This window comes from Erythrobacter mangrovi, from assembly GCF_013260645.1.
Classification (GTDB): domain Bacteria; phylum Pseudomonadota; class Alphaproteobacteria; order Sphingomonadales; family Sphingomonadaceae; genus Qipengyuania; species Qipengyuania mangrovi.
Map to the genome: position 1 here is coordinate 2,564,578 of NZ_CP053921.1, position 57,671 is coordinate 2,622,248.

Below are 57,671 nucleotides of genomic sequence, written 5' to 3' on the forward strand. Positions count from 1 at the left end.
GTCATGCGCGATGCCGCTCGCGGGATCTACAAGCGTGTTGTGGTCCGTGAAAACCGGCTCGTCGGCGCCGTACTCTATGGCGATACCGCCGACGGCAGCTGGTACTTCGATCTTCTGAAGAAGGGCGAAGATATCGCTGGAATCCGCGAAGCCTTGATCTTCGGACAGGCCTTTGCCGCAGGGGGCGCACTCGCGGACCCTAGTGCCGCCGTTGCTGCCCTTTCGGACGACGCAGAAATCTGCGGCTGCAACGGCGTATCGAAGGCCAAAGTCGTCGCCTGCATCGGTGCCGGAGCACATAGCCTCGACGCAGTCCGTTCCACCTGCAAGGCGTCGGCCAGCTGCGGGAGCTGCACCGGACTGATCGAAAGCCTGCTGGCGCTGGCTCTGGGTGACGACGCGGTCGAGTCCGGACCGAGGACCATGTGCAAATGCACCAGTTTCACTCACAACGATGTGCGCCGACTGATCCTCGAAAGGGATCTCAAGGCGATCCCGGAAGTCATGCAGGAACTGCATTGGACCACTCCCGACGGCTGCTCATCGTGTCGCCCTGCATTGAACTACTATCTGCTTTGCGCCTGGCCCGGCGAATATCGCGATGACGAACGGAGCCGTTTCGTCAACGAACGTCTCCACGCGAACATCCAGAAGGATGGAACCTATTCGGTGGTCCCACGCATGTGGGGCGGCCTGACTAATCCGCGCGAATTGCGTGCGATCGCCGATGTGGTGGAGAAGTACGATGCGCCGATGGTCAAGGTGACCGGCGGCCAGCGGCTCGACATTTTCGGGATCAGGAAGGAAGACCTGCCCGCCGTCTGGGCCGACCTCAATGCAGCAGGGATGGTTTCAGGTCATGCCTATGGCAAGGCGCTGCGTACGGTGAAGACCTGCGTCGGTAGCGAATGGTGCCGCTTCGGGACCCAGGATTCTACCGGCCTGGGGGTCAAGCTCGAGCAGCTTACCTGGGGCAGCTACATGCCGCACAAGTTCAAGATGGCGGTTAGCGGATGCCCGCGCAATTGTGCCGAAGCGACGATCAAGGACTTTGGGGTCGTCTGCGTCGACAGCGGCTACGAGCTCCACATCGGCGGCAATGGCGGGATCAAGGTCCGCGCAACCGACTTGTTGTGCAAGGTCGAAACAGAAGAAAAGGCGATGGAAATCTGTATCGCCTTCATCCAGCTCTATCGCGAAGAGGCCCACTACCTCGAGCGCACCGCCCCATGGCTGGAGCGCATGGGTCTGACGTGGATTAAGGCGCAACTCTTCGATGATCCGGAGGCGATTCATACGCTCGCAGATCGCTTCCGCCTTTCTCAGAAGTACTGGCAGGTCGACCCTTGGGAAGGCCGCGCAAAGGGAGCCCATCGCGAACTGCATGATCATCTCGGCGAAATCCGACCCTTCAGGCTGGAGAATGCGTGATGGACGCGAGGTGGATCGACATCGGCCCGGTTTCGCAGATCGAGCCCGGCACCGCCCGCACTCTGCCAGTACAGAACGGCGAGGAAGTCGCGGTGTTTCACACGCTGCGCGGCGAAGTCTACGCGCTGATCAACAAGTGCCCCCACAAGCAGGGGCCGCTGAGTCAGGGCATCGTGCACGGCGACAGCGTATCCTGCCCGCTGCACAACTGGCGCATCTCGCTCAAAAGCGGGAGGGCGCTCGACGATGACGAAGGCTGCACGCCGACCATTCCGGCCAAGCTCGATGCAGGACGCATTTACCTGCTGCGTGAAGCGGTGCTTGTGCAGAAGGTTGCTTGAGAGACATGGCAGCGATCCTTACGACTTGCGCCTATTGCGGTGTCGGTTGTGGCATCGCAGCCAAGGTTGTCGGCGACCGCAAGGTCTCCATTGCCGGCGACAAAGACCATCCTGCCAATCGCGGTGCCCTGTGTTCCAAGGGAATCCACCTGGGTGAGACCGTGGGACTGGAGGGACGCCTCCTGCACCCGATGATCGGCGAGGAGCGTGTCGAGTGGGATCGCGCACTGGACGAAGTTGCAGGCCGAATGCGCGAATGTGTTGAGACCTATGGTCCGGATAGCGTCGCCCTCTATGTCTCGGGCCAGTTGTTGACCGAGGATTATTACGTAGCCAACAAGTTGGCCAAGGGCTTCATCGGCACTGGCAATATCGACACCAATTCCCGCTTGTGCATGGCCAGCGCAGTGGCCGCGCATCAGCGGGCCTTTGGCGAGGATGTTGTCCCCTGCAGCTACGAAGACCTCGACTGCGCCGAACTGATTGTGCTGGTCGGCTCGAACACGGCCTGGTGCCACCCCGTGATCTGGCAAAGGATCGAACGGGCCCGCGAACAACACGGAACCCGACTGGTGGTGATCGACCCGCGCCGGACGGAAACAGCCGAAAGGGCCGACTTGCACCTCGCCGTTCGTCCCGACGGAGATGTCGCGCTGTTCAACGCATTGCTTGGCGAGATGCTCGCGCGGGGCCTGGTCGACCAAGACTTTCTGGCAGCACACTGCACCATCCCAGCACAATTCTGGGACAGCCTCGACTGTAGTCCCGGGGTGCCTGCCGAGGTCTTTAGCCGCTTTGCCGATATGGTGGCCGAAAGCCCGCGCACGGTAACCCTGTTTAGCCAAGGCGCGAATCAATCGGTCGGTGGAACGGACAAGTGCAATGCGATCACCAATCTCCACCTCGCAACAGGTCGCATAAACCGGCCAGGTGCCGGGCCGTTCTCGATCACGGGCCAGCCCAATGCGATGGGTGGTCGCGAGGTCGGCGGCCTTTCGAGCATGCTTGCAGTGCACCTTGGATTTTCGCTGGCCGAGCGGGCCGACGTAGCCACTTTCTGGAAAACCGATCACCTTTGCAAGGGGCCGGGCTTGAAGGCCATCGACCTGTTCAGGGCTGTCCATGACGGGCGGATCAAGTTCTTGTGGATCATGGGCACCAACCCCGCCGTTTCGATGCCCGACGCCGGCTTCGTTCGCGAAGCCCTGGCACGTTGTCCGACGCTGGTCGTTTCGGAGATCATGGCCGAAACGGACACAAGTCGCTTCGCTCATGTCAGATTGCCGGCGCTGGGATGGGGCGAAAAGGACGGCACCGTAACAAACTCAGAACGACGGATCAGTCGCCAGCGCGCACTGTTCACACCGCCGGGAGAAGCTCGCGCTGACTGGCAGATCATTTGCGAGGTTGCACGGCTGACGGGCTTTGAGGAGCATTTCTCATTCGACTCTGCGGCCGACGTGTTTCGCGAATACGCCGCCATGAGTGCGCTCTCTGGCGCCTACGGCAAGCTGTTTGACCTGACTGCCTGGGCCGATTGCAGCGATGCGGAATACGATACAATGCGGCCGTTCCGGTGGGGTGGGCGGCATCCCTGCGCAGCCCGATTTCCGGCAGAAGGTGGCAAGGCGCGTCTCGTGCGCGTGACTGCACCGGTCACTCCTTCGCAACAACCCGATTTCCCCTTGCGCCTCAACACCGGTCGGTACCGTGACCAATGGCACACCATGACCCGAACTGGATTGAGCCCCAAGTTGTCGATCCATCGCCGCGAACCCAGGGTCGAAGTGCATCCTGATGTCGCGAGCGAGATCGGCCTCCTTGATGGAGGGCTAGCGAGGGTCGGCACGCCTTTCGGCGAAAGCATCTATCGCGTCGAACTTTCAGAGGCAGTTCGACCTTCAGAGATATTCGTACCAATGCACTGGAGCGATGGCCTGAGCGCTGGGGGGCGAACCGGAAGGCTGGTCCAGCCCACGGTCGACCCGCATTCGGGCCAACCCGGTTTCAAGAATACCGCAGCGCGCATCGCACCCTTTAGGCCAGAGTGGCGGGCGTTTCTCGCCGGCCGCGTCCGTATCCGTCCTACAACGGACTACTGGAGCGCAAGCCGGGTTGAAAAGGGCTGGATCACCGAACTTGCGGGGATGGGATCGGTCGACTTCGACTACCTGATGCCACCAGGCGAGCGCAGCGAGGCATCCGACATGCAGGCCGGAATGAAGCGATTGGCAGTGAGCGCACAGGACGGTTCGCTCGAAGCCGTCCTGTTCATCACTCGCAGCGGAACGCTCCCCCCGCGTGAGTGGATTTCGGACCAGCTCGGCACTGACTTCGCCTCGGTCACGGAGTGGTTAGCAGGTCGTCCGTTGACCCCGCTTCAGGACTGCGGTCCGACTGTGTGCGTATGCCATGGGGTTGGAGAACTGGATATCCTGAGTGCGATCGATGCCGGCGCTGAGGATGTCGCGACCATAAGCAAATGCACCAAGGCTGGAACCAATTGTGGTTCTTGTCGCCCCATCATTTCGCGATTGCTCGACGGACACGGCGCACGGTTGACAGAGGTTCGCTGATGGCTCTGATTGATCCCGGAGAGGTTTGGCTGGTCGGTGCAGGCCCGGGCGATCCCGATCTTCTGACGCGTAAGGCAGAGGCGCTGATCCGCGCGGCCGATATTGTCTTCCACGATGCACTTGTCGGAATGGGAGTTCTTGAACTCGTACCCCCGCATGTCGAGTTGGTCTGCGTCGGGAAGCGTTCGGGCCGTCATTCGAAGAGCCAGGCGGCGATCGACACTCTTATTGTCGAAGCCGCCCTGACCGGTAAGCGCGTTGTTCGGCTCAAGGGAGGCGACCCGGCGATCTTTGGCCGTGCCACCGAAGAACTCGAAGCGTGCCGCACCGCCGGGATCCTCGTGTACATCTGCCCCGGCATTACCGCCGCAAGCGCTGCCGCAGCCTCGCTTGGCTGTTCCCTGACCTTACGAGGATTTGCCCGACGCCTCACGCTCGTGACGGCCCACCTGCGTGAGGGCGGTGAGGTTGCGCTCGATTGGAAGGCCTTGGCCGATCCCGAAGCAATGTTAGCGATCTATATGGGTAAGGCGGCGGCACGCGCGCTGAGCGCAGGCCTGATTGACGCGGGCTTAGCCCCTTCGACTCCGGTGGCAGTGATCGAGAACGCCAGCCTTCCGCAGGAGCGTCATTTCATCGGCACGCTCGGACTCCTCCCACTCCTGGCGCGAACGGCATTGAAGGGTGGCCCTGCCCTGATCCTGGTGGGGCCATCCGTATCACATTCAGCACCAATAGCGACGCAAAGGCAGATGCTAAAACCGAACTCCAGTTTAGAACAACGCACTTGATGAGCCAGCCACCGCCCTCCCTGATTGACGGTCACGGGCCGGTTCGCATACCTGCGCTTGTCTTTGACTGACGTCTGTGATTTTCGCTGCACCTACTGCTTGCTCGATTGATACCGCAAGAGCTGGGACAGACCATCCGAACGCTCGCTGACCGAGATCCGTCGCGCCGTGCGGGGGTTCGCTTCATTCGAAGTGTGGAAGGTGAGGCTGACAAGCGGCGAGCCTACGCTACGGCGTGATTTCGGGGGGTCGCCCAAGCGGTATCGGTCACACTGGGTGTTCGTCACGTCGCCATGACAACGAATGGATAGGGCCTTCCAAAGAACGCGCAGCGCCGGCGTAATGCCGGGGTTGGCGCGATCAATGTCAGGGTGGATTCCCTCGACCCATCGAACTTTGCAGCGGTCCCAGGTCACGACCGGCTGGCGGAAGTCATGGCGGGTTTCGAGAGCATAAGTATTGAACGCGGTGTTGATGCTTGGAATCAACGACCATGAACTGGATTCGATGATGCAGGATGGGTACACCTTCCTCGTGACGCCGGTGCGGGTCCGACGATAAAGCTCGGCCACCCTTCTTCCAAGGGGCGCATTGGAATCATTGCGCCCTATGCCAGAGGCTTCTCTGATAGCTGCATCCGACTCAGGCTTGGATCGGACGGTCGGATGCACTTGCGCCTGTTCGGTGACGGCGGAATTGGTACGACACCTCATCTCGTATCGATTGAAGGTTGAATAGTTCGGCTTGGAAACGCCGAGTAAGTGTCATTCGTCTCTCATACGCCGCTCTGCTTCCGCGAGAGATTCCATGTCGTTCACGTCAAAAAAGGGGTCTTTGCCTGGACTCTTATCCCACCGAAGCCTCTTGGCGCCAATTTCATCTGCATAGCGCCAGATGGCACGACCCCCACTCCTTATAAAGGCTTCCAAATGGGCCGGGTCCGAGCGCCAAAGAGCGGCAAGGGACTGAGGGCGCCCCTCGCATACGGGTATCACAGCCGGAGAATCCCCCAACTCTTCGTTGAGACGCGCCAAGAGATCGACTGGCAGGAATGGTTGGTCACAGCCGACCAGCAACACGGAACAACGGCCCCTATCCTTTGCAAAGGCGAGTGCGCTGTGGAGGGCCGCGATCGGACCCAGATTGCCCTCTAGATCGATGAGTAGGGGTAGGTTCCTGTCGGGCGACTTTCGAGCATCGCGAAGGCTTATTGCCACGAGATCCGATTGTGCCCCTGCCCAATCCGACATCCGCCTAAACAGCGACACGCCCCCGAGTTCTCTGGCTGGCTTCTGCCCTCCCATCCGCTTGCCCACGCCACCGCAAGCAATGACAATGCATGACTTCTGAGACGACGCTGACGAATCCTTCATGGGCTGCACGATAGCATCAGGAAATCAGATCGATAGTCACCGGCGAAAGAGTTAGGTCGTCCATGAGATGGCAGGGGCACGGCTACTGATTGGCACTCTTCAAGAATTCGCGCGCAAAGGAGCCCGTTGGGTGCGGGACCTCTCCTGCCCCAAGTCCAAACTTGTCCATTAGTTGAATGCGCTGACGTCAGGGTTGCGCACAATCTGCATACCTTAGCTGGAAAGTTGGCCTTCCGTTGTCTCGAAGCAAAGACGCCTGGCTCCCATCGTTGCTGTCTGGTGATGAGACAATTCATGTCAGCCGAACTCAGCAGAAGCGATCTTTTGCAGATCGGTCTTATCCCGGAGTATAGCCAGCAAGCTGAACGAGTCCGCTTTGCCAACTTGAATAGGCGCAGCAGCTTTGGGGAACTGACGGCTGCCACGCAAAATTGCACGATCCAGGCTTGAACAGTCCGGCCAAGGGATAATCGACGCTTGAACCAGCTCAAAGGATTCAGGGAGCCAATCTCGCACAGATAGTGGAGGTGGCGATGCCACTGCTGACCAAACATGAGACGACCCTCTTGCCGCCTGTGCAAGGCAGATGGTTCAAGATGGCACTCCAGGCCATCATTTGGCTGGGCACAACGATTCTTCTGCTGCTGCCCAAGCGGCCCTTTGGCGGAGGAGAGATCGAGCTGATCTATGATCCGGCGAATCTCTCAAGTCCGCTCAACATTCACGACCAGTATTTGCGCACATAAGATCTAGGATCGCCCTCCGTTCGGATCGTGTCGCCAAAGACGAGTGTTTGTCGTTCCGGCGCAGCGTATGGCTGCCAGTCGGGAACATGGCCGTTGTTAGGGTTGCCTGTAGCTGCGAATGCGGCCCAGCTGGAGGCGATCGCTTTGGCGAGCGCGACCGCTTCCTTGCCCGAGCCATTGAGAGCCCCACGCGTGTTGTAGAGGCTGGGCGCGACATCGATGCCATGCACGGCACCGAATCTGCCGTCGGCCGCCGGACTTGGTGCGGTCCACAGGTATGTCCAGACCGGTGCCCCTTGCTGTTTCGCCTTAAGTTCGGCCTGGGCAAATGCTGCCTTGCGAAACATCAGATCGGAGTCGAGCCGAGCGGCGATGAGGAAGGGTTTTGCCCCCGCGTCCTCCTCGCGATAGTCCGCCAATGCATCCTTTGCCCGCCCGCCAAGCCGCTGCTCTGCAAATGCGAGGAGTTCTGCTTCCGACATCGCGAAGTTGCCCATGCGATATGCGCGCTCATCGAGGGCGGTAGATATGATCATGGGTACATTGGCGGAAATGGGCGGAGCATCTGGGTCCCAAGGGTGGCGTGGCAGCGCAATTCCGTCGACTACAGGTGCAAAGGACCGTGGCGCTTCGCCCTTTGCCCTATCGGCCGCTTCGAGTTTCGCCTGGGTCTCGAGCAAGACGGTCCAGGGAACCTGCTGCAGTTTGCGAGCATCGGCTGGCAGGATATCGAGCGCATCGAGGAGCCGCTTTGCGGTAGCCGTTGCCATCTCCGGTGGCATCATGCGTAAGGCCGATCCGCTCATCACGCCAGCGCGGTGGAACAGGCCCTGGCCACCTGGCATTGCCATCAGGACGCTAGTCTTGGCACCGCCACCTGATTGCCCATAGACAAGCACACGATCGGGATCGCCGCCAAAGGCCGCGACGTTCTCCTTCAGCCAGGCAAGGGCCGCCACGATGTCCTGCATCCCCACCGTGCCCGACGTTGCGAACTCTTCCCCGGCGAACTCGGCCAGATGGAGAAACCCGAATGCACCAAGCCGGTGGTTGATCGCCACCACGACGCAGTCGGCAAAGCGGGCCATCTGTTCGCCGTCCATGCCCACTGAATTACCTGACCCGCTATAGAAGCCACCGCCATGCAGGACGACGATAACGGGGCGCTTGGCATTGAAGTCGAGATTTGGCGACCATAGGTTGAGAGTGAGATTGTCTTCTCCCATTCCCGAAGGATTGCGGTCGACCATGATGAGGTCGGCGTAGACCGAGCGGCGATCCCCGGGCAATTGCGGCGCGACGTCCGACCAGTGCAGTGCATCGCGGATGCCAGCCCAGGGCTTGACCGGCTGGGGAGGCATGAACCGGTTGGTGCCCGATGTATCTGCGGCGTAATGAATGCTGCGGAAGGTCGCCACGCCTCCCGTTGCCAAGCCGCGGAGCTTCCCTTGGGCGGTCTCCACCACCGGGAACAGTCCGGCCGCAGAAAGCGGTCGGGTCAGGATCGCGGCCCCAGCGGCCAAGCCGGTGCCCATTACGGCCCTTCTCGTAATCATCGGTCATCTCTCCCCATGGAACGAATCCACAAATCTCACATTTATTGACATTCTAACCAATTGCCAGCAGGAAATAAGAGATTTTGAGAATGCGGTATGGCAATCGTTTCGACCATGCTGAGATTTTAAGGTGCTTCGATGGGTAGATGGCGAAAGGTCTGCGGTGATTAGAAATTGGGGTTTGATGATTGGGTCGCTCTTTCGTCATTGCGGATCGAGCTAATAGATGTCGGCTGGCCGGCAGGAGGAGTTCGTTGTTTCGCGACGGTTCGCCCTTGCAGGAGCGGGTGGCCTCCTAGCTTCGCCCGCGCTCGGCGGGCCGCTGGCAGGCAGTAGTATGGACCGGCGCAGAACACCCGAGGCTTCAACGACTCAACGCAAATGGGCGGCCAGGAACCTCCGTGGCCTCATGAACCTGTTCCTGCCCTCGTTCGGGACCGACGGGAAATCGCTCGACGAGGAAGCAATCCGTCATGACGTCTGCCATGCGATCGCGCAGGGTTTTTCTGGCACGATGCCGATGATCAACTGGACGCTACCCGAAGATCCGCGCTGGACTGAGTTCTATCGGATCGTTCTGAGCGAGGCGAACGGGCGATTGCCGGTACATGGAATCATTGCCGGGCGCGACCCGGAAGGAGACAGAAAGCTGCTCCGCAAGCTTGAAACGCTCGGCGTGGAACTCGTCTTGCTCGCTTCAACCTATCCAGCCGACGCGGATGCCTCCGCCCTCTATGCGCTCATGGCGGATCGGATCACGGCGACAGACCTGCCAATCATGCTCTATGCCGCAACAGGCAGGCGCGGCTTTCCCAAACTCGGGCCTGCCGGCCAGCCGCTTGCCGTTTATGACCGAATTGCCGACCTCCCCAACGTCGTGGCGATGAAGGTTTCGCAGCCGGTTTCGCTCACCTCGACAATGCAGTTGTGCCAGACGGTCGGAGATCGTTTGTCCGTCGGTCCCGTGAACCTCGACGTCCTGCCCCTTTTGGCGCGCGAGTTCCGGATCAGCTGGAGCGGGCAATGGAATGTCGAGGCCGTTCAGACGCCGGCCAGGCAAATTGGCAATGCCATGCTCGCAGCGTCCGAAGCAGGGGACTTCAACCTTCTCGATGAACTCGCGGTTTCGATCGAACCGGCGCTCTCGCATTTCTTTGCTGTCCAAGCCCCGGTCATTCGTAGCGGCGCCCACCCCTGGCAGCACAATCGCTACTATCAGTGGCTCGGTGGCGGCAATGGGGGTCTGCTCCCGATTGACCCGCATGCTCCAGCCGGGGCGGTGCCGGTCCTCGATGCCAAGGCGCGCAGCGAAATGCGCGCTGCGTTCCGGGCGAGCGGACTTGAGCCAACCGATGCAACCGACGACCAGTTCCTGGTCGGCCGCACAGGCTGGGCGCGCGGTCGACGCCCCGGCGATGTTTTGGAGCGCCCCTACTATTCAGCCGAATGATCGGGCGCCTCCGGGAGAGAGAGAATGAAGACTGTCGGAAATGCAAAGGGCCTGGTGAAATCAATGGCCACTGCGGTGCTGGTCGCGGGGCTGTCCCCTGGAATGACAAACGCCGCCGATGAGCGGGAATCTTCGACTCCCGAGAGGCCGACCTTGGCGACTCGATCGGGGCCGGTTGTCGGCACTCGCGAGGGTAGGTCCGAAGCCGTCAATGTCTTTCGCGGGGTCCGATATGCGGCGTCTACCGAAGGTCATCGCTTCGAACGTGCGGTCGATCCTCGGCCTTGGACGAAGCCCTTGGACGCGAACGGTTTCGGAAATGACTGTCCTCAGCGACCCTCAGGTGACGTGCCGGTCTTTTCTTCCTGGGCCAATCCACAGCCAATGAGCGAGGATTGCCTCTTCCTCAACGTCTGGACCCGTGGGCTTCGCGATGGAAAGAAGCGTCCGATCATGGTCTGGCTTCACGGTGGGGGTTACGTAACCGGATCCGGTTCGAGCCACGGATACGACGGGGCACGGCTGGCTGAGCGGGGCGACGTCGTCGTGGTCACCCTCAATCACCGACTCAATGGATTTGGCTACAGCTACCTCTCCGGACTGAGCGACGATCCGAAGTATGCCGATGCCGGAAACCTTGGCAGCCTCGATATCGTCAAGGCGCTGGAGTGGGTGCGGGATCATGCCGATGCGATTGGCGGCGATGCGCAGAACGTCACTATCTTCGGTGAGTCCGGGGGTGCCGCGAAGGTAAGCACACTCATGGCCATGGAGGGTGCCCGGGGCCTGTTCCATCGTGCCATCGCGCAATCCGGCTCGATGTCGCTTGCCGGGTTCTCCCCACGTCTTGCGACTCCGCTGGCCAAGGATCTGATGAAGTCCGCACGGGTGACAACGGTGGAAGAGCTGGCGGCGCTCCCTATGGATGCATTCATCACCGCAATGATGGAATCGCGCAGCAAAGGGGCGTTCTTTCGCCCCGTGGTCGATGGTCGATCGCTAACGCGGCACCCCTTCACTCCTGACGCGCCCCCAATATCGCGCGACGTGCCCCTGTTGGTTGGTACCAACAATACCGAAATGCGGCTGCAAGGCGGATTGGGGAGCCCTGAGAATTTCAGTCTGTCGTGGGAACAACTGCCATCGAAACTCGGTGAACTTGTCGAACCTTCTCAAGTGCAGAAGGTGATCGACGGGATGCGCCGCGTACACCCTGACTATGATGCCAGCGAAGTCTTTTTCCAGGTTGCGACCTTTCGCAACTACCGGGGGACCGCCTTGCGTCAGGCGGAGCGCAAGAGCGCGTCCGGCGGCGCAACAACATATATGTACCGCATGGATTGGAAGACGCCGGTAGAAGGAGGACGCCTGAAATCACCTCATGCCCTTGAGATCGCATTCGTGTTCGACAATGTCGCGAGGTCGACCAGCTATACCGGACCGGAGACCGACGCGACGAAGCATATGGCCGATATCATGGCCGACGCCTGGATCGCCTTCGCCCGAACCGGGAATCCGCAAACCAGCGCATTGCCAGACTGGCCCGCCTACGATGTGAGCAGCCGCACGACGATGGTGTTCGACCTCCAGCCGCAAGCGGTGAAGGATCCCGACGGAGGCGAACGCGAACTGCTGCAGGAACTCTTGCCGGACGGGCGGTCGTTCTGATCTATGGCCGGTCACCCGGTGAAGGATCAGGACGACCCCATTTGCATCATCTCGATCTCGTGCCCTTCGGGTGCGAGGACGAAGGCGATGCGCGCCGGACCGAAACTGACAGTCTCACCCTTCTGCGATGCTCCCGCGGCAATCACACGCTTGAGGTCCCGGTCGAGGTCCCGGGTAATCATACCGACGGGTCCCCACCCGTTGCCCAACTCGATCTCCCTGCCGTCCTTCCAATGGAACAGAACGATCGTGGCCGAACCAGTCTTTCCCGTCATCATGTGTTCGCGGAATGCCGGAGTGTCGACTGTATCGGCGTGCGTCATACCGAACCCGTCGACGAAGAATTTCGTCGCCGCCTCAATGTCGGTGACAACCAATTTGACGAAGGCGAACAGGGCTGGGTTGGCATCTTGCATGGGGCACTCCTCAAGAGGTTTGGCGGACGGGATCGCCAGGCGGTCGGCTGGTCGGGAGCGAACTGGAAATTCTGCCATCAACCGCCAGGGCCTGGCCCATGGCGGGGCCAGGCTGGCCCGCCCAATGGCCTCCGCCGCCGTCGTGCGATGTGAGCAGACTTACAAGGTCGATGATGTGACCCTCCCGGACATCTGACATACCCAGTATTCAAATAATAACGTGAGGGCAATCGCCGATTGGAAGCCTCGCCGGATGGGGGGTGACGTCAAGCGCGAACTCGAACCTAGCCCGGCGGCGTGGGTCATCATCATGAAAGGTGCGGGGCCTCAAACCCCTTCTTCGAAAAATTTGACAATCTAACCAGTAGGAGTGAATACGTGTACGAGATCCAAGGAGATTCGTAGATGACCTACTCAAGAGGCCGCATCGTCAACGACGCCGATGCCCACACCATGGAGACGCAAAACTGGCTCGCCCCGTACCTTGAGGGCGAATACAAGGAGATGTACTCCGAAGTTTATTCGAAGCGCGAAGGCGGTGAGCGGATCACCAAGATGATCGATCTCGCCAAGGCCCGCAAATCGGATCCGGAAGCGCGCGCCAAAGCGGCCGAGAACCCCATTGAAGGGCCAAAGGGATGGCTCGGCTATGGTGGCTTTGACAAAGAAGAACGCGTTGAAGCTCTCGACTGGCTTGGATTCCAATGCCAGCTGGTCTTCCCGACTTTCGGCCTTGGTGCGATCACTAGGGCTGCGACCGACGACCAGCGCTATGCGGCGGCACGCGCGCTCAATCAGGCGCAACAGGATTTCTGCAATGCCGACCCGCGCCTGATATGTGTGGCCTTTGCCCCGCTCGACGATCCTGATCGAGCGCTTGAGGAAGCGAAGTTTGCAGTCGACAACGGCGCGGGTGCCATCATGTTCTCGGCCGGGCCGGCCGGCGACAAGAGCCCCGGCCATGCCGATTTCGATCCGTTCTGGCAGTACCTCCAGGATCGCAGCATTCCATTCATGCTGCATATCGGTCCGGGCACAAAGACCCAGCCCAGCAAGTTCAAGAATAATGGCCGTGAGCGAGCACCAGATCTCCATGGCGGCGGGGAGAACCTGCGCTTCCCGGATTTCCTCTGCCTGTGGTACGCGCCGCAGGAATTTCTCACGGCGATGGTCTATGATGGTGTCTTCCAACGCTTTCCCGACCTGCGCGGTGGCGTGATCGAAAGCGGTGCCGGGTGGGTTCCCGAATTCCTCCGCATGCTCGACCACGGCTGGTACTCGTTCAACAAGACGGACCCCTACCTCAAAGACATGGACATGATGCCGTCCGAATACATCAAGCGGGCGGTCCGCTTCACTCCTTTCCCCAACGAAGACGTTGGCCGCATGATCCGCGACAGCGCGCCGGAGCTCTACATGTTCTCCAGCGACTACCCGCATCCGGAAGGGACACGGGATCCGCTGGGCAAGTTCGAAGCTTCGCTCGCAGGTTTTGACGAGGAAACCCAGGACATGTTCTTCCGAAGCAATTTCGACCACATGATGTTTCGCGACGGCGAGGCAATCGCCGAAGCCGCCGAATAGCCACGACAATCAATGGGGGAGCGGGATCCCGCTCCCCCTTCTTTCATGCTGTTTCGAAGCGCATGAGATCGATAATCGGTTCTGCGCTTTCAGCATGGTCCAGCTCGTCGCAAAGGCTGACAAGCCTGTCAGCCTGATCTGCGCCCAGCACAGGTGCGACGAGCTCGCGCGCCTTCGCTTCGACTTCCGGCTTGGTTAGCGGATGCGTCGGAAATCCGGGCACATAGGGCACGAATTTCTCCAGGCGCCGCCCGTCATGGAGCTGAAGCGTTACCCGAGCGCTTTCGGTCCTATCCTCGCCATCGCCGGTTTCTTGAGCATCGTCGCGAACGATCTTGACGCGCCTAGCAAAGTCCGCCGTGGCGGTATCGTTCAGTAGTCGGCCAAGCGACTGTGCCGCGGTGAAGTCAAGCCTGCCATCCAGGAATATGATCGCTGCCAGATAGGGAATATTCAATGCAGGCATGTTCGCCCGCTCGAAGGTCACGGCCTCGCCCGGCATTGCCACTGTAATCGATTGCACATCGTCCGGCCCGACCGACTGGCGGAACTCGAGCAGGGCCCTGACCGCCGGTTGCGTCGGACCGCCCACCGGGTAGCGCTTCATTGCCGCAAGTGACAGCTCCCAGCGCTGGTTTAGGCCCTCCACAAGCGATGCGTGATCGGCCCCTTCTCCCTGGAAGCTCCGCCAACGAAACCAGCCGGCAAGGTTGTCGAAACTGTCGGGCACGCCGGTAAAGCCCAGCCCTGCCATAAGCGCGGCCTGGTATCCGTTTCGCGCTCCCATCCCGCCAAATACAAAGGCCTTTTCAACATGACGCTCGTCTAGCAGCCATTGCCAGGAACCCGACGCCTGCTGCGCACAGTAGGCGAGCATATGATTAACCTGGAAGGCAGACAGCCCGATGAGTGGCGCCGCAGCTGCAGCCGCCCCAAAGGTTGGCGCGACCCCGTGGTTGGCGAGGCCTGCCAAGTAAAGATTTCGGGTTCCGACAGCTTTGGGGATCCGACCCGCAATCTCATAGCCGACGATAATGGCGCTCACGAGATCGCGACCGCTGCGCCCGTGTTGCCGCGTGGCCTCGATGGCCACCGGAACGATTGAAGGGCCTGGTTGCACATACGCGGAGGGTATGAAGTCATTGATCTCGGCAGCGTGGGCCGTCATTGCGGAGGCGAAGACTGCATCGATCGCACTACTGGTTTCCCTAGTGCCAAGGATGGGGCTGCCCCCTCCGGGAGAAAGGGCGTTGGCATAGCGGCGCCCAAGCACCGCGGCCTCCAGCGAACTGCAGGCAACAATCGACGCCAGCGTGTCGAGGATATGGAGGCGTGCCCTTTCGCGGATCCCTTCCGGGACCTCGTGTCTTGGTGCATCGGCAATATAGTGTGTCAGGAGAGGCGCCACCGGTACTTGGCGCTGATCGCCCGCGGAAGACCTTCCCGATTGCGACCGGACTTCCTGCGCCAAAGCGCGGGCGCTTAGCGCGCCGGCGACGACGGCGGCAGATCCGCCCGCGATCGCCTGACGTCGTGAAATGGGCATGCCGACTGCCATCTGCTCGATCCTCCATTCGCCTCGTTGAGGGAGAGCAACTGAATTCGCGAGCGTTGACAGTCAAACAAATAGTGTATTTCATGCGGGTAGGAGTACGACAGGTCAGTCTTGCCATTGGATCGACGGGAGGCCAGAGGGTTGCCATGGAAGCGCGACGCGATGAGCAGGACCGTGGCGAGCAAATTCTTGCTGCTGCCGAGAGGCTCATACTGGAGACCGGTACACCCAGCATCTCCTTGAACGAGATCGCTGCGCAGGTGGGTGTGAGCCGAAGCCTGCTCTACACCTATTACGATGGCGTGCCCCAGATCGTTGACGCGTTGTTCCGCCGGCACACACAGCGCCTGGAGCAGTTGATCGACGCACGGTTGTCAGGTGCCAGTGGGTTTCGGGAACGGATGGTCGCCCTGTTCGGCGCTTACCTCGAAAACCTGGTAGAGCATGGGCCGCTTGCCCTTATTGTCCTGCGCGAGCGCAACCAGGACAGCCCATTGAGCGAGGAGAGCTCGCGCCTGTTCAGGCGAAACCTGCGTGGCATGGCGCGGGACGTCAGCAAAGAGCTCAAGCTCAATCCCCGTGAAGCGTTCGTGTTCCTGGAGTTGCTAGCAGCAATTCCCGAATCGCTTTCGCGAATGGTACGGGACGGCCAGATCAGGATTGAGGTGGCGCTGGCAACATGCGCGCGACTGGTATCCGAAGCAGTGCAGGCGATGTCGATCGAGAAGGCGTGAGTCTAGCCGCCGGATGCAATCCGGTCATCGCTGGCGACACCGGCCATGATTACCGCCAGGCAGAGCTGCTCGACCACGCCCAGCGGAGCGCGTCCCGCGGCAACGATGCCGCCCGCCTTGAGTGATACTGCGGTCAGAGCGGCGGTTGAAGCGCGGGCTGTCTCGACATCCATTTCCCCGGTCTTCGTCAGGCGCTGGACTATGGGCGCCCGCGCCGTTTCGGTTGCAGACTGGCGTTCGGCCCGGAGCGCAACTTTCACTTCCGGCACACGCAGCAACATCTGGAGCAAGGGGCCCCGCTTGGCAGCTTCATGAAGGTAGCCAATAGTCGACAAGACGATGCGAGTGTGCCGATCAGAACTGCGGCTCACACGGGTTCGCCGGCTCCGCTCCTGCTGAACCACTTCGCGTCGGGCTAGCGAGATGAGCAGTTCTGTTCGACCGCCCACGCAATTGTTGACTTGCGTTTCGCTGATCCCGAGCTCGCTGGCGATGCGTCGAACGTTGACCGCGCTGAGCCCTTCTTCGAGCGCGATCGCTGCGCTCGCATCAAGAATCTGGTCTCGACGACTGCCACTGTCCATTCGCCGCCGCGTGCCCGGTGATTGACGCGGCTGACGAGCGCCAAGGGCCACCGCCTCGCTCAATCCGACCGGCGGCGGGGGCAGGTCCGGCCGTTCGTCCCGCGCATCTTCATTGCGCATCCAATGCGCGCGACTGGGCCGGGGAATGTTGAGGCGATCGCAAATCTTGGCGAGACCATTGCCTGTCAGGCCATACCTTGCAGCCACCTTGCCCATTGGTTCCCGCCAGATCTGGCTGAACAGTTCGGCACGCGTGAGCTGCATCGCAAAGCCAATAGCCCAGCGTTCGATTGCTGTCCATTCACGCCTTCAGTGCGCGCAAAAGCGTCCGTCAGTCACGACTCATACCGCATTTTCAAAATCCCTTATTGTTAGATTGTAAATATCGCGATATCCCTCATCCAAAGAGAAAGGGAGGAATCGGGTGAATCGTCTTCGGAGGGCGACTGTCGGCGCCATTCTTGTAGCGTCATTCTCGCAAGCTAGCTTCGCGCAGATGCCAAAGGAGATTACTCCCGCGGTAGTGCAAGTCGAGGCTGGCAGCCTGGTGGGTTCTGATGAAGATGGCATACTTGTTTTTCGAGGAGTCCCCTACGCGGCCCCGCCCGTCGGCAATCTTCGCTGGCGCCCGCCGCAGCCAGTGGCACATTGGCCAGGAGAGAGGGCGGCCAGCGCGCACGATGCGCCTTGCCCACAGCCGGTAGATCTCGATGCGACCGTAGCGAACTTCGGCGGCGTCAGCGGCGCTCAGTCCGAAGACTGTCTCTACCTCACTATCTATGCGCCTCCGAAAACCAGGAAGGCACCGGTCCTTGTGTGGTTTCATGGTGGCGCGTTCTTCCTCGGTGCGGGTCATCTTGGATCCTACGATGGGACCGCGAACGCTCGCGATGGTGTCATCACCGTAGGGGTCAACTATCGTCTCGGCGCGCTGGCCAATTTCGTCCATCCGGCGCTCGCAGCGGAGTTTCCCGAGGAAGCCAAGGGCAACTATGCCTTGCAGGACAGCGTGGCGGCGCTCGAATGGGTTCGGGAAAATATCGCAGCTTTCGGCGGCGACCCGCAGAATGTAATCATCGCGGGGCAGTCGGCAGGCGGGGGCATCGTCACTGCCCTGCTATCGCTCCCTGCTGCGAAGGGCCTGTTCGGCAAAGCCATAGTCCAATCCGGAAGCCTGCTTCTGCCTGATCGCGATCCGCACGACGCGAGCAAGCTGGCTGTAGGGGCGCTCACCAAGATAGGTGTTGCTCCCGACATTGATGCATCCGGGCTTCGCGCAATTTCCGCCCAGACCTTCGCCGCGTCACCAGACCTCCGCACCGGATTCTTCTTCACCAGCGATGCGAAGTACAAGCCGATGTCGACGATCGCAGCCCTACGGGCGGGCAAGGAAGTCGACGTGCCGCTGCTCGTAGGCTCGAACGCCGGAGAACGCGGCTTCAGTGCGGCCAGAACCTTTGCCCGATTGGCGGGTGATGAGGGCACCCCCGCCTTCCTCTACCGCTTCGAACATGTACCGGCATTTCGTACGGGAGAATGGACCAAGGGCCCAATCCACTCGGCCGAACTCATGTTCAGCTTCGACTCGATCGATCGTTCAAGCTGGGGCGGAGAACACGCCGATGCGACAGATCGTGCAATCGCCAGAACCGTAAACAGCTGCTGGATTGCGTTCATGAAAATGTCGCCCGGCGAGCGTTCGTTCAAGTGCGGCAACGGCTTCGAATTCAGACCCTACGGCGAAGGCGGCGATGCCGCGCGGTTCCAGACCGGTGGCCCCGTGATGGCCCCCGCAGACGGTCTGCCAGACGGGCCCGACGCAGAGAACTAAGCCAACGCCGATGGAGCGTCTGCGGCGCATGTGACGACGAAATAACAGGAAATGAATTCTCAGGGAGAGAGATATGAACCGGAAATCGCGTTATCTTTGGGGAACAATACTGTCCCTTCCGCTGATCACCTTGGCCGCCAGCCCTGCAAGTGCGCAATCTGCGCCTGCAAGTGATGACGCGGAGGCGAGCCAAACTGCTTCCCCTGACCCGAGCACCACAATCATTGTTACCGGTTCCTACATTCGTGGCACTTCGGAAGAGGGCGTGCTGCCGGTCGACGTGTTCGGATTGGACGAACTCAATGAACGGGGCATCGACAGTCCTCTGGAGTTCATCAAGACCCTGCCCTCGGTTGGCCCGGTTCTGGGGGATTCCAATCAGTACGCCGCCGGCGGTAGTCAGGGGGTCGGGTCGATCAACCTGCGCAGCCTGGGAAGAGAGCGCACGCTGGTGCTCATGAACGGGCAAAGGTTCTTCCCCGAACCCGGAGACGGTGCGGCGGATACAAACCTGATCCCCTTGTTCGCGCTACAAAGGGTCGAAGTGCTCAAGGATGGTGCGGCATCGACCTACGGTTCCGACGCCATCGCGGGTGTTGCCAATTTCATTACCCGCAAGAACTTCGAGGGGATAGAAGTCGCCGGCAACTGGCAATTCGTCAATGGGTCGGATGACAACTATCAAGCCAGTATCCTGGCCGGGAAGAATTTTGGAGCGGCCAACATTCTTGTGGGTGCCGGCTTCCAGCATCGCTCGGAGCTGCCTGCTACGGAGCGTGCATTCACCCAGCGCCCCTATGAGGTTAACCCTTCGGGCTGGTCGCCCCTAAACAACCCTGGGGTCTATCTGCCGCAGACCGCGACAGGTACCACACTGGGCATCGGGATAGATGGACGGTTGCTTGATGCATGCGATGCAGTGGGCGGTATCGAAGTACCGATTTCGACCTTTACCACCTGCCGTTATTCCTATGTCCCCTTCGTCAATTTGATCGAGAAGGAGGATCGCTATCAGGTCTATGGCCAGGTCACAGTCGATCTGTCGGATACACTGTCTTTCCATGCGGACGCGCTCTACTCGCATACCGAGGTCCCCGAACTAGGGTACTCTCCGAGCTACCCTCCCACGCAAAGCGTGCGGGGGCCAGGCACGAGTTCGCGATTCATCGTGCCGCGTAGCAACCCCTTCTATCAGAATTACATCGATACGACCTTTGGACCCGGATCCGTGCCCGATCGCTTCTCGGCCTATTCGGTGATCGTGTTGTGGCGACCATTCGGTTCCTCGAGCAACCCTCTGGATCCCCGCGGCGCGGGTGAAGGCGGGGCGTTCAACAATGCCTGGCGCATAACCGGTGGATTCGAAAAGGAGTTCTCGGACAGTTTCCGCGTCAATCTCGACGGGCTGTTTTTGCGCAGCCACCGCAAGGCATTCTCGTACGATTTCGTCAGTGACAGGCTGCAGCGCGCGCTCAACGGCTTGGGTGGACCTGCCTGTACCGGAACAACGCCAGGCGCCAATGGGTGCCAGTACCGGAATCCCTTCATCAGCCAATCGCCCGGCAACGCAGCGCTTGGGCTGACCAACCCCGCATATGTTCCGGGAACAGAGAACAGCGAGGAACTCATAACATGGGCGCGCCAGCAGAATGGTACTTCGGCCTATGAGGAATTGTGGACCGCCGATCTGGTTTTCAGTGGCGAAACGCAAATCGGAGGGATGGAGCTTGGCTATGCCTTTGGCGCCCAACACCGCGACAGCCATTTCGTCACCCGACCGGTCAACAGGTTTAGCGATCCCGATGCCTATCCCTGTGCAATCGATGGCGACCGCACCTGTCTCGATGATCCAACCGACAATCTTGTGCCCGTCGGCGCCTTTACCTTCCTTGGCCAGTATCCGGCCGCCAACCTGAGTCAGTCCATCAATGCCCTGTTTGCCGAGGTCAAACTCAATCCGATTGACTCAATCGAACTGATCGGTGCGGTACGATTTGAGGATTACGGCGACCCGGTCGGATCGACCATCAACCCCAAATTCTCTGCCAGAGTCCAGGCAACTGACTTCCTCGCACTCAGAGGTTCAATAGGCACGACCTTCCGTGGTCCACTGCCGGGAGATCTGACCCCGGCAGGCGCCAGTGCAGTCGCGGGTATCAGCGCCATCAACAACGAATATCGTGCGACGGACTCGGGCGGGAACCCCGATCTCGATCCCGAAACGGCCCTGACCTACAACGTGGGCGCGGTACTGACCTTCGGCGGATTCACATTCAGCGCGGATTTCTGGACCTACGAGTTTGAGGGCCGGTTTACCGACTTGCCGTTCCAGGCGATCGCTAATCTCGTCGCCCCGGGCACCTCGGGCAACCAGTTGGTGGATTGTTCCAGCCCGTTCACGCAGTTCGTCACCTTCCAGGGTGGCGCGTGCACACAGGGGACGACCATTGCGCGCGACATTGCCCGCATCCGCACGCAAACCGTCAACGGGCCGGACGTCACCACCCGCGGCCTCGATCTGACCCTCAACTACAACGACACATTCGGTAGCGTGGACGTAAATGTCGGCATCAATGCGACCACCGTTCTGACCTACAAGTTCGGAGATTTCGAGTACAACGGCCTGCTCTTCAGCGAAGGATATGAGGCAGCTGGCTGGTCAAACTTCGGGCGTGCACCCGGAACGGTCTCGAAGTGGCGTGGCAGCGCGTTCGCCTCACTCGGATTCGGGCGGGCCACAGTTACCTACAACGCTCTCTATATCAGCGGAGTGGACGACAATCGCTGCTACAACCAGACCACAGGCGCCGTGATCGATCCGTGTGCGGTGACTGAGTTCGGTGGCACGAATTTCGGTCGTCATGTCGGCAGCTATATGCAGCACGACCTGCTCGCTTCGGTCGATCTTGAACTGGCAGGCGTCGATGTCACACTGACTGGCGGGGTTGAGAATATCTTTGACCGCGATCCTGCGGGAGCCCGCCTTGAATACGGCTATGACCCGTTCATCGGCACTTCCATCGGGCGTACGTTTAAGATCGCAACCAAGGTTCGCTTCTGACTCCTCTCAGGAGCGAAGGCGCGGGGTGCGGCCTGCGATTCCTGCCGCATCCCAACGGAGGGTCGGTCGAACTCTCAGGCCGACCCTCTTTTTGTTTGTAGACCTACCGAATGGGACACGAGATGATGAAACCAAGCTTCTGGCTCACCGCAACTGCCCTTCTCCTTGCGGGGCCGCTGGAGGTGGCGGCCCAGGATGCAACGCCCATAGTCGCGACCGATAGCGGTCGCGTTCAGGGTCTCGCGCAGGGTGGCGTCGATACCTTTCTCGGCATTCGATATGCCGCCCCGCCAATCGGCAGGTTGCGGTTCCAGCCGCCCCAAAAGCCAGACGCATGGAGCGAAGTGGCCGACGCCACGGGAATGGGCGCGCCCTGCATGCAGTTCTACACCCCCAGCGGCCCGAACTCCTCCGATCTTACCCGGCAGATCCAGGGAATTTTTCCCACCGGCACAGAAGCCAAGACCGACAATGAGGATTGCCTGTTCCTCAATGTTTGGACCCCCGACGCATCCCACGGCACCAGGCCAGTGCTGATCTGGTTCCACGGAGGCGGGTACAACTATGGTTCGGGTGGCTGGCCCGCCTACAATGGTCGCAACCTTGCCGCCAAGGGCGATGTGGTGATCGTCACGGTCAATCACCGGCTCAACGCATTCGGCTACCTAAACCTTGCCGAGAAGTTCGGGTCAGATTTTGCCGCGTCGGGGAATGTGGGCAATCTGGACTTGGTCAGGTCACTCGAATGGGTGCGCGACAACATCGCTGCCTTCGGCGGTGATCCGGGCAATGTCACGATCATGGGCGAATCCGGTGGCGGATCCAAGGTCAGCCACCTTATGGCGATGCCCGCAGCAGCCGGTCTGTTTCACAAGGCGATCGTGCAATCGGGCCCTGGCGTCATCAGCGGCAAGCCCGCGGATGCCGCACGCTACGCCGACGAAATTCTTGCCGCAGCTGGAGTTTCGACAGCTGCGGAGCTTCGCTCGATACACCCCGAGGCGCTCCTGGCGGCGGTTCGCAAGGCGAGCCCCGCCGATGCGGGATTCGGACGCGGCCCATCGTTCGGGCCGATTGCCGACGGCACGATCGTCCCGCGCGATCCGTTCATACCCGCAGCGCCGCCGCAATCTCGCAACATCCCGCTCATGATCGGCTACAACAAGGACGAGATGACCCTGTTCCTTGCTGCCCAACCCTGGTTCGGACGGATCGACGACGCGGCGCTGGATATGATGGCCAAGGGTATGGGCGAAGATGCGGTCGCTACAATTGCGGCCTATCGCAAAATGTACCCCGATTACTCACCAACCTACATCGCTTCTGCCGCGATGGGCGCTCGCTTCGTTCGTGGCACCTATCTGCTAGCCGACCAGCAAAGTAGCACTGCGGAGGCGCCGGTCTACGTCTACCGGCTGACCTGGGAAACCCCAGTGGGGAATGGTGTGTTCAAGACACCTCATACGCTCGATATCCCGTTCATGTTCGACAACGCTGAGGAGAGTGCTGCCCTAGTGGGAAGCGGTCCCGAGCCGCAAGTCATGGCCGAGATGATGAGCGATGCCTGGCTAGCCTTTGCGAAGACCGGAACCCCCAAGAGCAGGCTGTTGCCCGATTGGAAGCCCTATCGGCCAGACCATCGACTGGTCATGGAACTAGACGTCAAGCCACGCCTGGTCGACGATCCCGAGGGGACCATTCGCACGATCGGACGATAGGTGTGCCTGCTACTGCTTTTTGGTCGGAGCATGCCGACCCGCGGGCGCAAGCGCATCTGACCGATTGCCCTGCTTCGAGAGTGCAGGGCAAGTTGCCATATGCGTACCTAGTTTTCTGCGATGTCAGATATAGCCACTCTATAAGAATGATAATTATCATACCCGATATTCGAAATTAGGGGAAGCGCCCTTGCCTCTTCGACCTTCCACCGACTACATCAAGCCAAAGCCGGTAGAAGCCGGCAGTTGAACGAGGAGAGTCTGACATGCGTGATGCCGTTATCGTGTCCACCGCGCGCACGCCGCTTGCAAAGTCGCTCCGCGGAGCATTCAACGCCACCCACCCGGTGCAACTCGGCGCGTGGTCCGTCGAGGCGGCGGTCGAGCGCGCAGGGGTATCGAGCAAAGAGGTGGAAGACGTGATTGTGGGCGCGGCCAGCCAAGGTGGCGCACAAGGCTTCAACATGGGGCGCCAGATCGCCTTGCGCGCCGGAATGTCGGTCGACGTTGCGGGCATGACCATCGACCGTCAGTGTTCGAGTGGCCTGATGGCGATAGCTACAGCGGCAAAGCAGATCATCGTCGATCGGATGGATATCTGCGTCGCAGGCGGGGTCGAATCGATCACTGCAATCCGCAACAATGTCGGCAAGCCGATGCGGGACGAAGTGCTGCTCAAGATGCATCCTGACATCTTCATGCCGATGATCGGTACGGCGGAAGTCGTGGCCAAGCGTTATGGCATTTCTCGCGCCGATCAGGACGCCTACTCGCTCCAGTCGCAGCAGCGCACGGCGGCGGCTCAGGCCAGTGGCCGTTTCGACGATGAAATCATAACTGTCTCGACCGTGATGGAAGTCAAGGACAAGGCCACCGGGGAAACTTCCCGTCAGGATGTCTCGATCTCGATGGACGATTGCAACCGTCCCGACACGACGATCGAAGGCCTGGCCAAGCTCCAACCCGTGATGGGCGACGGCTATGCGATCACGGCCGGCAACGCCAGCCAGCTCGCCGATGGATCGGCGGCCAGCGTGCTGATGGAAGCCAAGATCGCAAAGGCACGCGGCGTTGCACCGCTGGGCCGGTATCTTGGGATTGCAGTCGCAGGAACCAAGCCTGATGAAATGGGTATCGGGCCGGTATTTGCGATCCCCAAGCTGCTTAAGCGCTTTGACTTGACCGTGGACGACATTGGGCTGTGGGAGCTCAACGAAGCGTTCGCAGTGCAAGTCCTCTATTGTCGTGACAAGCTTGGAATCCCCGATGACCGGCTCAACGTGAACGGAGGATCGATCGCGATTGGCCATCCCTTTGGAATGACCGGTGCGCGCTGTGTTGGCCACGCCCTGATCGAAGGGCGGCGACGCGGGGTCAAATATGTCGTCGTGACGATGTGCGTGGGAGGGGGAATGGGCGCAGCCGGACTCTTCGAGGTGCTGTGATGGCTACTGTTGATGTTGCACAGCCCCTGAGCTCAACCATCGAGTGGTCTCCGCCCGAGAACTGGCCGGCTCGCAGCCGCGCGGAATGCAGGGCCATCCTGACCGCCCCGGGACAGCGCTTCGAAATGGAGGAAATCGAGATCCGCGGGATCAGGCTGCGGACCTGGAAGAACGCGCCACCCAACCTACGTGCCATCGCTCTGCTGGGCCAGTCGCATGCCGACCGTGAGTTCGTCATCTACGAGGACGAGCGGGTCAGCTACGATTCGTGGTTTCGGGCGGTCGCAAATCTGGCTCACGACTTGCGCGCGCGAGGGATCGGAAAGGGGGATCGCGTAGCCCTGGCCATGCGCAACTTGCCGGAATGGCCGGTCGCCTTCTTCGCTGCGACAACGATCGGCGCAGTATGCGTCCCGCTCAACGCATGGTGGACGGGGGCAGAGCTGTCATTCGGCCTCTCGGATTCGGGTGCGAAGGCGCTGATCTGCGATAGCGAGCGCTGGGAACGTATTGCCCCGCACCGCGGAGAATTTCCAGGTCTTGAGACGGTCCTTGTCACTCGCCATGAGGGCGAGCCGAGCGCTGCAGAGCGGCTTGAAGGGGTCATTGGCACTCCCCGCGAATATGCGTCCCTTCCACTTCGTGAATTGCCAGCCGTTGAGATCGCGCCGGAAGACGACGCCACGATTTTCTATACGAGCGGCACCACCGGCAAACCGAAAGGTGCGCTCGGCACGCATCGCAACCTGTGCACCAATATCCTTTCGGGCGGTTACAATGCCGCATGCGCGGTCTTGCGCCGCGGGGAGGCATTGCCCGAGCCCAAACCAAGGACGGGGCTTACAGTTATTCCGCTGTTCCACGTCACGGCCTGTTCGGCAGGCCTTATGAGCAATATTGCCGCCGGCAATACGATGATCTTCATGTACAAGTGGGACGCGGTTCAGGCCTTCAAGATCATCGAGCGGGAGAAGGTATCTTCGACTGGTGGTGTGCCAACGATCGCATGGCAGTTGCTCGAACATCCGGAACGCAAGAACTACAACCTGTCGAGTATCGAAGCCATCGGCTATGGCGGCGCCCCTGCCGCACCCGAACTCGTACGCAAGATACACGAGGTCTTCGGTGCCCTCCCCGGCAATGGCTGGGGCATGACCGAAACGATGGCGACGGTGACCGGACATTCGTCCGAGGATTACCTCAATCGGCCCGACAGCTGTGGCCCGCCTGTGGCTGTGGCCGATCTCAAGATTATGAGTGACGACGGAACCCGCGAATTGCCGGTGGGCGAGATCGGCGAGTTGTGGGCCCGCGGACCAATGGTCGTCAAAGGTTATTGGAACAATCCCGACGCGACGGCCGAAACCTTCATCGATGGTTGGGTCCGCACCGGCGACCTTGCGCGACTGGATGAGGAAGGTTGGTGCTACATTGCCGACCGCGCCAAAGACATGATCATTCGTGGCGGCGAGAACATCTACTCATCGGAAGTCGAGAATGTTCTCTACGATCATCCGGCAGTTACCGACGCCGCACTGATCGGGCTTCCCCACCAGCAACTGGGCGAAGAGCCGGCAGCTGTGGTCCACCTCGCTCATGGCGCCCACGTAAGCGAAGACGAGCTGCGCGACTGGGTTGCCGTTAGATTAGCTAGGTTCAAGGTGCCGGCAAGGATCGCATTCTCCAAAGAAACCCTCCCGCGCAACGCCAATGGCAAGATATTGAAGAAGGACCTGTTCAGCTTCTTTTGAGGATTGCCGGTTGGTCATTGTTGGCAGGTGCTGGGTCGGTGGCGTAATGCCGGACGAATTGGGGTAACCGATGGCAAGAGAGTCCGACGTGACCAGCAAGTTCGGCAAGAAGCGCGATGCGATTGTGCAAGCAGCGTCTGTCCTGATTAATGAAACGGGTGTGCAGGCGACTACTCTCACCAAGGTTGCAAAGGCAATCGGCCTCAACGCGACGAGCGTGACCTACTATTTTCCTCGCAAGGAACAGATGCTGGTCGCAACCTATGGCCAGACGATCTCCCTGATGAAGGACGTGTCCGCAGAAGCGCTTGCCCAGAACACGGTTCAGGCCCGCATCGCAAAGTTCATCTCACTTCACGTGGCAATGCGAGACAGGATCCGCCGAGGCGAACGCGGCTTGATAACCGCACTGTCGGAGATTAGGTCGCTTGAACCCGAGCATCAGGACCTGTTGCTCAACGGCTACCGTGAGGTCGTCAATGATGTCCGCTCCTTCTTCGGACCGCCAGCCGACGAACGAGAGCGCGCGTTGTTCTCCGCCAGGGCTCATATCCTGATCGAGGCCATGCTCTGGTGGCCAGTGTGGTCGCTGCGCTACTCTGTTCTTGATTTCCCTCGCGTGGAACGGCGGATAATCGACCTGTTCTGCTTCGGCATTCCTGCGCAGCGGGGCGATTGGCAGCCGGCCCCGCTCGAAGACGGGGGATGGCGCAGTCAGGCGTCTAAAACCGCAAGTCAGACCGACGAGTTCCTGCGCGCAGCGACCATCATGATAAACGAGCGCGGCTATCACGGTGCCTCGGTTAACCGCATCGCCGAAGCGCTCAATGTGACCAAGGGCAGTTTCTATCATCACAACAATGCCAAGGACGAACTCGTTCTGGATTGTTTTCAGCGCAGTTACGACCGCCTTTCCAAGGTGCAAATGGCAGGCACCAGGATGGAAGGCTCGCATTGGCATCGCCTTTCGAGCGTCCTGAACGAGCTTATGGAGCTGCAGTTCTTCGACGCGATGCCCCTGCTGAGGACAACCGCGCTCCAGGCTCTGGACAGCGCGCAGAAGACCGATGTGGTGATGCGATCCAACCGGCTGGCGCGGCGCTTTGCCGGTTTCCTCATCGACGGTTTCGAGGATGGCTCGGTGCGCGCGATCGATCCGTTGGTGGCGAGCCAGGTGCTAATGTCGACGCTAAACGGCGCCTATGAGGCCAGACGTTGGGCTTCGCGCTTCGATACAAGACAGGAAGCAATCTCGACTTATCTGTCCGTACTCTCGCATGGAATGCTCGCCGAACCAGACTAGCCGCGGCTTCAATGGTGGTGGCGCGGCTCTCGCACCTTTGTGAGCAGGAGCGACAAAGCAAAGACCTGAGCGAACAGAACCATTGCAAATAGCGGTACGAAGCCTTGGGCTGCTACCAGTATTCCCGCGAGGATCGGTCCGCTGGCCGCAATCGCGCCCTCGACCGTTGTCACCAAAGCAAGCCGCATGGGCGTATCCTCCATCTTGCCGAACTCGAGCACCATGGTGGTTGAAGCCAGCATCCAGCCGGATCCGCCAATTCCCAGCAATGTGAATGCGGCATAGAACGGGATGAGGCTGCTTCCAACAATCATCAGCACGACGCCTGCCGCTGAACAGCACAGGGCAATCAGATAGACCAGCTTGAAGCCAAACCTGTCGCCCAGCGGGCCCCAGATCACATTGGAAACCGTGTCCGAACCAAGGAACGCAAAGCTCAATCCGCCGATCAGGGCGCCATCAAGTCCCAGTCTGCTGCCAGCATAGACGATCCAGAATGGGGCCCCGACGCGAGCCATGGTCGAAAAGGCCTGTACAACCAGGAACGCCCCAAAATCCTTGTCCCGCACCAGCTCCGGAAATTGCCGGAAGCGCTCCCGGATCGAGACTTGTGGCCGCGAGATCGGTGCGACCGGTTCGCGGATCAGGTATTTCAGCGCGACCAGCCCTGCGCTGGTGAGGAGAAACGCGAACAGGAAAGTGGTCGCATATCCGTTGCCCAGCCAGTTGTCCGCGATCAGGTAGTTTCCGGCTGCCCATGCAAGCACCGCGGCAATGAGTCCGCCGGCGAAATTGCGGTATCCCTGAAGGCGCCCGCGTTTCCGGATGGGGATGAGCTTGCTCATCAACATCTGGAAAGCGACCCGCTGGGCCCCGGTGAAGAATCCGAGGAAAAGGAAACAGGCGAAGGTCACCAACATCAGGGCGTGGCCCGTCAGAAACCACCCGGCCAAGGCCAGGCAGAGAATCATGACCCGCATCATCGAGCCGACGCGGACGGCGAACGGCAGGATGTAGCTACGGTGCTCGATCCGGGATCCGGTTAGGATAGGACTGACTGTCGCCCCAAGTTGCAGCATTGCCGATCCAAGCCCTACCGCCGCCGTGCTGCCGGTGAGCAGCAAGAGGTAGGCAGGGATAATGGTGGGCGCGTAGATCAGGCGAAACCCCGTCATCCCCAGCACACCATGGATGAAATTGGCCCGGTAGTTTCGCGACAGGTTCTCCTCGACAAACTGCTCGTGTCGCTCGAGGGCATGGCGACGCGGGTCGTCCACGACGGTGGATCTCAGGTCGGTGTCCAATTGTCCGGCTCAGCTATCTCACCGGTGAACCGAATGAACCATCGCGGATTGCCTGCTCGCGAGCCTCGGCTTCGCGCGCGCGCAGCCGTTCCACATTCTCGCGATGGCTGTTCTCCGTGATTGGGTACAACAGCAGGAAGAGCGCCCCGACGGACCACAACCCAAACGACGCCGGTATGTAATGCACGAGCAGGCTCTTCTCCATTGCCACCGTGACCTGCGACAATTCGACCCGTGCAGGGAACTGGGACAGTTCGAGCACGATCCCCGCTGCGAGGATTCCGAGCCCTGCCGAGCATTGCTGCATGAAACTCGATGCAGCGAAGAAAACTCCGGCCGTATGCTGTCCGGTGCGCACGGCATGGTCTTCCACCACGTCTGCCAGCATGGAAGAGGTGTTGATCAACGAGATGGCGATCATCGAACCGTATACCGCACCGATCACGAACAGCGTTGGGACGAGATAGGGATGTCCCGGGCGGAAGAAGAGATCGAAATAGGTCAGGACCAGCGGCGACAACCCGAGGACTATTCCGCCGATTGCCATGCACATCGAAGTGTTGCGCTTGCCAAACCAGCGAGAGAAATACGGCGCCAATGGTGCCGCCAGGGTGGCCGCGACCAGGCTATCGAAGGTCAGCAGTGCCAGCTGACCGGATTGCAGCTTGAAGACATATGTCCCGAAATAGAGGGTCGTTGCCGAGTAAAGGCCTATCGCGGTGTACTTGAATACACCGAAGGCAAAGATCGCCAGAAAACCGCGGTTGCGGAACGCACTGAACATTTCCTTTAGATGCGATGGAGGTGTTGCACCTTCCCCCAACTCATCCCGCTGGCGCAAGAAGGGAACACGCTTGAGGGTGCCGAAGCCGCAGGTCAGGATAGCAAGGAAGATCAATCCCCCTCCAAGCCATGCAAACTTCACATATCCTTCCGGATTTAGCTGCCCGCGCTCGAACTCTGGCGTAGCCACGAAGAAGACCGCGAGCGAAAAGGCCGTGAAGCCGAATGTCCCGACATAACCAAACCAATAGCGCAGCCCGAAGAGTTTCGTGCGTTCGGAATAGCTATCGGTCAGCTCGGGAGTCATCGCGCTAGAGGGAATTTCGAACGCACTGATTGACATGCGCGTCAGCGACGCAATGACAAAAATCCAGACCCCCATCTGCAAATCATCAAGTCCAGCGGGAGGAAACCAGGCCAGGACAAAGAACACAGCCGTTGGTAGCGCCGAGCCGAGTATGAAGGGGTGCCGCCGCCCAATCCTCGAGCGAGTCACGTCCGACCAGCGACCAATGAATGGGTCTGCTACTGCATCCACGAGCAAGGTGAGCGCAATGGCTCCCGAGACTATCGCCGCCGGGACCCCAAGAACCTGATTGTAGTACAACAGGAGATAGGTGGAGAACGCCGCATTCTTCACGCCATTGGCAACCGCGCCAAAGCCATAGCTAAGGCGCTGCGGGCGGGTCATCGTAGGTATCGACATGTGCATCGCCCTACTCCGCCAACTCGACGATTTCGTCAGCAAGCGCATAGAGCGCCCGGGCCCGCTTCCGCCGCTCGATCAGCGAGTAGTCCGGGAACATCGGATCATCGATATCGCGATAATTTCGCAAATGTTGCTTGGCGACGGTGACCTTGTGGACCTCGGTCGGCCCGTCAGCGATGCCCATGACCATCGACCCGATCAGGCTGCCAACAAAGGGCATTTCGTTCGATACCCCAAGCGATCCGTGTATGTGAATGCAGCGGTGCGCGATGTCGTGGTAAACCTTTGGCATCAGAGCCTTGATCGCAGCGATGTCCTTTCGGACCCTCCGATAGTCCTGGTACTTGTCGATCATCCAGGCAGTCTTCAGGACAAACAACTTGAACTGTTCGAGCTCGATATAGCTGTCGGCAATCTGCATCTGGACGGATTGGTAGTCGGCGATGGTGCCGGTCCGTGTCTTGCGACTAACCGCACGGCGGCTCATCGCGTCAAGCAGACGACGACAGGTGCCGACGGTCCGCATGGCATGGTGCACGCGCCCGCCTCCAAGCCTTGTTTGTGAAATCGCGAAGGCGCCACCTTGCTTGCCGAGCAAATGATCCGCTGGGACGCGAACATCCGTGTAGCGCACGTAACTTTCGGAACCGTCCTCCTGCCCGTAGACACCAACGTTGCGGACGATCTCTACTCCTGGTGTGTCAACCGGGACGATGAACATGCTCATCCGCTCATGCCGTGGCGCTTCAGGGTCGGTCACCGCCATCACAATCAGGAAGTCGGCCCACTTGCCGTTGGTCGAGAACCACTTCTCTCCGTTGATCTTCCAGTGGTTCCCGTCGATTTCGGCATGAGTCACGAAATTGGTAGGGTCGGAGCCGCCTTGCGGTTCGGTCATCGAAAAGGCCGAAACGATCTCATTCTCAAGCAATGGTTCGAGATACCGCTTTTTCTGTTCTGGCGTACCATAGTGGGCGATGATCTCTGCGTTACCCGTGTCCGGAGCCTGGCAACCGAATACGATCGGTGCAAAACTTGCTCCACCCAGGATCTCGTTCATCAAGCCTAGTTTGACCTGACCGTAGCCTTGCCCTCCCAGTTCCGGTCCAAGGTGGCAGGCCCATAAGCCTTTGCGCTTAACCTCTTCCTGCAAAGGGCGGACGAGTTCATTTCGTCGAGCGTTCTTGACGTCGTAGGGATGGATCCCGAGCAAGCCGAGTGGTTCGACCTTCTCTCGGACGAACTCTTCCATCCAATCGAGCTTCTGCTGGAATTCAGGATCGGTCTCGAAATCCCACGCCATCGTGCAATCTCCCATTTGCAGCGCTTGTATCCCCTTGAACCAAGGCATACCGCACTTTTAGAATGGGACAAGCGAAAGCTGTTCAAGGTCACAACGACCCGATCAAGGATCGATTGATAAGGCATTACCAGAGCAACCGCACCTTCACCTCTCGGCTCTAGCTGAGAGGAGTTGTCAGTCTCGCATTGTTTCCGGCCTAGCCCCCACGATTGGAGGCGTTTGGCCAAAATTTGGGCTTCCGATGTCGATTAAGCTCACCGTGAATCAGTCAAATGCGGTTGCTCTGGCAACACCTCCACAACCACTTCAACCTCGAACGCCACCTCATCGACAGACAGACCTGCAAGACCCGCCGCTCGGCCGGCCTGGTCGAGGGGCAACCGCTCATGGCCTGAGTGCTTAGCGTACAAGGGACAGCTGCGTCGGCCGGAGAAAAGTGGTGATTAGACTGACAGCACCCATCAAATGCCTAACGCGGCGCCTAACAGGCAGCCGTTCCCCGCGCCTGGCTTATCGCAGTCTGGATAGCGGAATCGCTGCTGTCGAGATCGGCCTTGTAAATCTCGAAATAGCGTGAGCCCGCCTCCCGGCCCGTACAGACCGCGCTCGAAAGCGTGCCAGCCATGCGGTCGGTTGTGTCGCCGGTCTTGGACCAGATGGTCTGGAACAGCAGTGCACGATTGCGCAAGGGGTCAGCTACCTGGGCATAGCGCTGGCTACCCAGTGCATTGAGGTCGGCAGCGAAGATCACGGCATTGGGGACTTGCGTCATCAGGTCGGTGTAGAATGCGCTGCCATCGTTGTCGGGCCGGCAGATTTGCGAGACCGGTGCCGAGATCGCCACTGGGGTTCCGGGAAAGGCGGCGAGCGTTGCATCGGCCGCGCTTTTCCAGGCGGACAGGTAGTTGCTGCGGCTGTAGACCACGGAGCTCTCGCCCGAGCCGAGCATGCCCGTATCACAGGCGACGAGCGACATTTCGGACACCGGCGCGCCGACCGACACTGCGCGGACAATCCCGGTCTGTCCGCGCGCCGAAATGTGGCTGGCGAGCTGTTGAACCAGTCGGTCATAGCGAGCGAGGAACACGTTGTCCCAAGGCACCGGATCGGTGATCGTCCCGCCCAGAATACTGGTGCCTGAGTAAGTTTGCGCGCCCGCCGTGGTCAGCCAGGCCGGCCATGCCCCGCCACTGACACCGATATGGATAGTGACGAGCTTGTTGGCGGCGGCTGCCGCGCTCAGAGCTGCGTCGAGCCGCGACCAGTCGTAGGTGCCGTCGCCAGGTTCCACCAAACTCCAGGCCGCGCGCCACGCCACCCCGTCCACTTCAGGCCTGGCAAGATAGCCTCCGATAACTGTGCCAGTATCGCCCGGATCGGCCAACGCGAAGACTTCGCCTTTCGCAGTCGGAGACGACGTCGGGGTTGGTGAAGGTGTCGGGGTTGGTGAGGGAGTCGTCGAGACGGTTGGCACGTTGCCGGTTGATGAGGGTGATTCCGAGCCGCCACAAGCGGCGCAAAGCAGACTCAGCGCGGAGACGATTGCAAAATGGTTTGTTCGCATGCGGTTCGATACCCCCCTCTTCCGTCTAACCGGTCTTGGCCTTCGCTGTCTGAATGTCCAATTACACAGCATGCTGCCGCTCTGCTGGTGTCGTGGTTTTCGCAGCGCGCACTTCGATGTCAGCTTGGGCCGCTGGCCGCCTGCAGAGTCGCCAGTCCGCTCTTGGCACAGGTCCAGTGGAGGAACTAGGGCCGGCACGGGCGCGCAAGGAAGGCCGGGAACGAGCCGATCTTGAGATGGTCCGCTCATGAATGAGATTCGGCAAGCGCGTGGACCACTCCGCCAGATGGAGAACAGTTAAAGCCCGACTGCCTCCTCCGCCACTTTGCCTGATCGGCTGCCTATCGCTGGCAAACACAAGGGGCGCGGATCGCTGATGGTCCGCGCCCCTTGCCGTCGATGCATGGATTACTGCCCGGTCGCCTGCAGGTAGGCGATCACGTCCGCGCGGTCCTGGCCCTTGGCCATGCCGGCGAAGATCATCTTGGTCCCGGGCACTACCCGCTTCGGCTTCTCCAAATACTGATACAACTTCTCGGGTGTCCAGGTGATCCCGCTGCTGCGGTTGGCTTCAGTGTACTGAAAGCCCTCAACTGCACCTGCCGTGCGCCCGACGACCCCGGCCAGCGAGGGACCGAGTCCATTCTTGCCGGGTTCGACCGAGTGACAGGCCCTGCATTGGGCAAAAACCTGCTCGCCATGCGCGGCATCGCCGGTCAGCGAAGCCAGCGTGGTGCCATCGAGGGTCGTCGTGTCCTCAGCCGTCGGTGCAGGTGCCTCGGGCTCCGCAGTCGCAGTTGGTACCGCGGAGTCGGCGGCCGTATCGGCAGGTGTTTCGGTGGGCTCGCCACCACCGCCGCAGGCACCGAGCAGTGCGACCGGCACAGCGACGCCCAGGAATTTCACCAGTTTCTTCATTGACTTCCTTTCACGCCTTGGTTGCTGTCGCGCTACAGGCGGCAGACCACCAAGCAATTGCCCCCACGGCCGAACGTGATTCCAAGATGGTATCCAAGGGTATCGAAGTCGAGAGGTTTTTCCTCAACAGGCGGCCGATACCGTCCGCCGCGTCGCTGCGTGGCAAGGTGCGATCTTTGCCCTATTCAGGCGCTGATCGGCAGCGTCGGCCAGGTCTCCACGATCGCGCCCTGGTCATAGACCGCGATGTCCCCGAACTGGAGGAACAAGGCCTCGCTCTGGTCCGGATGATAGAAGACCGTATCGCCGGGCCGCAGGTCAACCTTGTGCGAGCCAGTGAGCAGCTCCTGGTTGGAAGACCGCCCAAACAGCTTCGAATATTGCAGACCCGGGGGCGAGTGCGGCTTGGCCAGCCAATGGCCGCCGTGGACGAAGAAGCCGCGCTCCGTATTGCGATCGAACCAGTGCATGGCGCCGGAGAAGGCTTCGACCCCCGGTAGCTTCAGGTCGCCTTCGCGCTTGAGCACGGGCGTCGCGATGAAGGCGGCGGGCATCAGGTCCGCCAGATCGTCGTAGTCGAAATCGCCCGGCTTCACGAAGGCCGACCCCACCGAGACCTCGTTGGCGACAGTCCCGGCGCAGTGACGGCGGAAGGTGGGGCTGCCCGCCCCATTGAGCGTCAGCCCACGAACATCGGGTATCCCGGCCGCACCCAATGCGGCGATGGCCTCTGCGTAAGCCTCCTGCGCGTCCGCATAGGCGCTGTCTGGCGAGGGCATTTTGGGGACATGCGGATCATAGCCCATCAAGCCTGCAACCCCGACCCCAACCGCCTGTGCCTTCCGCGCTGCCTCGGCCAGGCTCTGCGCGTCAGCAAAGCCGCCCCGGTGCAAGCCGACGTCGATCTCGAAGTTGGCGCGCAGCGGTACGTCGCGCGCTTTCGCCGCGGCCGAATACTCCTCGAGCCGCTGCGGCGTGTCGATAAGCCATTCGATCGCGCCCGCGGCTTCCGCGCCGGCTCGCTCGGTGAAGCGCACGAACTCGCTAACCGGCAGCGGCTTGCCCATCAGATAGCTGGCCTGCGGGTGAAGCAGGAAAAGCTGCAGCAGCATCTCGGCGCTGAAGACCATCAGCCGCTGATCCCCCATGCCCTGCATGACGCGGGCGAGCAGTGCTGGCGACGGCAGCGATTTCGCGACGACCCGCAACGGCAGCTTTGCAGCCTGGGTGCTCCTGCGGATCGCCGCAGCATTGGCATCGAGCCGGGCGCGATCGATCACCAGCGTCGGCCGCATCAGATCTGCCTGGCGCAGCGCCTGCGAAAGTTTCGCGAAATAGGGACTATGCATGCCACCTCCCACGGCCGGGCGCGCGACCAGTGTTCCGATCCCCGCAGCGGCGAGCGCACCGCCGCCGATCAACAGGCCCCGTCGGCTGACCCTAGCCATCGGCGAACAGCCTGGACAGGAACGGATTGAGCAGGCGGCCCTGTGGATCTAGCGACCTGCGCACCGCCATCGCCTCTGCAAACATCGGATAGAGTGCCTTCAAATCGGGCGCAGCGAGCGAATGGAGCTTGCCCCAATGCGGCCGCCCACTGGCCTCGCGCAGCACGGGTTCAACAAGGTCGAACATCCAGTCGTTGGCTTCCTTGTAATAGGCATGGACGGCGATCGATCCCGACTCGCGTCCGTTGAAGGGGGAAAGCCAGGCGTCGTCGGGGGCCACGATACGCGCCTCGATCGGGAAGAACACATCCTTGGCCTCCCGCTCTATCCGCGCGATGATTTCGCGCAGCGCCGCGACCTGCTGTTCGATCGGCAGGTGGTATTCCATCTCCTTGAATCGCACCGGACGCGCATTGGCGAGGAGCTTCCATCCCTCGTCCACCGCGATCTCCGGCGGTGCGCCGTCGAGGAAGTGGGCAGCGAAGCGGCGACGCAGCGCGGGGGTGAACTCGAACAGGTCGCGCAGCGTCTTGAGTTCCATCAGCGCATCGGTGTCGACATCGGGCCCGCGTGGAAGGACAGGCTCGTCGGTCACGTCATGCGTGACCAGCGCCGACTTGCCGGTGAATGGCAGGACGAGGAATTCGGCATTGCGATGCTGTTCGGCCAAGGCCGGCCACTGGTCGAGCAGCGTATCGGTATCGACCACGCGAACGACCTTCTTGACCCGGCTTAACGGCCAGTTGTGCAGCGTCACCTGGCTGACCACGCCGAAGGCGCCCAGCCCGACACGGGCGGCATCGAATACCTCGGGCCGTTGGTCGCGATTGCATTCGATCACCGTTCCGTCTGGCGCAACGATACGCATGCCGGTGACCCGGCCGTGGAGAGCGGGCACGCCTTTGCCCGTGCCATGCGTCCCGGTCGCCAGCGCCCCGCCAAGCGTTTGCTTGTCGATATCGGGCAGGTTGATCATTTCCTGCCCGATCTCCGCCAGTGTAGGCCCAAGCGCAGAGAGCTTTGTGCCCGCACCCACGGTAGCGGTCATGGCCTTATCGTCGCTCGCCACGATCCCGCTCAGCCGGTCGAGCGAAAGCAGGGTTCCCTCGGTCGGAACGATGGCGTTGAAGCTGTGCCCGGCACCGACTGGCCGGATCGGCACGGGCGTATCGGGCAGCAAGCGGGCCAGTTCCGCCTCATCGGCGGGCGCGGCGCGGCGGGCGGGATAGGAATGGGCGATACCCGACCAGTTGCTCCAAAGGGCCCGACCCTCTGCATCGATCGGAGGCGGCCCCACGGGGTCGCGGTTGCGCAAGGCCACCCTGCCCCCCAGTCCAGCGGCTCCCGCGGCGACTGCTGCGGCCGAACCGAGCAGGATCTTGCGGCGCGTCGTCATTGCCCTCTCCCAGCCATGAAACGGATCAGTGCCTTGAGATCGGCAGGCGAGCACTCGAAGCACTGTCCCCCCGCGGGCATGCCGTTGATGCCGCCGATCGCGCTGGCGAGAAGAACGTCCTCGCCCTTGGCCCAGCGCGGGTCCCACTGCGTCCGGTCCCCGGTCAGCGGAGCCTGTGCGTCCGTGACGGTGTGACAAGCCTTGCAGGAGCGCTCGTAGAGTGCGGCAAGGCGCAAGTCCGCGGGGGTTAGTGCGGCGCTCTGCGCTTCGGTGAGCGGCTTGGGCGGAGCTTCGGCCGCCCCGCATGCCGCGAGGGCCAAAGCCATCCCCAAAATCACATAACTTCGCATAGGTGCCCTCCCAGCTCCTTGCATTTTTATAGTTATCGCTATATTTCGAGTCAACGGTGAATCCATGGCACGCAAACCGGTCCAGAAACGCGCGATCGCGACCTATGAAAAGCTGCTCGATGCGGCCGGCGAGCTGCTGGAAGAGCTCGGCGTGGAGCGGATCTCGACCAACCTCGTCGCCAAGCGCGCCGGGGTCAGTCCCCCCACCCTCTACAACTACTTTTCGGACAAGTACGACCTGCTGGCAGCACTGGGCGAGCGGCTGATGGAGCGACAGAATGCGCTGGTCCCGCTCGATCCGGGTGTGGACGAACGAGCCATTGCCGCAGCGCTGCTGGCCCATATCGAAGTGACGCTGGCTCATCCCGGAGGCCCCTGGGTGATGCGGATGCTGCGCGCGGTCCCGCAACTGGCGAAGGTTCGCCTGGCCTCTCACCGTGCACTGGCAGCGCAGTTGGTGGAGCAGGCCCTTGCGCTGGATCCTTCCCTTGATCGAACTGCTCTGGAACGTCGATCCCGGCTCGTGGTCGAGCTCGGCTACGCCGCTATCGAGATGGTGTTCGACGAAAGCGGGCAGGATGCCGAGGCGATCATGCTCGATACGGCCAGGGCGATCGGCGCGCTGCTTGACCAATCCAACGGCCAGGCCCAATCGGACCGGCAGTTGCCGTGATCGGCCAATGCGGCGATGAAGGTCGCCAGCATAGTTCCAGTGGAAGGAACCACTCTCGAATGCCGCCTGCCAATCCCAGCAATTGCCCGCTACCAACCAATCGCGAATGGGCCAATTGGGCCGTGGGGCGGATCGAAGCCGACTACAACCGGTCCGCGGACTCGCACCTGATCCCCGTCCCCGTTCCCGCGCTCCCCAACATCGCGCTCTACCTCAAGGACGAGTCGAGCCATCCCACGGGCAGCCTCAAACACCGTCTGGCGCGCTCGCTGTTCCTCTATGCCCTGTGCAACGGGTGGATCGACAAGGGCACGCCGGTGATCGAGGCTTCGAGCGGGTCGACCGCCGTGTCGGAGGCCTATTTCGCGCGCATGCTAGGGCTCGATTTCCATGCCGTCATGCCCAAGAGCACGGCTCTGGCGAAGATCGAGGCGATCGAATTTTACGGCGGACACTGCCATTTCGTCGATTGCGCTGCCGATACGTACGACGCCGCCCCCGCGCTCGCGGCGGAGCTGGGCGGGCATTACATGGACCAGTTCACCTATGCCGAGCGCGCCACCGACTGGCGCGGCAACAACAATATCGCCGAGTCCATCTTTGCGCAGATGGCGCGCGAGCCCTGCCCTGTCCCTCGCTGGATCGTCTGTGGCGCAGGCACCGGAGGCACCTCGGCGACGATCGGACGCTATGTGCGCTACAATCGTCATGCGACGCAGGTCTGTGTTGCCGATCCCCAGGCTTCGGTGTTCCACCGGCACTGGGCCGACCGCGCGGTCCTTCGCGTCGAAGGCCCATCGAGCCTGATCGAAGGGATCGGCCGGCCACGGATGGAAGCGAGCTTCCTGCCCGAAGTGGTCGACCGCGTCGAAGCGGTTAGCGACGCCCAAAGCATAGCCGCCACTCGCGTCATCAGTCGCCTGCTCGGGCGCCGCGTGGGCGGTTCGACCGGCACGAACATGTGGGTTTGCGCGATGCTGGCCGATGAAATGGCGCGGCGCGGCGAATGCGGCTCAATCGTCTCGATCCTGTGCGACGAAGGCACGCGCTACGCCGACACCCTGTTCGATGACGATTGGCTGGCCGATCGCGGCGTGGCGATCGCAGAGCCGCAGGACCGGCTGGAACAGTTCCTCGCCAGCGGTTCGCTTAGCTAAGCTCAGGTCCCGCAGCTCGCCAGCGTGTCCCTAAAGGCGTCGATCAGCCAGCTGGTCGCGGGACCCGGCCGGGCGTCACGACGCCATAGCGCGCTGAGGTCATAATTGCCCCCCGGCCTTTCGGGCAGGTCGAGTTCGACCAGCGCCCCGCTGGCAAGGTCCGAAGCGACCATCGGACGCGGCATATTGCCCCAGCCGATACCTTCTTTGAGCAAGGCATGCTTGGCACCGAGATCGCCCAGGCGCCAGCTTAGTGGGCTGAACACGGAGAATTCGCGGCCGACGGTCAGGCTCGACCGGTCGGTCAGCACGAGTTGCAGGTGCTCGCGGCTTTCGCCCGGGCGTACGTCGGCGCGAGCCAGCGGATGATCCGGGGCCGCGACCGGAACGAGCTCCACCTGCCCGATGACCTGCCGTTCCAGCTCCGGATGGTTGTCGATCACGGGACCCCCGATGCCAAGCGCGGTCTCCCCGCTCAGCAGGCAAGCTGCGACCGCCCCCAGTCCCTCCGCCCGCAAGTGGAGTGCGACGGTGGGGAACATCGTGCGGAATTCGCGCAAGACCTGCGCCGTTGCCTCGCCTGGGACCATGACGTCGACCACCAGCCCGACTTCGCTCTCCAGCCCGGCATGGAAGCTGCGGGTCTTAGCCAGCAAGGCATCCGCGCGATCGGTCACCGCGCGCGCTTCAGGGAGCAGGCCGCGCCCCGCATCGGTGAGCACCGGCCTGCGCGACCCCTCGCGCTCGAACAAAGTCACGCCGAGCATCTGTTCCATCTGCGCGATACCATAGCTGATCGCCGAAACCGCCCGCCCCATGCGCCGCGCGGCACCGCCAAAGCTGCCCTCCTCCTCCACCGCGAGGAAGATACGCAACTGGTCGAGGCTCGGTTCGCCAATCTTCATTGTTCGAATTTCCTGAACATCTTGCCAGATTTTATCTCACTTATCTGGTGGGCGAGCAAGGCTTATCTCCGCATCACACAGTCACTCCCACAGGAGAAACGCCATGATCGAACTTCGACCCTTTGAAAGCCTCGGCGCGGCCAACCACGGTTGGCTCGATGCCCACCATCATTTCTCCTTCGCCGGCTACCACGATCCGGCGCGGGTGAACTGGGGCAGCCTGCGCGTGTGGAACGACGATACCATCGCGCCGCACACCGGCTTCCCGACCCACCCGCACAATGACATGGAGATCATCACCTACGTCCGCAAAGGCGCGATCACGCACCGCGACAGCATGGGCAATGAAGGCCGCACCGAAGCGGGCGACGTCCAGGTGATGAGTGCCGGCAGCGGTATCCGCCACTCGGAATACAATCTCGAGGACGAGGATACGCAGATCTTCCAGATCTGGATCATCCCGAGCCAGCGTGGCGGCGAGCCGGGTTGGGGCGCCCGTCCCTTCCCCAAGGACGATCGCGCCGGACGGTTCGTGCCCCTCGCAAGCGGTGCGGCGAACGACGATGATGCCCTGCAGATCCGCACCGACGCCCGCGTGCTCGGCGCGACGGTGAAGGCAGGCGAAAGCGTGACCTACACTCCCCGCGACCCTTCGCGGCACCTCTACCTCGTGCCCGCCACCGGAAAGGTGAAGGTCGAAGGCGTCGAAGCCAAGGCTCGCGACGGCATCGCCATCACCCAGCAGGCCAGCGTCACCATCACCGCGCTCGAAGACAGCGAGCTGGTGCTCGTCGACGCAGCCTGAGTTGTCCCCCCGGCCCTGCCCCTCCTCCCCCTCCCTCTCGCGGGGGCAGGGCCACCCTCACCCAAGGAGATTTCCCATGACCAATATCCTCCATATCACCGCCAGCATCCGTAATGACGACCAGTCGGTCTCGCGCAGCCTCAGCAACAGGCTGGTCGAAGGCCTCGTCGCCAGGACCGGCGCCCGAGTCACCAGCCGCGACCTCGCCACCAACGAGCTTCCCTTCATCGATGAGGCGCGTTTCGCGGCCAATCTCACGCCCCACGCCGAACGCAGCACCGAACAGCACGAACTGGCAGCCATCGGCGACGAACTGATCGCCGAACTCGAAGCCGCCGATACGATCGTGTTCGGCGTCCCGGTCTACAATTTCTCTGTACCCGCCACGGTCAAGGCATGGGCCGACCTCGTCGCCCGCGCCGGCACCACCTTCCGCTACACCGCTAACGGTCCCGAAGGCCTGCTCAAGGACAAGAAGGTGTTCATCGCGGTCGCTTCGGGCGGGACATCGGTTGGCAGCGCGATCGACTTCATGACCCCATGGCTGACGCATTTCCTCGGCTTCATCGGCATCACCGATGTCGAGATCGTCGCAGCCGACGCCATCATGGGCGCAGGCGGCGAGGAGAAGATCGCCGCAGCCCACCAGCAAGCCGAACTCCTGGCGGCCTGAGCCCCGACGACGCGAAAGGAAATTGCCATGAACACGATTACCGAAAGCTACACCCAGGGTCCGGCCGCCACCTCGTCGAGCGACTGGCTGGCGCTAGGCGCCCGCATCCTGCTCGCTGCCATCTTCGTGCTTGCGGGCCTCAGCAAGGCGACCGATCCCGTTGGAACCATGGGCTATATCGCCTCGATCGGCCTGCCCTTCCCCGAACTGGCGCTGATCGGCGCAATCGCGGTCGAAGTGCTTGGCGGTCTCGCCCTGATCGCGGGCTTCAAGACCCGTGCGGTGGCGCTGGTGCTGGCAGCGTTCAGCATCGTCACCGCCGCCGCGTTCCACAACCAGTTGGGTGACCAGACCCAATTCGTGATGTTCTTCAAGAACGTCGCGATGGCGGGTGGCTTCCTGCAGGTCGCAGCCTTCGGTCCGGGGCGCTTCTCGATCGACCGTCGCTGATTGCCACTAGGCCAACAAATGGCCGGGAGGGTTGCTACCTTCCCGGCCATTTCACGTCTTGTTGGCTGGTCAATTTCCGAGAATGCCCGGCAATCGCAGGCCCTTCTCCTGTGCGCAGTCGACGGCGATGTCGTACCCCGCATCGGCGTGGCGCATCACGCCGGTCGCGGGATCGTTCCACAAGACCCGCTCGAGCCGCCGCGCGGCATCCTCGGTACCGTCGGCGACGATCACCATCCCCGCGTGCTGCGAGAAGCCCATGCCGACCCCGCCGCCGTGGTGCAGGCTGACCCATGTCGCGCCGGAAGCGGTGTTGAGCAGCGCGTTGAGCAGCGGCCAGTCGCTGACCGCATCAGAGCCGTCCTTCATGGCCTCAGTCTCGCGATTGGGACTGGCGACCGATCCGCTATCGAGGTGATCGCGCCCGATCACCACCGGGGCCTTGAGTTCGCCATTGGCCACCATCTCATTGAAGGCGAGGCCAAGCCGGTGCCGGTCACCCAAGCCCACCCAGCAGATGCGCGCGGGCAGGCCCTGGAAGGCGATCCGTTCGCGCGCCATGTCGAGCCAGTTGTGCAGGTGATGGTTGTCCGGCAGCAGTTCCTTCACCTTGGCGTCGGTCTTGTAGATGTCCTCGGGATCGCCTGACAGTGCGGCCCAGCGGAACGGCCCGACGCCGCGGCAGAACAGCGGGCGAATATAGGCGGGGACGAAGCCAGGAAAGGCAAAGGCGTTCTCCAGCCCCTCTTCCAGCGCCACCTGGCGGATATTGTTGCCGTAGTCGAGCGTGGGCACGCCCGCATTCCAGAAGGCCAGCATCGCCTCCACCTGCACCCGCATCGATGCGCGCGCGGCCTTCTCGACCGCCTTGGGATCGCTTTCGCGCTTCGCCCGCCATTCGGCCATGGTCCAACCCAATGGAAGGTAGCCGTTGACCGGATCGTGCGCGCTGGTCTGGTCGGTCACGATATCGGGCCGCACCCCGCGCTTGACCAGCTCGGGGAAGATCTCGGCCGCATTGCCGAGCAGGCCCACCGACTTGGCTTCGCCTGCTGCGGTCCAGCGCTCGATCAGCGCCAGCGCCTCGTCCAGCGTATCGGCTCTCTCGTCGAGGTACCGCGTGCGCAGGCGGAAATCGATGCTCTCGGGATTGCACTCGACTGCTAGGCAGCAGGCCCCCGCCATCACCGCCGCGAGCGGTTGCGCCCCGCCCATCCCGCCGAGCCCACCGGTCAGGATCCACTTGCCCGTAAGGTTGCCACCATAGTGCTTGCGGCCCGCCTCGACGAAGGTCTCGTAAGTGCCTTGCACGATGCCCTGCGTGCCGATGTAGATCCACGATCCGGCGGTCATCTGGCCGTACATCATCAGGCCCTTGCGATCGAGTTCACTGAAGTGGTCCCAATTGGCCCAGTGGGGGACGAGGTTAGAGTTGGCGATCAGCACGCGCGGCGCATCGGAATGCGTGCGGAACACGCCGACCGGCTTGCCCGACTGGACCAGCAGTGTCTCGTCATCGGCCAAGGTCTTGAGGCTCGACAGGATCGCCTCAAAATCAGACCAGCTGCGCGCCGCGCGGCCGATCCCGCCATAGACCACCAGCTCATCCGGATTTTCCGCGACGTTGCGGTCGAGATTGTTCTGGATCATCCGGAACGGCGCTTCGGTCTGCCAGCTGCGGCATGTCAGTTCAGGACCCGTGGGGGCTTTGATGTCGCGCGCATTGCGGCGGTCGATAGTCATGCGATGTCTCCGATGGTCAGGCGGATCTGTTCGAAAACCTCCGCCAGCACGTCGCGCAAAGGCGCTGCTTTTTCAGGGGAATAGGCGAAGGGCGCTTGTTCGCTGGCAAGGTAGCAATCCTGCACGATCTCCATCTGGATCGCATGGACGCCGCCTGCCGGGTTGCCGTAATGGCGGGTGGTCCAGCCGCCCTTGAACCGGCCATCGAGCACTACGCTGAAGCGGTCCACCGCCTCGCAAGCGATCACCGCCGCACGCCCGATTTCTGGATCGCAGCTGGTGCCGGAATTGGTGCCGATGTTGAGGTCGGGCAGCCGCCCCTCGAACAGGAATGGCAGGGTCGAGCGGATCGAATGGCAGTCATACAGCACCGCCACGCCATGCAGCTGGCGGACCCGCTCGATCTGCGCGCGCAGCGCGGCGTGGTAAGGACCGTGAAATGTCGCAAGGCGGCGGGCGATTTCGCCTTCGCCAGGCTCTACCAGCCAGATCGGCTGCCCCTCGAAATCGACCAGTGGCACCAGGCCGGTGGTGTTCTGGCCCGGGTAGAGCGAAGCCCCATCGGGCGGTCGATTGGCGTCGATGACGTAGCGATTGAAATTGGCGCGCACCACCGTCGCACCGGGAACCAGCCCCTCGTAGAGTTCGGAGATATGCCAATCGGTATCGGCAAGGCCATGCGCCTCAGGCTTGAGCGTCGCGAGCACCTCTTCGGGCACCCATGTACCGGAATGCGGATGGCCGAGGATGATCGGCGACGTGCCCTCGATGACGGTGACCGGGTTCATACCACCACTTCGCCGATCGAGGCGAACCCGGCATGATCGGACAGCGGCCCGGACGCAACCAGCCGCGCCATCGCCGCGATATCGCCATCGACCTGCCGGTCCTCTTCAAGCCTGGGGCAGATCTCGCGGATACGGGCAACCACCGCCTGCAATTCGGCACTGGTCTTGAGCGGCGCGCGGAACTCGATCCCCTGCGCCGCCGCCATGGCTTCGATGCCAAGAATGGCAGCGAGGTTTTCGTTCATCTCGTGCAGTCGCCGCGCAGCGTGGCAGGCCATCGAGACGTGGTCTTCCTGATTGGCCGAGGTCGGCGTGCTATCGACCGTCCGCGGATTGGCCAGCGAGCGGTTCTCGCTCATCACCGCCGCCGAAGTGACTTCGGCGATCATCAGGCCCGACTGCAGCCCGGGGTTGGTCGAAAGGAATGCCGGGAGCCCGAAGCTGAGCGAGGGATCGACCAGCAGTGCGACCCGCCGCTGGGCTATGCTGCCCACCTCGGACACCGCCAGGGCCACCGCGTCCGCCACCAGGCCCACCGGCTCGGCATGGAAATTGCCACCCGAGACCACTTCGCCGTCCGAGAGGACCAGCGGATTGTCAGTCACCGCATTGGCTTCGATCTTCAGCACCTCGCCCGCGTGACGCATCTGGTCGAGGCAGGCGCCCACCACCTGCGGCGCGCAGCGCAGGCAATAGGGGTCCTGCACGCGCAAATCATCCTCGCGGTGGCTCTCGCGGATTTCCGATCCGTCGAGCATTGCCTTGACGATCCGTGCCGCGGCGATCTGGCCCCAATGGCCGCGCAGCGTGTGAATTTCTTCGCGGAACGGCGCGGCAGAGCCCATCGCGGCGTCGATCGACAGCGCAGTCGTGACCAGCGAATTGTTCGCCAGCCGCCAGCTGTCGAACAGCGCGGCGAGCGCCAGCGCGGTCGAAACCTGCGTACCGTTGAGCAGCGCGAGGCCTTCCTTCGCCTGCAACTCCAACGGATCCATGCCAGCCGCCTGCAACGCTTGCCCGGTCGGGACGCGCTGGCCCCGATGGAACACTTCGCCCTCGCCGATCAGCACCGCCGCGACATGCGCCAGCGGGGCCAGGTCGCCCGAGGCCCCGACCGAGCCCTTTTCGGGCACGACCGGGATGATTTCGTTCGCGACCAGTTGCTGCAGACGCTCGATCACCACCGGCCGAACCGCCGACGCCCCGCGCCCAAGCGAAATGCATTTCAGCGCGATCACCAGCCGAACGACATCGGCGGACAGCGGATTGCCGAAACCCGCGCTGTGCGAAAGCACGATATTGCGCTGGAGCGTGGCCAGGTCGCCATCGCCGATGCGGACGCTCGCCAGTTTCCCGAAGCCGGTATTGACCCCGTAGATCGCATTGCCCCCCGCGACCGCCGCATCGAGCCGCTCGACCGCCTGTGCCACGGCACGCATCGCCTCGTCCGAGACGTGGAAGGCAGCGCCGCTGCGGTACAGCCCTTCTAGTTGCACCAGACCGACGTGGCCGGGGTTGAGTTCAACGCTCATGAAGGTCTCCACCGGCGATACGCCCGCGCAGCAGGTCGCCGCCGATCCAGTAGCTGAGAAAATCGGGATGTGGTGCGTCCCAGACGGCCAGCTCCGCGCGCTTGCCGGGGGCGATGCTGCCGTATTCGTCGCCCAACCCCAGGGCGCGTGCGGCATGGCGCGTTGCGCCGGCCAGCGCCTCCTCTGGCGTCAGGCGGAACAGCGTGCAGGCCATGCTCATCGCCAGCCGCAAAGAGGACATGGGCGAACTGCCGGGATTGCTGTCGGTCGCAACCGCCATGGCCACGCCATGCGTGCGCAATGCATCGATAGGCGGCAACTGGGTCTCGCGCAGCGCAAAGAAAGCGCCTGGCAGCAGCACGGCCACCACATTCTTCTCGGCCAGGCGAGGTACGTCGGAGATCGCGAGATATTCAAGGTGGTCCGCGGAAAGCCCGCCGAACTCGGCCGTTAGCACTGCGCCCTTCAGGTCGCTGAGCTGCTCGGCATGAAGCTTGACCGGCAGGCCAAGGTCGCGCGCGGCTTCGAACACGCGGCGCACCTGTGCTGGCGTAAAGCCGATAGTCTCGCAAAATGCATCGACCGCATCCACAAAGCCTTCCGCCTGCGCCGCGCGCAGGCCAGGGATGGCGACTTCGTCGATATAGGCGTCGGGCGCATCGGCATATTCGGGCGGCAATGCATGCGCTGCGAGCCAGGTGGTGAGGATGCGGACCGGGCGGTGCTGCTCGATCGCGCGGGCAACGCGCAACATGCGCATCTCGTGCTCGATGGTGAGGCCATAGCCCGACTTCACTTCGATCACTGCGACGCCATCGGCGAGCAGGTCGTCGACGCGGCGTAGCGCGGATCGCAACAGGTCCTGATCGCTCGCCGCGCGCGTCGCCGCAACGGTCGAACGAATTCCGCCGCCAGCTCGGGCGATCTCTTCGTAGCTCGCCCCACCCAGCCGCAGCGCAAACTCACGCGAGCGATCCCCGCCGAAGACCAGATGCGTGTGACAGTCGACCAGCGCGGGCGTGACCAGTGCGCCCCCAAGGTCGGTGAGTTGCCAGGTCTTGAATGCCACGGGCAGGTCGATCGCCGACCCGACCCAGGCAATCCGGCCATTTTCGACCGCGACCGCCCCCGATTCCACTAGGCCATAAGGCGCCCCGCCGTCGACCATGGTCGCCAGCATGCAATTCGCGAAGACTCGGCCTGACATGGGCTTGCGCTTTCCCTCGACTCGTGATTATGTATGCACATAATATCGCAAGGTGCAACGGGAAATGGCAGGCACGATCTCGGCGCGGCAGGTCCTTACGCCCCAGGGCTGGCTGGCGAATGGTGTGGTCGCCTATGACGATGCGGGGACGATCACCGCGGTGGGGACCGAGGGGTTCGATGCGGCGCAGGCGGTGGGCACGCTGCTGCCCGGCATGGCCAACCTCCACACCCACAGCTTCCAGCGCGCGATGGCAGGTCTTGCCGAGAGTCGTGGGCCGCAGGGCGCCGACGATTTCTGGACCTGGCGGCAGGTCATGTATCGCTTCCTGGAGGTACTGACTCCCGAGCATGTCGAAGCGATCGCCGCGCTGGTCCAACTGGAAATGGCCGAAGCGGGTTACACTGCCTCGGCCGAGTTCCACTACCTCCACCACCAGCCCGACGGTACGTCCTATGCCGATCCCACTGAACTGTCGCAGGCGATCTTCGCCGCCAGCGCCACAAGCGGAATCGGGCTGACCCATTTGCCCGTGCTCTACACTTATGGCGGGCTCGACGGGCGGGAGCTGAAGGCCGGTCAGCGGCGCTTCGGCAATAACGTCGCCGAGTTCGAGGCGCTCTACGCGCGGATCGCGGGGCAGACCTCGCATATGCCCGCCGACTTCCGCCTCGGCGTCGCGCCGCACTCGTTGCGGGCGGTCGACAATGCCGGGATTGATGCCTGCATGGCGCTGTGCCCCGAAGGCCCGATCCACATTCATGCTGCCGAGCAGGTCAAGGAAGTGGAGGAGGTCGAGACGCATCTCGGCACGCGCCCGGTCCGCTGGCTGCTCGACAATTGCCCGGTCGACACCCGCTGGTGCCTGATCCACGCGACCCACATGGACGAAGGCGAGACCGCTGGCCTCGCCGGTTCGGGCGCCGTTGCCGGGCTTTGCCCAACCACCGAAGCGAACCTGGGCGACGGCATCTTCCCGGCACGCGACTACCTGGCCGCAGGCGGCCGCTTCGGCCTCGGCTCGGATTCGAATATCCGCCTTTCGGTTGCCGAGGAGCTGCGCATGCTCGAAGTCTCGCAGCGCCTCGCGCATCGCCAGCGGGCGGTCCTTGCCGACGATGCGACCCGCTCGAATGGGCGCTACCTCTACCAACGCGCGGCACGCGGCGGGGCGCAGGCCATCGGGCGCAAGGCGGGCACCATCGCGGTCGGCCAACTCGCCGATCTCGTGGCCCTGCGCGACGATGTCCCCTTTCTCAACTGGCCAGAGCCCGACCAGCGGATCGATGGCTGGGTCTTCGGCAGCGAGCAACGCGCTGTCAGCGATGTCTGGTCGGCGGGACGCCATATCGTGACAGACGGCGAACACATCCACGCCGAAGCGATCCGCCAGCACTTCGCACGAACTATGACGCAGCTGATGCAGGCGCTGTGACCAATACGACGCACCAGGGCATCCGCGAGGCGATCCGCGCGCGCATCGTGGCGGGCGAATGGCAATTGGGCGAACTCATCCCGGGCGAGGTCGAGTTTGCCGAGGAGTTTGGCTGTTCGCGCACCACCGTGAACCGCGCGCTGCAGGCGCTGGCAGAGGAAGGGATCGTTGAGCGCAAGCGCAAGGGTGGTACTCGGGTCCGGCCCCTCCCTTCGCCACAGGCGCAGTTCCGCATCCCCGTCATTCGCGAGCAGGTCGAAAGTCGCGGGCGGGAATACGGCCATCGCATCGTACTGCGCGAATTGCGCGATCCGCCCGGCGAAATGCGCACACGCCTCCAGATCGGGAGCGGGCGGAAGGCGGCATACATGGAGAGCCTTCACCTTGCCGGGAAACACCCCTTCGCCTTCGAGCGCCGCTGGGTGAACCTCGCCACCGTACCCGGCTTTGCCGAGGCCGATCTCAGCGAGCTGAGCGCCAACGAATGGCTAATCCGCACGGTCCCCTTCTCGCGTGGAGAGGTGGGCCTGACGGCGACTTCGGCCGATGCGCGACTGGCCGCCATGCTGGAGGTCGAGCCTGGCGAAGCCTTGTTCACCATGGAGCGGACCACCTGGTTCGAAGACCGCGCGGTGACCGCCATTACGCTCTACTACGCGCGCGGCTACCGGCTCGAGTTCGGTATCTAGCGAGCAGGGAAACGAACCGCCTCATCCGGCGCATAATTGTGGAGGCGAGATCATTCCCTGAAGGCATTCTCCGAAAGGCGGGTGATCGGCGTGAAGAGGTACGAGAGGATCGAGCGCTTTTCACCCTTCAGGCTGACATTCGCAATCATGCCCGGCCCGATCCGAAGAGGCTTGCCATCCGGCCCTTTGAGGGCCTGGTCGGTTTGCACTTCGACCGTGTAGAAGCTCTCGCCGTCATCATTCTGCACCGCATCGGGGGAGATAGAGGTGACGAAGCCTTCGAGCGATCCGAAGACAGCGGAATTATAGGCCGTGATTTCCACCCTCGCCCGTTGGCCGAGGCCGACATTGCCGATGTCGTTCGGGCGTACCATGACCTCGACGTACAGGGAATCGTCGGACGGAACGATTTCAGCCACCGGCATACCCGATGCAACGGTCCCCCCGACAGTGGTGACCAATACCCGATTGACCTTGCCGGACATCGGCGCGCGGATCGCCGTGCGATCGACCCGGTCATAGAGCGCCGGGAGGTTCTGGCGCTGGATCGTCAGTTCGGCTTGGGCCTGAGACAGTTCCATCCCGGCCCGGGTCTTCCAGTCGCTGTACTGCTGTGCGCCCGCCGCACGCGCCTCCGCGACCGAGGATTGTGCGCGAGCCACTGCGGCGTGTGCCGCGGCAACCTCGTTCTCGGCCACTTCGGCCGCATTCTCGGCCTTGATCAGGTCGATCTTGGGCACGATCAACTGCTCCGCCAGAGGGCGCAACATCTCGAGTTCGCGCTGCGCGGCCACCAGATTCGATTGACGGGATTCGAGCATGGAACGCGCCTCGATCACAGAGCGTTCGGCCTGGCGAACGCGCGCCGCATTGGCCGATTCAAGACCGGCCAATTCTGCCATCCGCGCCGAATGCAGTGATTGCTCGACCGCCACCTGTTCGGAACTGACACCCTTGTAGTCCGGGCTGCCGCCGCGCACCTCGGCCGATAGACGTGCGATCTTGGTCTCAAGGGCCTGCACATTGGCTTCGGTGCTGCCGAATGCCGAATTGCTTATCGTGGGACTGAGGCGCACCAGGATCTGCCCCCGCTTCACCGTATCGCCGGCCTTGACGTAGATCTGTTCCACGACTCCGCCTTCGAGATTGGAGACGACCTGGAGTTTCGAACTGGGCACGATGCGGCCCATTCCGCGCACGGTTCGATCGACACTCGTCAGGCTGGCCCAGAGGAGAAACAGCACCACGAAAGCCAGGAGCACCCAAAGGATGATGTTGGCGGATTTCCGGGCACGGAATTCCTCCTCCTCCAGGGAGACATCCGGGTCTGCAAAGAACGAGCGCGCGTTGTGGAACATGACGTTACCTCTTCCCGATGCGCGTGACGTTGCGCGTTATGTTGTCAGGGGTGCCATCCATGACAATGCGACCGCGCGACATCAGGACGACGCGATCGACCAAACCAAGCAGCGATGGACGATGCGTGATCAAGATCAGGGTTCGCCCAGCAAATTCTTCGCGCAAATTCGTCATGAGGCGGGATTCGGTTTCCGTGTCGACCGCGCTCGTGGGTTCGTCAAAGATGAGCACCGGCGGTCGCCCGACCAGGGCCCGTGCCATGGCGATGGCCTGACGCTGACCGCCTGAAAGACCTTCGCCACGATCAGCCAGTTCCACATCGTAACCGCTCGGCATGCTCGCAATGAAGTCATGCGCCAAGGCTGCCTTGGACGCGCGAATCATCTCCTCGTCATCGACGTCGTCCCTGCCAAGCAGGATGTTTTCCCTTATCGAGCCAGTCAGGAGGACATTGTCCTGCAAGAGGGCCCCGACCTTTGCGCGCAGCGAGTCCGGCGACAATTGACGGATATCGTTGCCGTCGACCATGAGGACGCCGCTGGTTGGCGGATAGAGGCCGATCAGGAGCTTCGCGATCGTCGACTTGCCAGAGCCAACGGGGCCCACGAGCCCGACATGCTCGCCGGGTTCGATCCTCATCGAAATGCCGCGCAAGGCCAGTTCGGCGGCACCGGGATAGCGAAAATCGACCTCACGAAACTCTATTCCGCCCTCGACACTCTTTGGGGCCAGGCCCCGCCCACTCTGCGGCCCTTCCGAGGGGCGCTGCATCAGTTCATCGATCTGCCGATAGGCGGTGCGCGCCGCGTTGATCCGCGTCAGCAGGCCCGCAATGGCGCCAAGCGGCGCAACCGCTCGACCTGCCAGGATCGAACAGGCGATCAGTCCGCCCATCGTGAGCGATTGATTGGCGATCGCGAAGACCCCGAAAACGACGATACCGGTATAGGCCATCGTCTGGGCGCTGCCCGCGATATTGATTGAGACATTGGAGGTGATCCTCTGCCGCAGTGCTGCCTGCGAATGGCCTTTCATGGCCGCATCCCACCGGCGTTCTAGCATCCGACCGGCGTTCGAGGATTTGACCGTTTCCAGGCTGCCGATGGTCTCTACCAGCACAGCCTGCTTGCCGAGGGCTTCACCGAGGGTCCGCGAAGCAAGCCGTTTCATAATTGGCTGGGAAACGAGGGCAGAAATTACCACGAGAGGGATAAGGACCAGCGGAACAAGGACAAGGTTTCCGCCGATCATCGCAATCGCAAACAGCGTGATGACCACAAAGGGGAGGTCAACCAAGGTGGTCAGCGTCGCCGAGGCGAAGAAATCGCGCAGGGTCTCGATCTCGCGGACCAGTCCGGCCAGTCCGCCGGTCGACCGTCGACCCAGGTCGAGGCGCATGGCAAGGATGCGTGCAAAGACCGTGCGGCCAATGTCCCGGTCGACCCGTGCACCGGCTACGTCGACGAAATAGGATCGCAGCAATTTGAGAACGAAATCGAAGGCGAGGACGAAGGCCAGGCCGATGGTAAGGCCAATCAGGGAATCCGTCGCATTGTTGGGTACGACGCGATCGTAAACTGTCATCGTGAACAGTGCGACGATCAGCGAGAAGAAATTGATCATCGCGGCCGCGACGCCCACCTTGATGTAGAGCGACCGGTTCTGGAGCAAGGGTCCGGATAGCCACTCGGCGATCCGGCCCTTGGGCTCTTCCACATCCATCATTCGGTTCTTGCCCCCCGAAAACGCACGCTAGATTGCCACGACCGCGTTGGAATACATGAGGTCTTGGGTCTGATCCTGCGGCAATGGTGCCCACCCGCTGCTAAGCAGCAGGCTCTCCATCGACTGATATTGGTCAACCTGCGCAACCGCATCCATGGCGATCGGATTATCGCGATCGCAGCAGTATTCGACACCGTCTATGATCCCGGTGTTGTTGTATTCGTCGAGCGCACTGTGGATCTGCGATCCCGACAGCGCGAGGTCGTCACCCGGCGTCTCGCTCGACTTCCACGATGCCGACTTGGTTGCGATCTTGCTGTCGAATTCGAAGATCGCCTGGTTCGTCGCGGTATGGAAGTTGGTATTGGTGTTGCTGTCATTGGGGACCATGGTGTCGTCAGCATTCTTGTTGCTGGCGAACTGCTGCAACCAGTCGATGGCTGCATCGATCGCTTCGCGCGGGTCGATAGTCCCATCGTCGTCCACCTGGCCGATGCATCCCGGGTCCCCGCCGTTCGGATTGTTGGCGAGGAAGTTCAGCCAGGTCGCCACGACGTCGCGTCCCACCATCCAGACCCCGTCGGCCTGGCCGCCGTTCACCTGGCGGTTGGAGGCATTGATCAGGCTCACGGCGTCGTCGTAGCTGATGAAGATCGTGTCTTCGCCAATATCAGTGATGCCGTTCTGGTTGTAGTCGCCGACCAGCAGGCCCTTGTCGTTGCCGTCGACCACTCCGTCACCGTTGGAATCGACGGTCCCATTCGTATTGCCCTGGATGAGGAGATCATTCTCGGCGAAGCCCGGTTGTCCGGCGTGCTTGCCCTGTTCCGCGTCTCCATCCTCGACACTCAGGCCATTCCAGAACGCGAAACCGTTGTTGCTCCAGAAGCCCGGGGTGCCAACGCCCACGCAGTCTTCTTCGAGAACGTAGTAATTGGCATCGTCGCTGACCGGTCCAGTGGTTGCCCCACCCAGCGCCGCTACCGCGGTTACCGATGCAGTGTTTTCATGCTGACCTAACAGGGAATCGAGCGAGTAGTAGATATCGAGTTGGTCCTCGATCTCAGTCGTGCCTGGATCGTCATCTACCGCAAGCACCACCGACTCCAGGATCATGTCGCCGTCGCCGTCGAGGCTGATCCAGTCTTCACCCGCATCCTGTACTCCGTTGCGGTTGAGATCGACCCAGACATTCAGCGCGGGGTCGTTGTAGTCGAGGATCTCGATCCCGCCCGGGTTGTGGACAATGCTGTCGGCCATTGCGATGCTGGTGAGCGCCACATTGCCAGTGTTGGTCAACGTGATCTTGAATTCCACCAGACTGCTGGTGCTCGCCACTGAACCATTGGGATCGTCTGCATCCTCATAGGTAGTGACGATGTTCGTCTTGACGTATTTCTCGATCGCGATGTCCGGATCGGGCAGGAAGTTGGCAAAGTCGAGCCCGGTGCGATCCTGGCTGACCCCGGCCAACGCATAGCCCGCATTGTTCGAGACGGCAGCCTCGACCCAGACCTACCTGACCGGCCTTGGGCTGACCTCGGGCGGGGTCGACCTGTTCTACCTCGTGACCAGCGACGGCATTCTTGCGAAGGCAGGGCCGACCGGAGATCCGGTGTTCGTTGTCATCCTCGAGTCCGATGGTGACTGGGAGTTCCAGCTACTCGGACCGCTTGATCATAGCGATCCTGCGACCGAAGATGACATCACGATCGAGTTCGGCTCGCTCGTGGTCGCTACAGACGCTGACGGTGACTCGGTAACTGCGACTGGCTCGCTGGCCGTTACCGTTGATGACGACTCACCGGTTGCCGTGGCGCCGGTGGCAGTCGAGGTGATCAACGGCGCTTCCGACCCCACTTCGCCGATCGCGCTCGATATCGACGGCACGCTGGCCAACAATTATGGCGGCGATGGTGCGGGAACGGTTCGCTTCCTGCCGACGCTCGACGGGATGAACAGCGGTCTGTTCTCCAGCTTCCAGGCGATCACCTATGTGCTTGACGACGATCAGACGCTGCGCGGCGTTGCCGGCGGCGAGACGATCTTCACGGTAACGCTGGATCCGGCGACCGGTACCTACGTGGTGGATATGGATGGGTCGATCGACTCGACCCAGAACATCGAGTTCAATCCGCTGGTGTCGCAGTTCGTCGGCGGCAACGGGAGCTGGACCGGCTTCGTGCCGATCGGCGACAGCGTGACCTCACCGATCGACGATAACAGCCTCGACCTGCTGTTAACGCCTGAAATCAATGGGGCCAATGGCGGCACGATCAACTCTACGGCCAATATCGGTGGCGTCAGCCAGGGTGCGTCGGTCGGCAGCGGTGAAACCTTCCGGGTCGACTTCGTGATCGACCTTAGCGGCGATCCGGCCGACTCGACCCAGAACGACTATGCGGCTCTCGCCAATCGCGACCACATGTTCGACGGGCACTATACGGTGAATGGCGCGCAGGCGCTGTTCAAGTCGACGACCGGCTCGACGGTGCGGTTTACCGCCTTCGACGATCCCGACGGGAACACTGTCGTAGGTGATGGTATGATCGACACGATCACCGGCGTGGCCATCACTTGGCGCGGCACCGAATGGGTCGGTGGCGGCGGCGAAACGCTAATCATCCCGACCTCGACCCGGACCGAGTACACCATCAATGGTCATTCCTTCTGGGTCACGCTTGAACCGTCGGGTTCTGTCCTGATCGAAGGTCTCGAAGGCGATCCCGGCTCGAGCCTCGTCGGCACTCAGGTCGCGATCTTCACCGCGGATGGCTTCAACAGCATCGAGTATACCTGGGTCGATCCGCGACCGGGCGACAACCTCAATCAGGACACCTTCCAGATTGGCGGTTTCGGCGCGACGACGTTGACCACCGATCCAGTGGAGTTCAGTCTCCCTGTCCAGGTGGTCGATGGCGATGGCGACATCTCCGATACCGGGAACATCACCATCACTGCGGTGACCCCGAGCGAGATGATGGCAACCGCCGCCAGCGAGGACCTGTCGCTTGCGAGCTTCTCCGCGACCTTCGACTCGAGCACGTTGCAGGGAACGGAGCTGTTCAACACCAGCCCTTCGCGTCAAACCGATGTGCGTTCCATGGGCCTGATGTCGATGACGGCAGCTGCTTCGGGGCTGAGCTACCAGAGCATGCCCGCGCCGGATCAGACCTGGCAGTTCGCCAATACGGATGCGGCAGGTACGCAATTCCATTCCTGGGCGAATTCCGGGGCGTTCTCGGGAGTGGTCCAAGGTGCCAATCACGTGAACTTCGCCCAGATTGACGGGTCGGATACCCTGGGATCCTTTGGTGGGATCGAAGCTGGTCCGCGAATGGCCATGAACTTCGACTCACCGCTCCAACAAGGGCTGGCCCAGATCGAGGATGTCGACCGTGGCTTCGCCGGCATGGAACAGGCGCATGGATTTGAAGCGCTGTCGGATCTCGGCCTCGCCCAGGCTTTGCCGATGGCCGATGCGATGGCCGGCATGGAGCAACTGCTGCTTCTCGCCAACGGCGGGGTCGGCAATGGCCAGGTCAATCAAGAGGTTGCCGCAGAGGCCCTGGCGCAGCTCGCTCAGGATGTCGGGATAGACAACCTGATCGATCACTTTGCCTCGGCTGCTGGCGAGGCGCCGGCTCTGGGTGCGATGCACTCGGCCGGGGTGGAGCAGCTTTCGGCATTCCTGGACCTGCAGGTTGGCCCCCAGCACGCGGGCGGGCTTGCGGTCGATATCCTTCACGACGCGGCGGCAATGGCGGACGCGGTAAGTCATGCCTGAGAGGCGAAGTAGAGCAACGAGGGGACGATAATGGTACACCAAAGAGTTTTGGCGGGGCTGACGACAATCGCTGTCGGCCTGGCAGCAACGCCGGCCCTGGCTCAGGACGACTGGTCGGGAATGGATCTATCCACCCTGAAGGGGCAAGTGCAGCAGCGCTATGACGAAGCTCTGGCGCTGACCCTCGATGGGGCGACGATCAATGCCAACGATCCCCGCTACATCTGGGCGTCCGAAGCCAAGGTGCAATGCGGGATAGCGCTTGGCTATCTCAAATCGAGCACTCGGGACCCAGTGTCGCTATCAAAGTGCGCCACGGCCTATGAGCGCATGAAGAAGGTTCCGCGACCGCCGGTCGTGGCTCCGCCGCCTCCGCCACCTGCGAGGGTGTGCAACAGGGAGTTGCCCGGCCTGATCTTCTTCGAATTCGATTCGGCAACGCCGGGACAGGATGCGACGCAGATCATCGAATATGTGACCGAGAACGCCGGACCCTGCAATTGGCGCTCGTTCACCGTGGTCGGCCACACCGACCGTTCGGGGTCCAACGCCTATAACCTCGGCTTGTCGCAGCGGCGCGCAGATGCGGTCGCCTCGCTCATGACGGCACGGGGTATCCCGCAAGGGGCCATCGCGACATCGGCGGAGGGCGAGGAAAATCCCCGCGTTCCGACAGCCGATGGAGTGCGGGAACTGCAAAACCGCCGCGTCGAAATCCAGGTCAGCGAATAGGAGAGGGGACTATGCCCAAGCACACCCTGGCCGCGATTGCGGCAATCATGTTGGCCAGCGCCGCCCCGTCGGCGATTGCCCAGGCCACCGAAGGTGAAACGGTCTCGATGCAGGAAGCGATCGAAGTCGCGATGCAATCGAATCCTGAAATCATCCAGGCACAATTCAACAAGGAAGCGATTGAATTCGAGCGCAAGCAGGCCGAGGGCCTGTACGCGCCGCGAGTCAATATAGAGGCTTCCGCCGGCGTTCGCCGGCTCGAAAACAATACAAGACGAGCCCTCAACATCGCAAACCAGGAACTCTATCCATTGGAGGCCGG

The 57,671-nt window shown here is 61.8% G+C and carries 48 protein-coding genes (2 of these 48 only partly in view); 26 read left to right on the top strand and 22 right to left on the bottom strand.

What is annotated here, in order from left to right; translation table 11 throughout:
* The 4 genes in view from nirB to cobA are tightly spaced (at most 5 nt apart) and all read left to right on the top strand, a layout consistent with a single transcriptional unit that may run on beyond the window.
* Positions 1-1,431 carry the 3' portion of a nitrite reductase large subunit NirB gene (gene nirB / locus HQR01_RS12885; RefSeq protein WP_173215246.1) on the top strand. It extends 1,071 nt beyond the left edge of the window, so the window shows 1,431 of its 2,502 coding nt (coding positions 1,072-2,502); its start codon lies beyond the left edge, outside the window; it ends in the stop codon at positions 1,429-1,431.
* Positions 1,431-1,772, top strand: coding sequence for a nitrite reductase small subunit NirD (gene nirD, locus HQR01_RS12890; RefSeq protein ID WP_173215247.1), 342 nt, complete (start codon positions 1,431-1,433; stop codon positions 1,770-1,772). The genes nirB and nirD overlap by 1 nt, the downstream gene beginning before the upstream one ends.
* A gap of 5 nt (positions 1,773-1,777) precedes the next feature.
* A complete protein-coding gene (locus tag HQR01_RS12895) occupies positions 1,778-4,348 on the top strand; it encodes a nitrate reductase (protein ID WP_173215248.1) in 2,571 nt (856 codons plus the stop codon).
* On the top strand, positions 4,348-5,139 hold the full coding sequence (gene cobA, locus HQR01_RS12900; protein ID WP_173215249.1) for a uroporphyrinogen-III C-methyltransferase: 792 nt from the start codon (positions 4,348-4,350) through the stop codon (positions 5,137-5,139). Before HQR01_RS12895 ends, cobA begins: the two co-directional genes overlap by 1 nt.
* 92 nt (positions 5,140-5,231) lie before the next feature.
* On the opposite strand, the gene HQR01_RS12905 is transcribed toward cobA, so the two are convergent.
* Positions 5,232-5,711, bottom strand: coding sequence for a hypothetical protein (locus HQR01_RS12905; RefSeq protein WP_173215250.1), 480 nt, complete (start codon positions 5,709-5,711; stop codon positions 5,232-5,234).
* Positions 5,712-5,903: 192 nt separating this feature from the next.
* Entirely contained in the window at positions 5,904-6,512 is a 609-nt protein-coding gene (mobA, locus tag HQR01_RS15440) for a molybdenum cofactor guanylyltransferase (RefSeq protein ID WP_407644608.1), read from the bottom strand.
* A 533-nt stretch (positions 6,513-7,045) separates the two neighbouring features.
* Between mobA and HQR01_RS12920 the strand changes: the two genes are divergently transcribed.
* Entirely contained in the window at positions 7,046-7,258 is a 213-nt protein-coding gene (locus HQR01_RS12920) for a hypothetical protein (RefSeq protein ID WP_173215252.1), read from the top strand.
* On the opposite strand, the gene HQR01_RS12925 is transcribed toward HQR01_RS12920, so the two are convergent.
* The gene (locus HQR01_RS12925) at positions 7,234-8,814 is read right to left on the bottom strand and encodes a carboxylesterase/lipase family protein (RefSeq protein ID WP_173215253.1); all 1,581 of its coding nucleotides are present in this window, start codon (positions 8,812-8,814) and stop codon (positions 7,234-7,236) included. The two genes, HQR01_RS12920 and HQR01_RS12925, sit on opposite strands and share 25 nt — an antisense overlap.
* A gap of 409 nt (positions 8,815-9,223) precedes the next feature.
* Between HQR01_RS12925 and HQR01_RS12930 the strand changes: the two genes are divergently transcribed.
* Positions 9,224-10,264, top strand: coding sequence for a dihydrodipicolinate synthase family protein (locus HQR01_RS12930; protein WP_234030167.1), 1,041 nt, complete (start codon positions 9,224-9,226; stop codon positions 10,262-10,264).
* A 102-nt stretch (positions 10,265-10,366) separates the two neighbouring features.
* A complete protein-coding gene (locus HQR01_RS12935; RefSeq protein ID WP_234030321.1) occupies positions 10,367-11,932 on the top strand; it encodes a carboxylesterase/lipase family protein in 1,566 nt (521 codons plus the stop codon).
* Between the two features lie 26 nt (positions 11,933-11,958).
* Here HQR01_RS12935 and HQR01_RS12940 read toward each other — a convergent pair whose 3' ends face one another.
* Positions 11,959-12,348 (bottom strand): VOC family protein, encoded by a 390-nt coding sequence (locus HQR01_RS12940; protein WP_173215255.1) that lies wholly within the window; start codon positions 12,346-12,348, stop codon positions 11,959-11,961.
* 405 nt (positions 12,349-12,753) lie between these two features.
* Here HQR01_RS12940 and HQR01_RS12945 point away from each other — a divergent pair, with 405 nt between their 5' ends.
* Positions 12,754-13,932 carry an amidohydrolase family protein gene (locus HQR01_RS12945; protein ID WP_173215256.1) on the top strand — a complete coding sequence of 393 codons (1,179 nt, stop codon included), beginning with the start codon at positions 12,754-12,756 and terminating at the stop codon, positions 13,930-13,932.
* A 43-nt stretch (positions 13,933-13,975) separates the two neighbouring features.
* Here the strand turns inward: HQR01_RS12945 and HQR01_RS12950 are convergent, their stop codons facing one another.
* Entirely contained in the window at positions 13,976-15,490 is a 1,515-nt protein-coding gene (locus tag HQR01_RS12950; protein ID WP_173215257.1) for an MmgE/PrpD family protein, read from the bottom strand.
* Positions 15,491-15,633: 143 nt separating this feature from the next.
* Here HQR01_RS12950 and HQR01_RS12955 point away from each other — a divergent pair, with 143 nt between their 5' ends.
* On the top strand, positions 15,634-16,221 hold the full coding sequence (locus HQR01_RS12955; protein ID WP_173215258.1) for a TetR/AcrR family transcriptional regulator: 588 nt from the start codon (positions 15,634-15,636) through the stop codon (positions 16,219-16,221).
* A gap of 2 nt (positions 16,222-16,223) precedes the next feature.
* Here the strand turns inward: HQR01_RS12955 and HQR01_RS12960 are convergent, their stop codons facing one another.
* Positions 16,224-17,069: a TetR/AcrR family transcriptional regulator gene (locus HQR01_RS12960; RefSeq protein ID WP_173215259.1), complete on the bottom strand. Its 846-nt coding sequence runs from the start codon at positions 17,067-17,069 to the stop codon at positions 16,224-16,226.
* A gap of 232 nt (positions 17,070-17,301) precedes the next feature.
* Here HQR01_RS12960 and HQR01_RS12965 point away from each other — a divergent pair, with 232 nt between their 5' ends.
* From HQR01_RS12965 to HQR01_RS12990, 6 genes are all read left to right on the top strand, one after another.
* The gene (locus HQR01_RS12965; RefSeq protein ID WP_173215260.1) at positions 17,302-18,636 is read left to right on the top strand and encodes a carboxylesterase/lipase family protein; all 1,335 of its coding nucleotides are present in this window, start codon (positions 17,302-17,304) and stop codon (positions 18,634-18,636) included.
* Between the two features lie 73 nt (positions 18,637-18,709).
* On the top strand, positions 18,710-21,697 hold the full coding sequence (locus tag HQR01_RS12970) for a TonB-dependent receptor domain-containing protein (RefSeq protein ID WP_173215261.1): 2,988 nt from the start codon (positions 18,710-18,712) through the stop codon (positions 21,695-21,697).
* A 122-nt stretch (positions 21,698-21,819) separates the two neighbouring features.
* On the top strand, positions 21,820-23,415 hold the full coding sequence (locus HQR01_RS12975; protein WP_173215262.1) for a carboxylesterase/lipase family protein: 1,596 nt from the start codon (positions 21,820-21,822) through the stop codon (positions 23,413-23,415).
* 266 nt (positions 23,416-23,681) lie between these two features.
* The gene (locus HQR01_RS12980) at positions 23,682-24,860 is read left to right on the top strand and encodes an acetyl-CoA C-acyltransferase (protein ID WP_173215263.1); all 1,179 of its coding nucleotides are present in this window, start codon (positions 23,682-23,684) and stop codon (positions 24,858-24,860) included.
* The gene (locus HQR01_RS12985) at positions 24,860-26,611 is read left to right on the top strand and encodes a class I adenylate-forming enzyme family protein (RefSeq protein WP_173215264.1); all 1,752 of its coding nucleotides are present in this window, start codon (positions 24,860-24,862) and stop codon (positions 26,609-26,611) included. Before HQR01_RS12980 ends, HQR01_RS12985 begins: the two co-directional genes overlap by 1 nt.
* Before the next feature lie 70 nt (positions 26,612-26,681).
* The gene (locus HQR01_RS12990) at positions 26,682-27,914 is read left to right on the top strand and encodes a TetR/AcrR family transcriptional regulator (RefSeq protein ID WP_173215265.1); all 1,233 of its coding nucleotides are present in this window, start codon (positions 26,682-26,684) and stop codon (positions 27,912-27,914) included.
* Positions 27,915-27,922: 8 nt separating this feature from the next.
* On the opposite strand, the gene HQR01_RS12995 is transcribed toward HQR01_RS12990, so the two are convergent.
* The 3 genes from HQR01_RS12995 to HQR01_RS13005 are packed head-to-tail and all read right to left on the bottom strand — an operon-like array spanning position 27,923 to position 32,013.
* Positions 27,923-29,191 carry an MFS transporter gene (locus HQR01_RS12995; protein ID WP_234030168.1) on the bottom strand — a complete coding sequence of 423 codons (1,269 nt, stop codon included), beginning with the start codon at positions 29,189-29,191 and terminating at the stop codon, positions 27,923-27,925.
* 40 nt (positions 29,192-29,231) lie between these two features.
* The gene (locus HQR01_RS13000) at positions 29,232-30,692 is read right to left on the bottom strand and encodes an MFS transporter (RefSeq protein WP_234030169.1); all 1,461 of its coding nucleotides are present in this window, start codon (positions 30,690-30,692) and stop codon (positions 29,232-29,234) included.
* A gap of 25 nt (positions 30,693-30,717) precedes the next feature.
* A complete protein-coding gene (locus HQR01_RS13005) occupies positions 30,718-32,013 on the bottom strand; it encodes an acyl-CoA dehydrogenase family protein (protein WP_173215267.1) in 1,296 nt (431 codons plus the stop codon).
* 272 nt (positions 32,014-32,285) lie between these two features.
* Between HQR01_RS13005 and HQR01_RS15345 the strand changes: the two genes are divergently transcribed.
* Entirely contained in the window at positions 32,286-32,408 is a 123-nt protein-coding gene (locus tag HQR01_RS15345) for a hypothetical protein (RefSeq protein ID WP_267905492.1), read from the top strand.
* 86 nt (positions 32,409-32,494) lie between these two features.
* Here the strand turns inward: HQR01_RS15345 and HQR01_RS13010 are convergent, their stop codons facing one another.
* The 5 genes from HQR01_RS13010 to HQR01_RS13030 form a co-directional block, all read right to left on the bottom strand.
* Positions 32,495-33,397 (bottom strand): beta-galactosidase, encoded by a 903-nt coding sequence (locus HQR01_RS13010; RefSeq protein ID WP_173215268.1) that lies wholly within the window; start codon positions 33,395-33,397, stop codon positions 32,495-32,497.
* A 588-nt stretch (positions 33,398-33,985) separates the two neighbouring features.
* Positions 33,986-34,495, bottom strand: a complete 510-nt coding sequence (locus HQR01_RS13015; protein WP_173215269.1) for a c-type cytochrome — start codon at positions 34,493-34,495, stop codon at positions 33,986-33,988.
* A gap of 185 nt (positions 34,496-34,680) precedes the next feature.
* A complete protein-coding gene (locus tag HQR01_RS13020) occupies positions 34,681-35,943 on the bottom strand; it encodes an alanine racemase (RefSeq protein ID WP_173215270.1) in 1,263 nt (420 codons plus the stop codon).
* Complete coding sequence (locus HQR01_RS13025) at positions 35,936-37,339, bottom strand: D-arabinono-1,4-lactone oxidase (protein ID WP_173215271.1); 1,404 nt, start codon at positions 37,337-37,339, stop codon at positions 35,936-35,938. Before HQR01_RS13025 ends, HQR01_RS13020 begins: the two co-directional genes overlap by 8 nt.
* Positions 37,336-37,665: a c-type cytochrome gene (locus HQR01_RS13030; protein WP_199800336.1), complete on the bottom strand. Its 330-nt coding sequence runs from the start codon at positions 37,663-37,665 to the stop codon at positions 37,336-37,338. Before HQR01_RS13030 ends, HQR01_RS13025 begins: the two co-directional genes overlap by 4 nt.
* An 88-nt stretch (positions 37,666-37,753) precedes the next feature.
* Between HQR01_RS13030 and HQR01_RS13035 the strand changes: the two genes are divergently transcribed.
* Positions 37,754-38,362 (top strand): TetR/AcrR family transcriptional regulator, encoded by a 609-nt coding sequence (locus HQR01_RS13035; protein WP_173215273.1) that lies wholly within the window; start codon positions 37,754-37,756, stop codon positions 38,360-38,362.
* A gap of 59 nt (positions 38,363-38,421) precedes the next feature.
* Positions 38,422-39,519 carry a PLP-dependent cysteine synthase family protein gene (locus HQR01_RS13040; protein ID WP_173215274.1) on the top strand — a complete coding sequence of 366 codons (1,098 nt, stop codon included), beginning with the start codon at positions 38,422-38,424 and terminating at the stop codon, positions 39,517-39,519.
* 2 nt (positions 39,520-39,521) lie between these two features.
* Here HQR01_RS13040 and HQR01_RS13045 read toward each other — a convergent pair whose 3' ends face one another.
* Positions 39,522-40,424, bottom strand: coding sequence for a LysR family transcriptional regulator (locus tag HQR01_RS13045; RefSeq protein WP_173215275.1), 903 nt, complete (start codon positions 40,422-40,424; stop codon positions 39,522-39,524).
* Positions 40,425-40,527: 103 nt separating this feature from the next.
* On the opposite strand from HQR01_RS13045, the gene HQR01_RS13050 reads away from it, so the two are divergent.
* The 3 genes from HQR01_RS13050 (at position 40,528) to HQR01_RS13060 (ending at position 42,352) form a co-directional block, all read left to right on the top strand.
* On the top strand, positions 40,528-41,229 hold the full coding sequence (locus tag HQR01_RS13050) for a pirin family protein (RefSeq protein WP_173215276.1): 702 nt from the start codon (positions 40,528-40,530) through the stop codon (positions 41,227-41,229).
* A gap of 76 nt (positions 41,230-41,305) precedes the next feature.
* Positions 41,306-41,902: an FMN-dependent NADH-azoreductase gene (locus HQR01_RS13055; RefSeq protein ID WP_173215277.1), complete on the top strand. Its 597-nt coding sequence runs from the start codon at positions 41,306-41,308 to the stop codon at positions 41,900-41,902.
* 27 nt (positions 41,903-41,929) lie between these two features.
* Entirely contained in the window at positions 41,930-42,352 is a 423-nt protein-coding gene (locus HQR01_RS13060) for a DoxX family protein (RefSeq protein WP_173215278.1), read from the top strand.
* Positions 42,353-42,421: 69 nt separating this feature from the next.
* On the opposite strand, the gene hutU is transcribed toward HQR01_RS13060, so the two are convergent.
* Genes hutU through hutI form a run of 4 tightly spaced genes read right to left on the bottom strand, consistent with a single transcriptional unit; the run spans position 42,422 to position 47,622 of the window.
* Complete coding sequence (hutU, locus tag HQR01_RS13065; RefSeq protein WP_173215279.1) at positions 42,422-44,095, bottom strand: urocanate hydratase; 1,674 nt, start codon at positions 44,093-44,095, stop codon at positions 42,422-42,424.
* Positions 44,092-44,883: an N-formylglutamate deformylase gene (gene hutG / locus HQR01_RS13070; protein WP_173215280.1), complete on the bottom strand. Its 792-nt coding sequence runs from the start codon at positions 44,881-44,883 to the stop codon at positions 44,092-44,094. Before hutG ends, hutU begins: the two co-directional genes overlap by 4 nt.
* Positions 44,880-46,415 (bottom strand): histidine ammonia-lyase, encoded by a 1,536-nt coding sequence (hutH, locus tag HQR01_RS13075; RefSeq protein ID WP_173215281.1) that lies wholly within the window; start codon positions 46,413-46,415, stop codon positions 44,880-44,882. The genes hutG and hutH overlap by 4 nt, the downstream gene beginning before the upstream one ends.
* A complete protein-coding gene (gene hutI / locus HQR01_RS13080) occupies positions 46,405-47,622 on the bottom strand; it encodes an imidazolonepropionase (RefSeq protein ID WP_173215282.1) in 1,218 nt (405 codons plus the stop codon). The genes hutH and hutI overlap by 11 nt, the downstream gene beginning before the upstream one ends.
* Before the next feature lie 64 nt (positions 47,623-47,686).
* Here hutI and HQR01_RS13085 point away from each other — a divergent pair, with 64 nt between their 5' ends.
* Complete coding sequence (locus HQR01_RS13085) at positions 47,687-49,057, top strand: formimidoylglutamate deiminase (RefSeq protein WP_173215283.1); 1,371 nt, start codon at positions 47,687-47,689, stop codon at positions 49,055-49,057.
* The gene (locus HQR01_RS13090; protein WP_173215285.1) at positions 49,054-49,746 is read left to right on the top strand and encodes a GntR family transcriptional regulator; all 693 of its coding nucleotides are present in this window, start codon (positions 49,054-49,056) and stop codon (positions 49,744-49,746) included. Before HQR01_RS13085 ends, HQR01_RS13090 begins: the two co-directional genes overlap by 4 nt.
* 50 nt (positions 49,747-49,796) lie before the next feature.
* On the opposite strand, the gene HQR01_RS13095 is transcribed toward HQR01_RS13090, so the two are convergent.
* From HQR01_RS13095 to HQR01_RS13105, 3 genes are read right to left on the bottom strand one after another with little or no spacing between them, the layout of a single operon-like run.
* Positions 49,797-51,104 (bottom strand): HlyD family type I secretion periplasmic adaptor subunit, encoded by a 1,308-nt coding sequence (locus tag HQR01_RS13095; protein ID WP_173215287.1) that lies wholly within the window; start codon positions 51,102-51,104, stop codon positions 49,797-49,799.
* A 4-nt stretch (positions 51,105-51,108) separates the two neighbouring features.
* Positions 51,109-52,830 carry a type I secretion system permease/ATPase gene (locus tag HQR01_RS13100; RefSeq protein ID WP_173215289.1) on the bottom strand — a complete coding sequence of 574 codons (1,722 nt, stop codon included), beginning with the start codon at positions 52,828-52,830 and terminating at the stop codon, positions 51,109-51,111.
* Between the two features lie 27 nt (positions 52,831-52,857).
* Positions 52,858-54,303 (bottom strand): hypothetical protein, encoded by a 1,446-nt coding sequence (locus HQR01_RS13105; RefSeq protein WP_173215290.1) that lies wholly within the window; start codon positions 54,301-54,303, stop codon positions 52,858-52,860.
* Positions 54,304-54,316: 13 nt separating this feature from the next.
* Between HQR01_RS13105 and HQR01_RS13110 the strand changes: the two genes are divergently transcribed.
* The 3 genes in view from HQR01_RS13110 to HQR01_RS13120 are tightly spaced (at most 30 nt apart) and all read left to right on the top strand, a layout consistent with a single transcriptional unit that may run on beyond the window.
* A complete protein-coding gene (locus HQR01_RS13110) occupies positions 54,317-56,617 on the top strand; it encodes a T1SS-143 repeat domain-containing protein (RefSeq protein ID WP_173215292.1) in 2,301 nt (766 codons plus the stop codon).
* Between the two features lie 30 nt (positions 56,618-56,647).
* The gene (locus tag HQR01_RS13115) at positions 56,648-57,349 is read left to right on the top strand and encodes an OmpA family protein (RefSeq protein WP_173215294.1); all 702 of its coding nucleotides are present in this window, start codon (positions 56,648-56,650) and stop codon (positions 57,347-57,349) included.
* Between the two features lie 11 nt (positions 57,350-57,360).
* Positions 57,361-57,671, top strand: the beginning of a protein-coding gene (locus HQR01_RS13120) for a TolC family protein (protein ID WP_234030170.1). It continues 1,093 nt past the right edge of the window; the window shows 311 of its 1,404 coding nt (coding positions 1-311); the start codon lies at positions 57,361-57,363; the stop codon falls past the right edge of the window.

What these genes read in the sequence shown, in the direction of transcription:
- HQR01_RS12925 (WP_173215253.1), bottom strand. Translation starts at nt 8,814, where the DNA reads ATGATTACGAGAAGGGCCGTAATGGGCACCGGCTTGGCCGCTGGGGCC.
- cobA (WP_173215249.1), top strand. Translation starts at nt 4,348, where the DNA reads ATGGCTCTGATTGATCCCGGAGAGGTTTGGCTGGTCGGTGCAGGCCCG.
- HQR01_RS12945 (WP_173215256.1), top strand. Translation starts at nt 12,754, where the DNA reads ATGACCTACTCAAGAGGCCGCATCGTCAACGACGCCGATGCCCACACC.
- HQR01_RS13055 (WP_173215277.1), top strand. Translation starts at nt 41,306, where the DNA reads ATGACCAATATCCTCCATATCACCGCCAGCATCCGTAATGACGACCAG.
- nirD (WP_173215247.1), top strand. Translation starts at nt 1,431, where the DNA reads ATGGACGCGAGGTGGATCGACATCGGCCCGGTTTCGCAGATCGAGCCC.
- HQR01_RS12980 (WP_173215263.1), top strand. Translation starts at nt 23,682, where the DNA reads ATGCGTGATGCCGTTATCGTGTCCACCGCGCGCACGCCGCTTGCAAAG.
- HQR01_RS12975 (WP_173215262.1), top strand. Translation starts at nt 21,820, where the DNA reads ATGATGAAACCAAGCTTCTGGCTCACCGCAACTGCCCTTCTCCTTGCG.
- HQR01_RS13100 (WP_173215289.1), bottom strand. Translation starts at nt 52,830, where the DNA reads ATGATGGATGTGGAAGAGCCCAAGGGCCGGATCGCCGAGTGGCTATCC.
- HQR01_RS12970 (WP_173215261.1), top strand. Translation starts at nt 18,710, where the DNA reads ATGAACCGGAAATCGCGTTATCTTTGGGGAACAATACTGTCCCTTCCG.
- hutG (WP_173215280.1), bottom strand. Translation starts at nt 44,883, where the DNA reads ATGAACCCGGTCACCGTCATCGAGGGCACGTCGCCGATCATCCTCGGC.
- HQR01_RS12895 (WP_173215248.1), top strand. Translation starts at nt 1,778, where the DNA reads ATGGCAGCGATCCTTACGACTTGCGCCTATTGCGGTGTCGGTTGTGGC.
- HQR01_RS12965 (WP_173215260.1), top strand. Translation starts at nt 17,302, where the DNA reads ATGCCAAAGGAGATTACTCCCGCGGTAGTGCAAGTCGAGGCTGGCAGC.
- HQR01_RS13045 (WP_173215275.1), bottom strand. Translation starts at nt 40,424, where the DNA reads ATGAAGATTGGCGAACCGAGCCTCGACCAGTTGCGTATCTTCCTCGCG.
- HQR01_RS13095 (WP_173215287.1), bottom strand. Translation starts at nt 51,104, where the DNA reads ATGTTCCACAACGCGCGCTCGTTCTTTGCAGACCCGGATGTCTCCCTG.
- HQR01_RS13000 (WP_234030169.1), bottom strand. Translation starts at nt 30,692, where the DNA reads ATGACCCGCCCGCAGCGCCTTAGCTATGGCTTTGGCGCGGTTGCCAAT.
- HQR01_RS12955 (WP_173215258.1), top strand. Translation starts at nt 15,634, where the DNA reads ATGGAAGCGCGACGCGATGAGCAGGACCGTGGCGAGCAAATTCTTGCT.
- HQR01_RS13060 (WP_173215278.1), top strand. Translation starts at nt 41,930, where the DNA reads ATGAACACGATTACCGAAAGCTACACCCAGGGTCCGGCCGCCACCTCG.
- hutH (WP_173215281.1), bottom strand. Translation starts at nt 46,415, where the DNA reads ATGAGCGTTGAACTCAACCCCGGCCACGTCGGTCTGGTGCAACTAGAA.
- HQR01_RS13115 (WP_173215294.1), top strand. Translation starts at nt 56,648, where the DNA reads ATGGTACACCAAAGAGTTTTGGCGGGGCTGACGACAATCGCTGTCGGC.
- HQR01_RS13035 (WP_173215273.1), top strand. Translation starts at nt 37,754, where the DNA reads ATGGCACGCAAACCGGTCCAGAAACGCGCGATCGCGACCTATGAAAAG.
- HQR01_RS13085 (WP_173215283.1), top strand. Translation starts at nt 47,687, where the DNA reads ATGGCAGGCACGATCTCGGCGCGGCAGGTCCTTACGCCCCAGGGCTGG.
- HQR01_RS12940 (WP_173215255.1), bottom strand. Translation starts at nt 12,348, where the DNA reads ATGCAAGATGCCAACCCAGCCCTGTTCGCCTTCGTCAAATTGGTTGTC.
- HQR01_RS12930 (WP_234030167.1), top strand. Translation starts at nt 9,224, where the DNA reads ATGAACCTGTTCCTGCCCTCGTTCGGGACCGACGGGAAATCGCTCGAC.
- hutU (WP_173215279.1), bottom strand. Translation starts at nt 44,095, where the DNA reads ATGACTATCGACCGCCGCAATGCGCGCGACATCAAAGCCCCCACGGGT.
- HQR01_RS13040 (WP_173215274.1), top strand. Translation starts at nt 38,422, where the DNA reads ATGCCGCCTGCCAATCCCAGCAATTGCCCGCTACCAACCAATCGCGAA.
- HQR01_RS13005 (WP_173215267.1), bottom strand. Translation starts at nt 32,013, where the DNA reads ATGGCGTGGGATTTCGAGACCGATCCTGAATTCCAGCAGAAGCTCGAT.
- HQR01_RS13015 (WP_173215269.1), bottom strand. Translation starts at nt 34,495, where the DNA reads ATGAAGAAACTGGTGAAATTCCTGGGCGTCGCTGTGCCGGTCGCACTG.
- hutI (WP_173215282.1), bottom strand. Translation starts at nt 47,622, where the DNA reads ATGTCAGGCCGAGTCTTCGCGAATTGCATGCTGGCGACCATGGTCGAC.
- HQR01_RS12990 (WP_173215265.1), top strand. Translation starts at nt 26,682, where the DNA reads ATGGCAAGAGAGTCCGACGTGACCAGCAAGTTCGGCAAGAAGCGCGAT.
- HQR01_RS12985 (WP_173215264.1), top strand. Translation starts at nt 24,860, where the DNA reads ATGGCTACTGTTGATGTTGCACAGCCCCTGAGCTCAACCATCGAGTGG.
- HQR01_RS13020 (WP_173215270.1), bottom strand. Translation starts at nt 35,943, where the DNA reads ATGGCTAGGGTCAGCCGACGGGGCCTGTTGATCGGCGGCGGTGCGCTC.
- HQR01_RS12960 (WP_173215259.1), bottom strand. Translation starts at nt 17,069, where the DNA reads ATGCAGCTCACGCGTGCCGAACTGTTCAGCCAGATCTGGCGGGAACCA.
- HQR01_RS12935 (WP_234030321.1), top strand. Translation starts at nt 10,367, where the DNA reads ATGACAAACGCCGCCGATGAGCGGGAATCTTCGACTCCCGAGAGGCCG.
- HQR01_RS12920 (WP_173215252.1), top strand. Translation starts at nt 7,046, where the DNA reads ATGCCACTGCTGACCAAACATGAGACGACCCTCTTGCCGCCTGTGCAA.
- mobA (WP_407644608.1), bottom strand. Translation starts at nt 6,512, where the DNA reads ATGAAGGATTCGTCAGCGTCGTCTCAGAAGTCATGCATTGTCATTGCT.
- HQR01_RS13030 (WP_199800336.1), bottom strand. Translation starts at nt 37,665, where the DNA reads ATGGCTTTGGCCCTCGCGGCATGCGGGGCGGCCGAAGCTCCGCCCAAG.
- HQR01_RS12950 (WP_173215257.1), bottom strand. Translation starts at nt 15,490, where the DNA reads ATGGCAGTCGGCATGCCCATTTCACGACGTCAGGCGATCGCGGGCGGA.
- HQR01_RS13025 (WP_173215271.1), bottom strand. Translation starts at nt 37,339, where the DNA reads ATGACGACGCGCCGCAAGATCCTGCTCGGTTCGGCCGCAGCAGTCGCC.
- HQR01_RS13050 (WP_173215276.1), top strand. Translation starts at nt 40,528, where the DNA reads ATGATCGAACTTCGACCCTTTGAAAGCCTCGGCGCGGCCAACCACGGT.
- HQR01_RS15345 (WP_267905492.1), top strand. Translation starts at nt 32,286, where the DNA reads ATGCGGTTGCTCTGGCAACACCTCCACAACCACTTCAACCTCGAACGC.